Source organism: Sinorhizobium garamanticum, assembly GCF_029892065.1.
GTDB lineage: Bacteria > Pseudomonadota > Alphaproteobacteria > Rhizobiales > Rhizobiaceae > Sinorhizobium > Sinorhizobium garamanticum.
In genome coordinates this window covers 1,639,124-1,682,500 of the sequence record NZ_CP120373.1, presented here as the reverse complement: position 1 = coordinate 1,682,500, position 43,377 = coordinate 1,639,124, and the positions used below count along the sequence as shown (strand labels likewise).

The following is a 43,377-nucleotide window of genomic DNA, read 5'->3' as shown; positions in this document are numbered from 1 at the left end:
AGAGGCCCAATCCCTGTCGCACGGCCTTCAACTGCGTCAGGATGCTCGAGCTCTGGAAATGGGCGCGAAGTCCCGGCTGGACTTCGCCGAGATAGTCGAGCCCCGGCGTGAAGATCATGTCCTCGATATAGCCGACGAAACGGTGGGAGCCGAGATCGTTGCGGCTGCGGATGAGCGGATGCGTGGCGAGATAGCTGCGCGCGCCATAGACATGCAGCGTATAAGGCGTCAGCACCTCCGAATGGTAGGGGCCAGCCTTGGGCGCCGCGAGTGCGACGGCGATATCCGCCTCCTTGCGCGACAGCGACATGATTTGCTGGATCGCCACGAGTTCGAGCGAGATATTCGGATAGCTGTTGGCGAAGGTGCCGAGCCGATCCGACAGAAAGAAATTGCCGAAGCCTTCCAGCGTGGAAAGCCGTACGACACCGCGTTGTGAGGTCATGCCGTCGCTGATGTCGAGCTGGAGCTGCTCTGTCTCCCGCTCGATGCGCTCGGCCGTCTCGACGAAACGTTGCCCTATGGTCGTCAACACGTAACCACGCGGATTGCGCTCGAAGAGCCGGACCTTAAGCGCGAACTCCAACCGATCGATCCTGCGCGACACCGTGGCATGGCTGGTCCTCAGTCGTCGCGCTGCGGTCGACAGTTGTCCGGTTCTAGCGACAGCAAGGAAGAATTGCAGGTCGTCCCAGGTGAAATTCGGATTCACATTCGCCCCCTCTGTTCGAAAATGAACAGACCCTGTTTGCAATTTACGGTTCGGCCCGCTTGCATCCAAGCAAAATTTTCGGGATTGTAATCATTGAGCCGACATCTGAGGAGCATGTCTGGCCAATTTTGAACAGAGACAAGCGGATCGAATTCCCTGCCGATATCGCCGAAAGGCATATCGGAGCCGTCGCGCGTTTTCGCGATGATTCGCCCACCGTATTCTGACAGTCCTGGGAGGAGACATGATGCACAAGAAACTGATCGCCACGCTTGCAATGTTGCTCGCGAGCAGCACTGTGGCACTCGCCGACGCGTCCGACGGTAGGGTCAAGATCGGCATTCTCAACGACCAGTCCGGCGTCTACGCCGATTTCGGCGGCAAGTCCTCTTACGAGGCGGCGCTGATGGCGGTCGAGGATTTCGGCGGCAAGGTGCTGGGCGTGCCGGTCGAGGTGGTCACGGCCGACCATCAGAACAAGCCTGACATCGCGTCCAACATCGCCCGGCAATGGTACGACACCGAGCAGGTCGACAGCATCATGGAATTGACCACGTCGTCAGTGGCGCTCGCGGTTCAGGCGATCTCCAAGGAGAAGAAGAAGATCGACATCGTCACCGGAGCGGCAACGACTGAGCTCACCGGCAAGCAATGCAGCCCCTATGGCTTCCATTGGGCCTATGACACCCACTCGCTTGCGGTCGGAACGGGCGGGGCGCTTGTGAAGCAGGGCGGTGACAGCTGGTTCTTCCTGACGGCCGACTACGCCTTCGGCTATTCGCTCGAAGAAAACACCGCCAACTATGTCAAGGAAAACGGCGGCTCGGTCGTCGGCGCCGTCCGCCATCCGCTGGCAACCACCGATTTCTCCTCCTTCCTGCTGCAGGCGCAGTCCTCCGGCGCCAAGGTGATCGGCCTTGCCAATGCCGGCCTCGACACCTCGAACGCCATCAAGCAGGCCGCCGAGTTCGGCATTGTCCAGGGCGGCCAGCGTCTGGCGGCCCTGCTCTTCACGCTCGCCGAGGTCCACGGCCTCGGGCTCGAAGCCGCGCAGGGGCTGACGCTCACGGAGGGCTTCTACTGGAACCGCAACGAAGAAACAGCGAAATTCGGCAAGCGCTTCATGGAGCGCACCGGCAAGATGCCGAACATGACGCATGCCGGCACCTATTCGGCCGTGCTGCAATATCTGAAGGCTATCGAGAAGGCCGGCAGCGACGACGCCGATGCGGTCGCCAAGGAACTGCATGCCCTACCGGTCAATGACGTTTTCGCTCAAAACGGCACGGTCGCGCCGAACGGACGGATGATCCACGACATGTACCTGCTCGAGGTCAAGAAGCCGGAAGAAAGCAAGGAGCCCTGGGACTATTTCAAGGTTCTCGCGACCATTCCCGGCAAGGATGCCTTCATGGATCCGGCCAAGAGCGGCTGCGAACTCGTGAAGTCCTGATCGGCCGGATCGCAATGACCGTGACCCTGTCTTCGCAGAATGGAGCGCCGCGGGTGGTTTTGTCCGCCCGCGGTCTCCGCCGTGACTTCGGCGGCTTCACCGCCGTCAAGGATGTCGATCTCGACGTCCACCATGCCCGTGTGCATGCGCTGATCGGCCCGAACGGGGCCGGCAAGACCACCGTGTTCAACCTGCTGACCAAGTTCCTGCAGCCGACGCATGGCACGATCACGCTGCTCGGGGAAGACATCACCAACACCGCCCCGGACAAGGTCGCCCGCATGGGCCTCGTCCGCTCGTTCCAGATCTCGGCAGTGTTCCCGCACCTGACAGTGCTAGACAATGTGCGTGTGGCCCTGCAGCGACCGAACAATCTTGCAACACAATTCTGGAAGCCGCTTTCAGCACTCGAGGTCTTGAACGCCAAGGCCGACCAGCTGATCCGCTCCGTCGGTCTCGAAAAGGAGCGCAACGCGACCGCAGCCGATCTTTCCTATGGCCGCAAACGCGTGCTCGAGATCGCGACGACGCTGGCGCTCGATCCGAAGGTGCTCTTGCTGGACGAACCGATGGCCGGCATGGGCCACGAGGACGTCGGCATGGTCGCCGAGATCATCCGCGAGGTGGCGCGCGAACGCGCGGTCCTGATGGTCGAGCACAATCTCTCCGTCGTCGAGACGCTCTGCCACCATGTCACCGTGCTGCAGCGCGGCGAAATTCTCGCGGAGGGCGATTATGCCGCCGTGTCGGAGGATCCGCGCGTGCGCACGGCCTATATGGGCACGGAGGAAGCCTGACATGAAACCTCTCCTCAAGGTCTCGGGCCTCAATGCCTGGTACGGCGAAAGCCATATTCTGCACGGCGTCGACATGACTGTCGGCGAGGGTGAGATGGTCACGCTGGTTGGCCGCAACGGCGTCGGCAAGACAACGACACTGCGTGCCATCATGGGAATCGTGCGCGAACGAAAGGGCGAGATCAGCTTCGCCGGCGAAGACCTGATCCGCGTGCCCCTCCACCGCGTCGCTCATCGCGGCATCGGTTTCATTCCCGAAGAGCGCGGCATCTTTTCTACCCTCTCGGTCTATGAAAACCTGCTGTTGCCACCGGCGGTCGCCAAGGGTGGCATGACCATCGACGAGATTTTCGAGCTTTTCCCGAACCTGCACGAACGTCGCAACAGCCAGGGAACCAAGCTTTCCGGCGGCGAACAGCAGATGCTGGCGATTGCCCGTATCCTTAGAACCGGGGTCCGGATGATGCTGCTCGACGAGCCGACCGAAGGGCTTGCCCCGGTGATCGTCCAGCGGATCGGCGACGTGTTGAAGAAACTGAAAGAGCGCGGCATGACCGTCCTCATCGTCGAGCAGAATTTCCGCTTCGCCAGCAAGGTCGCCGACCGCTTCTATCTCATGGACCATGGCCGCGTGGCCGGCGAGTTCCCGGTTTCGGAACTTTCGCAACGCATGGACATGCTGCATGATGTGCTCGGAGTGTAGGCCATGACCACGATTTTCGGAATTCCGATCCAGGCCTTTCTCGGGCAGCTTCTGATCGGGCTCATCAACGGCTCCTTCTATGCGCTGTTGAGCCTTGGCCTTGCGATCATCTTCGGCCTGCTGCGCGTCATCAACTTTGCCCATGGCGCGCAATACATGCTGGGGGCGTTTACCGCCTGGTTGCTGTTGTCGCATTTCGGCATCGGCTATTGGCCGGCGCTCATCGTCGCGCCCCTTCTCGTCGGCCTTCTCGGCGCCGTCATCGAGCGCACGATGCTGAGGCGCCTTTATTCGCTCGACCCGCTCTACGGTCTGCTCTTTACCTTCGGCCTGGCTTTGACCGTCGAGGGAACCTTTCGCTATCTTTACGGCGCCTCCGGCCAGCCCTATGCGACGCCGGCCCTGCTTGCGGGCGGCACCAATCTCGGCTTCATGTTCCTGCCGATCTATCGCGGCTGGGTCATCGCCTTCTCGCTCGCCGTGTGCCTCGGCACCTGGCTCGTGATCGAGAAGACCAAACTCGGCTCCTATCTGCGCGCGGCAACGGAAAATCCGGTGCTCGTGCAGTCCTTCGGCATCAACGTGCCGTTCCTGCTGACGCTGACCTACGGTCTCGGGGCGGCGCTTGCGGCGCTTGCCGGCGTGCTGGCCGCGCCGATCTACCAGGTCTCGCCGCTGATGGGATCGAACATCATCATCATCGTCTTTGCCGTCGTCGTCGTTGGCGGCATGGGCTCGATCATGGGGGCGATCATCACCGGCTACATGCTGGGTGTGGCCGAGGGACTGACCAAGGTCTTCTATCCGGAGGCCTCCAATATTGTGATCTTCGTGATCATGGCCATTGTTCTCCTGATACGGCCGGCGGGCCTCTTCGGCCGGGATGCTTGATATGACGCTGACACTTGAACTTGAGAAGCAGAAGGAACGTAAGCCGGTCGTCGCGCAGACGATCTTTCTCGGCGCCGGGCTTGCCCTTCTTCTTCTCGCACCTTTGTTCTTCTACCCCGTCTTCCTGATGAAGATTCTGTGCTTCGCGCTCTTTGCCTGCGCGTTCAATCTGTTGCTCGGCTATACGGGGCTGCTCTCCTTCGGCCATGCCGCCTTCTTCGGCGGCGCGGCGTATTTTACGGCGCACGCGGTCAAGGAATGGGGCGTGCCGCCCGAACTTGGCATCCTCGTCGGCGTCGTCGGCGCAGCACTTCTCGGTGCGGTCATCGGCTTCTTCGCCATTCGCCGCCAGGGCATTTATTTCGCGATGATCACGCTGGCGCTGGCGCAGATGTTCTATTTCTTCTGCCTCCAGGCCGAGTTCACGCATGGCGAAGACGGGATCCAGTCGGTACCGCGCGGCCATCTTTTCGGCTTCATCGATCTCTCCCAGTCGACGAACATGTACTACTTCGTGCTTGCGGTATTCGTGATCGGCATCGCCATCATCTGGCGGATCATCAACTCGCCCTTCGGCATGATCCTGAAGTCGATCCGCGAGAACGAGACACGCGCCATCTCGCTCGGCTATTCGGTAAGGAACTACAAGCTCGCCGCCTTCGTCATGTCGGCGGCGCTGACCGGATTGGCCGGCGGCGTGAAGGCGCTGGTCTTCCAGTTCGCGACCTTGACCGACGTTGGCTGGCAGATGTCGGGCGAGGTCATCCTGATGACCCTGCTCGGCGGCATTGGCACGCTGATCGGGCCGCTCTTCGGCGCGGGTCTTGTCGTCACGCTTCAGAACTATCTGGCAACGTCGGAATTCCCGGTCACGATCATCACCGGCCTAGTCTTCATGGCCTGCGTGCTGCTCTTCCGCCGCGGCATAGTCGGAGAGTTCTACAACTCGCGCCTCGGCCGCAAGCTCGGCTTCGAGCATCGCCACAAGCATTGACGCCTATAGCCCGGCGCCGAGTGCGCTGGGCCGCAAAATTAGAGAAAGCTCATGGACACGTTCGACTACATCGTCGTCGGAGCGGGTAGCGCCGGTTGCGTGCTTGCCAACCGTCTCTCGGAAAATCCGGATCGCCGCGTTCTGCTGCTCGAGGCCGGCGGCAACGACAACTATCACTGGATTCATATTCCGGTCGGCTATCTCTACTGCATCAACAATCCCCGCACCGACTGGTGCTTCACGACCGCCGCGGAGGAGGGCCTCAACGGCCGTTCGCTCGGCTACCCACGCGGCAAGGTGCTCGGCGGCTGCTCCTCGATCAACGGCATGATCTACATGCGCGGCCAGGCGCGCGACTACGATCACTGGCGCCAGCTCGGCTGCGCCGGCTGGAGCTGGGAGGACGTGCTGCCGCTCTTCAGGAAATCCGAGGACCATTATCGCGGCGCCGACGACATGCACGGCGCGGGCGGCGAGTGGCGGGTCGAGAAGGCGCGCGTCCGTTGGGCGGTGCTCGACGCCTTTCAGAAGGCCGCGCGCGAAGCGGGCATTCCCGAAACGGAGGATTTCAACCGCGGCAGCAACGAAGGCTCCGGCTATTTCGACGTCAACCAGCGCTCGGGTGTTCGGTGGAACACGGCCAAGGCCTTCCTGAAGCCTGCCCGACATCGGCGCAATCTTGTCATCCTGACAAAGGCGCATGTGAAGACGCTGATCCTCGAGGAAGGCCGCGTTGCCGGCGTCGAGTTCCAGCATGACGGCGTCAGCAAGCGCGCGCGGGCGCGGCGCGAAACCGTGCTTTCGGCCGGCTCGATCGGCTCGCCGCATATCCTCGAACTCTCCGGCATCGGCCGACCCGATGTCTTGCGTCAAAACGGCATCGAGGTACGCCACGAGCTGCCCACCGTCGGAGAGAACCTGCAAGATCACTTGCAACTGCGCCTCGCCTACAAGGTCACCGGCGTTCCGACGCTCAACGAGAAGGCAAGCTCGCTTCTCGGCAAGGCGGCGATCGGCCTCGAATATCTCGTCCGCCGTTCCGGCCCGATGGCGATGGCGCCGAGCCAGCTCGGCATCTTCACCCGGTCCGGCCCGGAAAAGGAAACGCCGGATCTCGAGTATCACGTCCAGCCGGTCACGCTCGAAAAATTCGGCGAACCCGTACACCCCTTCCCCGCGATCACCGCCAGCGTCTGCAATCTGCGGCCCGAAAGCCGCGGCTTGGTGCATTTGAAGGGACCGGACTTTGCGGCCGCACCCGACATTCGCCCGCGCTATCTGACCGCCGAAGCCGATCGCGACGTGGCGGTGAGAGCCATCCGCCTCACCCGCCGTATCGTCTCACAGCCCTCCTTTGCCCGCTTCGATCCGATCGAGTTCAAGCCAGGTCCGGCTTACGAAACGGACGAGGATCTGATGCGCGCTGCCGGCGATATCGGCACGACCATCTTCCACCCGGTCGGCACCTGCCGCATGGGCGCCGATGTGGACAGCGTCGTCGACCCTGAACTGCGCCTGCGCGGGCTCAAGGGATTGCGCATCGCCGATGCCTCGATCATGCCGACGATCACGTCCGGCAACACCAATTCGCCGACGATCATGATCGCGGAAAAGGCGGCGGACATGATTGTCGCGGCCAACCGATGAGCGCCGCAACACCCCTGTGACGCAGACAGCTCCGTCAGGGACATCCGACGCACCTCGTGACCATGCACGCCTACGTCGATGCAAGGGCGGCGCAAAAAAGCGGCTGGCGTGCCGGCTGCAGCGTGAGCCATACTACAGCGCCGTGCGCCTCTTCAGGCGCACAAAGGTCGCTGTAGCACGTTGAATGCTGCATGTTTTCATCCCTTAAATCGGCTCCGATTTAAGGGAACATGCGGTAGCATGCTACGAATGGGGATGGGCATGCAGGATAAGCTTTTCATTGATGGAAAATGGGAAAAGCCCCGCAAGGGCGGCACGATCGATGTCATCAATCCGGCGACGGAAGAGGTGATCTGCAAGGCGGGTGCCGGCACCTCGAACGACGTCGATCACGCCGTCAAGGCGGCTCGCATCGCGTTCGACAGTGGACCCTGGCCGAAGCTGACGGGCGCTGAGCGAGCCCGCTATCTTCGGGCGATCGCCGGAAAGATCGACGAGCGACGCCATGCGCTCGCAAGGCTCGAAGTCACGAACAACGGCAAGCCGCTGCCCGAAGCGGTCTGGGACATCGACGACGCGGCCGGCTGCTTCAATTACTATGCGGGCCTCGCCGAAGAACTCGACAACAATGCCGAGGAACCGATCGCCGTCGCAGACACCCGCTTCTCCTCGAAGGCCGTTCGCGAACCGCTCGGCGTCGTCGGCGCCATCACGCCTTGGAACTATCCGCTGCTGATGGTCGCCTGGAAGGTCGCCCCGGCACTTGCCGCCGGCTGCACCATAGTGCTGAAACCATCCGAACTGACGCCGCTGACGGCGCTCGAGCTCGGCAGGATCGCCGAAGAAATCGACCTGCCGCCCGGAGTCCTCAACATCGTTACCGGCACCGGACCGGATGCCGGCGAGCCGCTGACCGAACATCCGCTTGTCGACAAGCTCGCCTTCACCGGCTCGGTGCCGACCGGCCGCAAGGTCATGATGGCGGGGGCGCAGGACATCAAGAACATCAGCCTCGAACTCGGCGGCAAGTCGCCCTTCGTCGTCTTCGCTGACAGCGATATCGAGAAGGCGGTCGAATGGATCATGTTCGGCATCTTCTGGAACCAGGGACAAGTCTGCTCCGCGACGTCGCGCGTGCTGATAGAAGAGCCGATCTATGACGCTGTTTTGAAAAGGCTGACCGAGGAAGCAGCGAAGATCAAGATCGGCAACGGCCTCGACGAAGGCACGTTGCTCGGCCCGATCGTCTCCAAGGGGCAATATGAAAAGATTCTTGGCGCGATCGAGCGGGCGCGACAGGACGGCGTTACGGTCGCAGCCGGCGGTGGCCGCCCGGCCGGCTTCAATAGCGGCTATTTCATCGAGCCGACGGTGCTAACGGATATGACCACGGACAGTTTCGTCTGGCGGGAGGAAATCTTCGGCCCCGTCGTCTGCGTCAAGCCGTTCAACGACGAAGAGGAGGCGATCAGACTTGCCAATGACAGCCGCTTCGGCCTTGCCGCCGCGGTCATGTCCGAGGACAGGGCGCGCTGCGAACGCGTCGCGCGCGCCCTCCGCGCCGGCATCGTCTGGATCAACTGCTCGCAGCCGACATTCATCGAAGCGCCATGGGGCGGCTACAAGCAGTCCGGCATCGGCCGCGAACTCGGCCGCTGGGGGCTCGCCAACTATCTGGAAGTGAAGCAGATAACCAGCTTCGATGCCGATGAACCCTGGGGTTGGTACATCAAAGGGTGAGCCATCGGATCGTCGCGAACGATCGGTATCACGTGGCTCGGGATCTGCGAATTGCCCAGTGTGGCACCCCCTCTGCCCTGCCGGGCATCTCCCCCACAAGGGGGGAGATCGGCCAGAAGCGCGGCCCTGCCCTTGAAAACACCACCTGTACCGAGATCACGGCATTCGCGAGCCGGTTCGCTGTATCATTGATAGCGCGGGACATCGCCGCTTGCCAATCTCCCCCCTTGTGGGGGAGATGCCCGGCAGGGCAGAGGGGGGTAAACCCCGCTTTCCTGATTTCTCGCCGTGGGATCAGCTTCGCCCCTACTCCGCCGCTTCCGCCTCCGGTATCGGCACATAATTGAGGATCGGCGAGAGCCAGCGCTCGACCTCGCGAACACCCATCGCCTTGCGCTCCGCATAATCCTCGACCTGGTCGCGCTCGATCTTGGCGACACCGAAATAATAGGCGTCCGGATGGCCGATATAGAGACCGGAAACCGACGAGCCCGGCCACATCGCATAGTTCTCCGTCAGCTTGACGCCGATCGACGTCTCGGCATCGAGAAGGCGGAAAAGCGTTTCCTTTTCCGTGTGATCGGGCTGCGCCGGATAGCCGGGCGCAGGGCGGATGCCGGCATAAGGCTCGCCGATCAGGTCCTGCGGCGTGAAGACTTCATCGGCAGCATAGCCCCAGAGCTCCTTGCGCACATATTCGTGCATGCGCTCGGCAAAGGCCTCGGCGAAACGGTCGGCAAGCGCCTTGACCATGATCGAGGAATAGTCGTCATTGGCGCGCTCGAAACGCTCGGCGATCGCCACTTCCTCGATGCCGGCGGTCACCACGAAACCGCCGAGATAGTCCCTTGCGCCGCTGTCGACCGGCGCCACGAAGTCGGCAAGTGCAATATTTGGCCGCCCGTCGCGCTTGGTCAATTGCTGTCGAAGCGTGAAGAAGGTCGCAAGTTCCGCGTCGCGCGTCTCGTCGGTGAACAGGCGGATGTCGTCACCGACCGTGCCGGCCGGCCAGAACCCGACCACGGCCTTCGGCGCGAACCATTTTTCGGCGATGATCTGCCGAAGCATCGCCTGGGCGTCGTCGAAGAGCTGGCGCGCCGCCTGCCCCTGTTTCTCGTCATCGAGGATCTTCGGATAGACGCCCTTCAGTTCCCAAGTCTGGAAGAACGGCGTCCAGTCGATATAGCCCGCAAGCTCAGCGAGATCCCAGTCCTCGAAAACGCGCGCTCCGAGGAAGGAGGGCGCCTTCGGTCTATAGGTTGCCCAATCGAGTTTCTGCGCGTTGGCACGCGCCTGCGACAGCGGCAGGCGTCGTTTCTCCGCCTCGTTGCGCGCGTGCGCATCGGCGACCTTGTGATATTCGGCGCGAACAGTGTCCATGTAACCATTGCGCACGTCCGGAGAGAGCAGGCTGGAAACGACGCCGACCGCGCGGCTGGCGTCGTTGACGTGAACCGTCTGACCCAGGCTGTAGCGCGGATTGATCTTCACGGCGGTGTGCACACGGCTCGTCGTTGCCCCGCCGATCAGGAGCGGGATGTCGAACCCCTCGCGCTCGAGTTCGGAGGCGACGTGGACCATTTCATCGAGCGAAGGCGTAATGAGGCCGGAAAGCCCGATGATGTCGACTTTCTGCTCCTTTGCCACCTCAAGGATTTTGGCGGACGGCACCATGACGCCGAGATCGATGATCTCGTAATTGTTGCAGGCGAGCACAACGCCGACGATGTTCTTGCCGATGTCGTGCACGTCGCCCTTGACGGTCGCCATCAGGATCTTGCCGGCACTTTCGCGCGTGCCGTCACCGCCATTGGCGCGCTTCTCCGCTTCCATGTGCGGCAGCAGCACGGCGACCGCCTGCTTCATCACCCGCGCCGACTTCACCACCTGCGGCAGGAACATCTTGCCCGAGCCGAAGAGATCGCCGACGACGTTCATGCCGGCCATCAGCGGACCCTCGATGACATGCAGCGGCCGCGCGGCGGCAAGCCGCGCCTCGTCGGTGTCGACCTCGATGAATTCGGTGATGCCGTTGACGAGCGCGTGCTCCAGCCGCTTGTCGACCGGCCATTCACGCCAGGAGAGGTCCTTCTCCCTGCCTTGCGCGCCGCCCTGCCCGCGATAACGCTCCGCAATCTCCAGCATGCGCTCGGTCGCATCTGCCCGGCGGTTGAGAACGACATCCTCGCAGGCCTCGCGCAGTTCCGCATCGATCGTGTCATAGACGGCCAGCTGGCCGGCATTGACGATGCCCATGTCCATGCCTGCCTGGATCGCGTGGTAGAGGAACACGGCGTGCATCGCCTCGCGCACCGGCTCGTTGCCGCGGAAGGAGAAGGAAAGGTTCGACACACCGCCCGAGACATGGACATGCGGCAGCGTGGCGATGATCTCGCGCGTCGCCTCGATGAAATCGACACCGTAATTGTTGTGCTCTTCGATGCCCGTCGCGACCGCGAATATGTTGGGGTCGAAGATGATGTCCTCCGGCGGGAAGCCCGCCTTTTCGGTGAGCAGCCGATAGGCCCGCGTGCAGATCTCCACCTTGCGGGTCCTGGTATCGGCCTGACCGCTCTCGTCGAACGCCATCACCACGACCGCCGCGCCATAGGCCCGCACCAGACGCGCGTGATGCAGGAACGCCTCCTCGCCTTCCTTGAGCGAGATCGAGTTCACCAGCGCCTTACCCTGCACGCATTTGAGGCCCGCCTCGATCACCTCCCATTTGGACGAATCGATCATCACCGGAACACGGGCGATATCGGGCTCGGACGCGACGAGGTTCAGGAACTCGACCATTGCCTGGGTAGAATCGATCAGGCCCTCGTCCATGTTGATGTCGATGATCTGGGCGCCGTTCGCGACCTGATCGCGCGCCACGTCGAGCGCCGCCGCGTAGTCACCGGTGGTGATGAGCTTACGGAACTTGGCCGAGCCGGTAACGTTGGTGCGTTCGCCGACATTGACGAAGGCAATGTCCTTGGTAAGCGTGAACGGCTCCAGGCCCGAAAGCCGCATATGCCGTTCGATTTCCGGAATCTGCCGCGGCGGATATTTGGCGACCGCTTCGGCGATCGCGCGGATATGGGCGGGGGTCGAGCCGCAGCAGCCGCCGACGATGTTGACGAGCCCGTCACGGGCGAAGCCCTCGATCTCAGCCGCCATCGCTTCGGGACTTTCGTCATAACGGCCGAATTCATTCGGCAGGCCGGCATTCGGATAGGCACAGACGAGCGTATCGGCAACAGAGGAAAGCTCGTCGATATGGGCGCGCATGGCGCTTGCGCCGAGCGCGCAATTGAGCCCGATGGTGAAGGGTGCGGCGTGCCGCACCGAGTGCCAGAAGGCGGTCGGCGTCTGGCCGGAAAGCGTGCGGCCGGAAAGATCGGTGATCGTGCCGGAGATCATCACCGGAAGCTGAATCCCCTTCTCGGTAAAGACTTCCTGCGTGGCGAAGATCGCCGCCTTGGCGTTCAGCGTGTCGAAGATCGTCTCGATCAGAATGATGTCGGCACCGCCGTCGATCAGACCGCGGACCTGCTCGCCATAGGCAAGCCGCAGATCATCAAAGGTGACGGCACGATAGCCGGGATTGTTGACATCAGGGGAAATCGACGCCGTGCGGTTGGTCGGCCCGAGCGCGCCGGCGACGAAACGCCGCCTGCCATCTTTCGCCTCAGCGCGCTTTGCCGCGCGCCGCGCCAGCCGTGCTCCGTCACGGTTAAGCTCGTAGATCATATCCTCCATGCCGTAGTCGGCCTGGGCGATGCGGGTCGATGAGAAGGTGTTGGTCTCGAGGATGTCGGCTCCCGCGATGGCGTAGCTGTAGTGGATGTCCTCGATCGCCTTCGGTTGCGTCAGCGTCAGGAGGTCGTTGTTGCCCTGCTGATGACAGGAACAGCCGCCGAAGCGCTCGCCGCGGAAATGATCCTCGACGAAGCCGAGCTGCTGGATCTCGGTGCCCATGGCGCCATCCATGATCAGGATGCGTTCGCTGGCCGCTTGCCTGAGCGCCAAAAGGATCTCCGAACCGTCGGGCCTGGGCGAAACATCTCCGAAAAGGGAGTCGATGGCGGGCATGGAAAATCCCCCGTTCTGAAAACGACAATTTCTGATTTACTCACATAAACATATCTTTATGTCAACATACGCACCAATCACAATTTCACCGTCGGCAAATAAAAATGGCCCGCCGCGGTTGCGGCAGGCCCAACGATGATGGTCGAAAACTCTCGCAAGCGTGTGGGCGCGCCCTCATCCGGCCCGCCGGCCACCTTCTCCGCGCAAGCGGGGCGAAAGGGACAAGCGGCCCCGATTCAGTTCCCCCATGCGGTTTCGTGAGGGAGAAGGGGCGAGCGGCGCGCTCTTAAGTCCCTCGCCCCCGCTTGTGGGGCAATCCAAGTCCGCCGCGCTCACATCCGCTTCAGACAATCCTCCAGCTCATAAATCGCGCAGACAATGTGGTAGAAGCTGCTTGCCGGCGCGGGCTCCTCGATGAATGCGCCATCCGCCTGCTGTTTGTCGCGCCAAAGACCGCGGATCGGCGTTTGAAGGAAGCGGTCGAGGGCCGCTGCCGCCCGCGTAGCCGAGGCGAGGTAGCGTTCGCGCTCCCGCCCCTCGGTCAGAGCGGCGAAACGGATCGCCGCCTTCAGCCACTCGGTCTGCGGCCAGAGCCGCGCCACCGGGTCGGCGACCGAAAAATCGTCGAGAAGCGTCATGATCGCAACGTCGCGCTTCGGGCAGATGCCGTGTTTCTCACCGATCTCGAACAGCCGCCGCGCCTTGACGATAGCTTCGGCGTTACCGCGCCGCTCCGCCCAGCGAAGCAGGAGCCACGCCCATTCGAACTGGTGGCCCGGCTCGATGATGCGGCCTTTTTCGCCGGAGAACGGCGTCCAGTCATGGTCGAAGAATTCGCGCAGCGCACCCGTTTCGGCATCGACGAAACGATCCATCGCCAGTTGCGCGATTTCGTCGGCAAGATTGGCCCAAGGGACCCGGTCGAAGCCCTCGACCGTTTCGCTTGCGAGGCACGCCTCGAAGAGATGCATGTGCGGATTGGAACCGAGCGGCAGGCGGGACGGATTGTCCTCCTCGAAGCCAGCGATCGGATGCTTGCAATGGGCCTCGAGCTTTCGCCTGAGATCATTGCTGCGCTCGGCCATCTCGGCGCTCCGCTCATGGAAGACTTGCGCAAGATAGGCGAAGGCGAGCAGTGCGAAGGCCTGGTTGTAGAGATCGAAGGACGGGTCGATCAACTCACCGTCCGCGTCGGCAAGCGCGCCGTAAAAGCCGCTTGGCAGCCGGTAGACACGGTCGAAATAGGCGAGTCCGCCTTCGGCCACCGTGCGCCAATCTCCTGGCCAGCCGCGTCGTCCGGCCTCCGCGAAGCAATAGACCTGCCGCGGCTGCACGCGCGAGCGGCGATTGGCCCGCGTCGGCTCGCCCTCCATGTCGATCGTCTCGACGAAGCCGCCGTCGGCCGCGTCGAAACCCTTTTGCCGCCAGAGCGGCAAGGCGACGTTAGCGAGCCAGCCGGCAAGTTCGCGCGCCTGCGAATGAATATCCATTCCGTATCCGTTCCTGTCAGTCCTCGAGCTTCAGCGCGGCGTGGTCGGACTTGAACAGCTCCGCCAGCGCCTCGACGACGAGATTATGGTCTTCGCGCTGCGGCAATCCCGAAACCGTGACAGCGCCGATGCAGCCCGTACCCTTGACGACGATCGGGAAACTGCCGCCATGCGCGGCGTAATCGGCATCGGGCAGGCCGAGCTTCGCCTGCAGGTTCGTCTGTTGCTTGAGCAGGCTGAGGCCGGTCGCATAGCTGCTCTTGAACAGCCGGAAGACCGTGTTGCGCTTGCGCCGGACCCAGTTCGCATTGTCCGGCGTCGCACCCTCGAGCGCGGCGTAGAAGACCTGCATGGAAAAAAGCGTGATGTCGATGACCACGCCGAGCTTGCGCTCGGCCGCCAGGCGCCGAAGCGTCGAGCCGAGTTTCCAGGCTGTGTCAAGATTGAACTGCTCGAACTGCAATTCCCGCTCCTGCAGCGCGATGCGGCGCAGATCGTTGTCGATGTTCATGGTTTCTCCTCGCTCTCAGGTCAGGGACTCAGCTCTTCCAGAGCCAGGCGGCGCCGCGCACGCCGGAACTGTCGCCGTGGACCGCCTTGCGGATCGGCGTCTCGAAACTGTCGCCGAAGATGTATCTGGTGATCAGTGCGGGCAGTTCGCCGTAGATCTCGTCGACATTGGACATGCCGCCGCCGAGCACGAAGACGTCCGGGTCGACCACATTGGTCAAAAGCGCCAGACTGCGGGCAAGACGATCGACGAAGCGCTCATAAACACCGATCGCCACAGGATCGCCCGCACGTTTCGCCTCGATGATAGCCCTGCCCCGGCGGTCGACGCCGGTCGTCGTGCGATAGTCGAGCTCCAGCCCGGTACCGCAGGCATACATATCGAGACAGCCAAGCTTGCCGCACCAGCACTTGTGGCCGGGATATTCATCTCGCGTCATCCAGGGCAGCGGATAGTGCCCGATCTCGGCGGCAACCCCCTGGTAGCCCGCATGAACCTTCTTCTCGATCGCAAGCCCACCGCCATGTCCTGTGCCGACGATCACGCCGAAGACGACACGGGCATCCTTGCCCGCCCCGTCCACCGCCTCGGAAACGGCAAGGCAATTGGCGTCGTTGGCAAGACGCACCTCGCGGCCGAGGGCGGCTTCGAGATCGCGGCCGAGCGGTTTGCCGTTGATGAGGACGGCATTGGAGTTGCGCACGATGCCGGTGCGCGGATTGGGGCTGCCGGGAATGCCGATGCCGATCGTTCCGCGCGCGCCGGCCGTCTGTTCGGCTGCGGCCACGAGGCCGATCACGGCGCGAATGCAGTCGTCGTAGCCGCTGGTCGGCGTTGCGACTCGGTGCCGGGCGCGCGTTTCGCCATCGCGGTCAAGCGCGATGACTTCCATTTTCGTGCCGCCCCAATCAATTCCGATGAACATGTGTGGATCAGATCTCAGGATGGATGTCGAGGAAAACGGCAGGACGCTCCTCCGGCCGCCGCCGGCCCTTGCTTAGCATTTGCGGCGTCAAAGATGCTAGAGTGGGATGCGGAAAAGTGCGAGGCGGCTAATCGCAAATCGGCAGCACGCCGTGCAAAAACACTTGGCGAAGCAGCCTTGCTTTTGTATGGATCTATACCGAGTGGTCCCGTAGCTCAGCAGGATAGAGCATCAGATTCCTAATCTGGGGGTCGCGCGTTCGAATCGCGCCGGGATCACCAATCTTCTCACTTACTATGGATTTGGTGCTCGTTTTCGTGCGCCATCGATTTACCGGAACTACCAGATTTCCGGACATTTCCCGTCATTCGTCAGTAAACCGGTTTGTCGAAACCAAGCATGCTGCAAGTCCGTAGCTCGTACTCAGTGGTGTAGCTGTAAGGTTCCTGCTCATAGCGGTGAGCGAGGGTCCTGCAGAAGGTGTGCACCTTTTTGCTGTCATTTTGATCAGCTTCCGCGAGCCGATAAAGTTGGCCTATCCGCCTCTCAGCTGCAGTAGACACCTCACCGGGGGCGGCGTCTGGGTTTGCGAATATGGCCAGTATGCAGGTGAAGGCCAGAAGCGCGATCCGGTTATCCCTCATGACTTCTCCTTTAGGCTCATTGAAGCGGATTGGTACCAAACTCGGAGGCCACGCTCCGTACCCTCTGGCGGCTCTTTTTTTGAGGGTGCGGTCACCAAAGGACGCCATAAAGAGTAATAAAAACAATCATTAGAATGCACATGGCCGGGGTTGACCTAATCGCAAAATCGACCGGCCTGAAACGGTATCGAAAACTTCCAACATAAGATTTCATGATTTTTCCCTCCTGCAGGCTGACCCCGCCTGCCCGCCACCTTCAGGAATGCATGGTCCGCATTTTCAGCCGTTCGACGTTTCGCTCGCCGGATTGGAAAATCGATAACAAGCGAGCAGCAAGTGCTTCCGCCTGCTCGCCGCAGTTGGGTAGCTGACGCTCCTCCAGCAACTGCTCGAACACCTGGCCGAGCAGTTCGATCTCGCCAGGGCGCAAGGATTGTGGACGGTGGATACGAGATGCCTGCATAGCGCCACTCCTCAAGTAGGGCGAAAGCGCTATGAACTCCCAGCCATCGGCGCCCGTGTCACGAGCCAATGATGGATGCAGGGTACGCCTATTTTCAGCGAAGGCGAGTCCTTTCCAATTGTGCGGTCTTATTGGCCACCGGCTAGATCCATCCTTGGCAGAGCCGAGGCAAGTGCCTTCGCCCCAATGCTGCCGCGGGCGCGAGAGCCCGGGGGCTATACACAAATTGTCCCTTCGTTGCCCTGCTCCTGTGCGCTACGCCGCTATTTCATCTTCTCGCAGACGACGCCCGGGTCTTCCTCGCCCTTCGTAACGTCGAAGAGCGTCGCCTCTTCGCCTTCGGTCCACCAGACATATCGGCCGCCGGCGTATCTTGCGCCCGATCCGGAGATGACCGCCGAAGCAACGATGTAGGTGCCGCCGAACGAGAACGTCACCAGCGAAACGGGGCCGGCATTGATGTATTCGGCCTCGACCGTCTCGCCGCCGCAATCATAACGGACCTTCTGTCGATCGACCGCACCGGCATCGGGGATACGGAGCGACACTTCGGCGGCACCGACGGCCCCAGCCTTCATTGAGGCTAGCCGCATGACCGGCGTACCGTCCGGCTTCGCCAGTGTGAGCCTTCCGCCGTCGATCCGCCAGGTGAGCCCGTCGCGCAACGTGTCGAAGAACTTCTGTTCCTGATCCATGATCGCGGGTGCACACATCTTGCGCGCTGCGGCGGTGGGACCGAAGGTGATCGTCGTACCAGAGAGGCTGAAGGCACCGGTGAAATTGTTGCAGCCGGCCATGCCGCCATAGATGCCGTCTTCGCGTATCTCGAGCACTGTCTGAAGGTCGTCGAGCACGCCACCGCCGCCGATGTCTTCGGCAAGCCACGAGCCCACCAGTTCTTCCGGCACCTTTTCGGCGGCAACTATCTCAGTGGAGGCAAGCTCAATCAACACGCAGGCGCAGGAAGCCGTAGTCAGAGCCTTGAGCATCTGGAACTCCTCCACAAATCGGCGCGCTTTCGCTGCCTGTACCGATGCTACTGCATGTTTTCTTAAATCCTAGCGGATTTTAGGGATAAAAACATGCGGCAATTCAAGGTCCTACAGCGTCCTTTGTGCGTCTGAGAAGATGCGCGGCGCTGTAGGAAGTCACGACACAGGATGCGAGCGGAAAACGTTTCGCCATGCTCCTTACCCGCTGTCGTCGAGCGGTGCGATGGAGGGAAGGCAAGTCCACCCTTGTTGCCCGCGGCTTTCGGCTGTAGAGCCTAAGGCAAAGCTGACGAACTATAGCGCCGCGCGTCCAATCGGACGCGCAAAGATCGCTGTAGCACTTTGAAGTGCTGCGTGATTTTGTCCTTAAATCGATTCCGATTTGAGGAACCATGCAGTAGAAGAACACGGGATTTGGCAATGGCATCCGGCGACAGCACAAAGCGCCGTCTAACGATATTGGGCTCCACCGGCTCGATTGGCACAAATACGCTCGACGTCATCGACCGGCTGGGCGGACGAGATCGTTTTGAGGTCGTCGCGTTGACCGGAAACGGCAATATCCCGCTTCTTGCCGAACAGGCGCGCCGGCTCGGCGCCGAACTGGCGGTAACCGCAGACGACAATCTTTATCAGGACCTCAAATCGGCGCTTGCCGGCAGCGGGATCGCGGTCGCCGCTGGTCGCAGCGGCCTGACCGAGGCGGCCGAACGCGACGCGGGCTGGGTGATGGCGGCAATCGTCGGCAATGCCGGTCTTGCCCCGACACTTGCCGCGGCCCGGCGCGGCGCCGATATCGCGCTTGCCAACAAGGAGTGTCTCGTCTCGGCCGGCAGCCTCTTCATCGAGGCGGTCAAGAAGGGCGGCGGCCGGCTGCTGCCCGTCGACAGCGAGCATAATGCGATCTTTCAGGTGCTGGAGAACGATCAGCGCCATGCCGTCGAGCGGATCATCCTGACGGCCTCCGGCGGCCCGTTCCGCACCAAATCCCTCGACGAGATGCGCCACGTGACGGCCGAAACGGCGCGCGCCCATCCGAACTGGTCGATGGGGCTGAAGATCTCGATCGACAGCGCCTCGATGTTCAACAAAGCGCTGGAAATGATCGAGGCGCGCCATCTCTTCGGGCTGCGTCCCGAGCAGATCGAGGTCATCGTGCATCCACAGTCGGTCATCCATTCGATGGTCGGCTACAGCGACGGATCGGTGCTGGCGCAGCTCGGCTGCCCCGATATGCGCACCGCCATCGGCTATGCGCTTTCCTATCCGAGCCGGTGCGATCTGCCGGTCGAGCGGCTCGATTTTGCAAAACTCTCGCGGCTCGACTTCGAGGCGCCGGACGAAATCCGCTTTCCGGCGCTGCGCCTGGCGCGACGCGCCATGGAATCAGGTGGCGTCCAGGGCGCCGTGCTGAACGGCGCCAAGGAAACCGCGCTCGAGGCCTTCATAAGAGGGCGGATCGGGTTCCTGGCGATGGCCGACATCGTCGAAAAGGTGATGGACGCGCTTGCGGACCTGCCCGCGGCGGCCACCATGGATGATGTCTTCGCCGCCGACGAAAAAGCCCGGCAGATGGCTGCCGGGCTCATTCGGTAGAATATTGTCAGGCCGCGCTTACGCGACTGCCCTTGCCAGCGCACAGCGCGACCAGAGCGAATGCAGCGCGCTCACCAGGTGGTCGATGTCGGTATCCGAATGCAGCGGCGTCGGCGTGATGCGCAGGCGCTCGGTCTTCTTCGGCACCGTCGGATAGTTGATCGGCTGGACGTAGACGCCGAAATTGTCGAGCAGCAGGTCGGAGATCCACTTGCACTTGGCGGCGTCACCCACCACTACCGGCACGATATGGCTCGGATTGACCATGTGCGGGATGCCGCGTTGGTCGAGCAGCGAACGCAGCCGCCGCACGCGCTCCTGATGCGCGAAGCGTTCGATCTGGCTTTCCTTCAGGTGACGGATGGAGGCGAGCGCACCGGCTGCGAGCGTCGGCGGCAAAGCCGTCGTGAAGATGAAGCCGGAAGCGAACGAGCGGATGAAATCGCAAAGTGCCGCCGAGCCGGTGATGTAGCCGCCCATGACGCCGAAGGCCTTGCCGAGCGTGCCCTCGATCACCGTCAGCCGGTGCATCAGCCCCTCGCGTTCGGCAATGCCGCCGCCGCGCGGGCCGTACATGCCGACCGCGTGCACTTCGTCGAGATAGGTCATCGCGCCATACTTGTCGGCAAGATCGCAGAATTCCTTGATCGGCGCGATGTCGCCATCCATCGAGTAGACGGATTCAAAGGCGATGATTTTAGGCGCACGCGGATCGGCGGCTGCCAGTTTGGCTTCGAGATCGGCCACGGAATTATGCTTGAAGATGACCCGTTCGCATTTCGAATGACGGATCCCCTCGATCATCGAAGCGTGATTCCCGGCGTCCGAAAAGACGATGATGCCGGGAATCTTGGAACAGAGCGTTCCAAGCGCGGCCCAGTTCGACACATAGCCCGAGGTGAACAGGAGGGCGGATTCCTTGCCGTGCAGATCGGCAAGCTCGCGCTCGAGCAGGACGTGGTAGTGGTTGGTGCCGGAAATGTTGCGCGTGCCGCCGGCGCCGGCGCCGCATTCGTCAATGGCGCGCTTCATCGCTTCGGTGACGATCGGAGACTGACCCATGCCGAGATAGTCGTTCGAGCACCATACGGTCACTTCCTGGGTGCCGTCGGCCGTGTGGCGCGTTGCCCGCGGGAAGTCACCCCGATGGCGGGCGAGATCCGCGAAAACCCGATAGCGGCCTTCCTGATGCAGCCCTTCCAGCTCGTTTTTGAAGAAACTTTCGAAATCCATCATCATCTCCAGTGCCCTGACGCCTTTCTTCATTCAAAGCGATCAGGGGTCAACCCCGGAAAGGCCCCCGCTCCTGCGGCAAAAGGCCCCTACTTTTGAACTATTCCAAAACAGCTATAACAACTCAATCCCTTCAACTTTGATCGAAGTCAAGCTTTTGCAAAAAAGGACGGCCAAGGCCGCCCTTTTTCAATACTTAAGTCCCATCAAGCCGCAGCCACGGCGCGCTTGGTCATAACCTTGATAAGGTTGGCGCGATAGGCAGCGCTGGCATGAAGGTCTGTCATCAAATCCGATGCATCCACGGAGACATTGCCGACCGCATGCGGCGACCAGTTGCCGGCAAGCGCCGCCTCCATACCCTGATGGCGGAAGACACCATTCGAACCCGCTCCGGTCACGGCAACGCGCACGTCACCATTGTCGCGGCGCACGACGAAGACGCCAGCCATGGCGTAACGCGAGGCCGGGTTCGGGAACTTCTGGTAAGCCGCCTTCGCCGGCGGATCGAAGGTGATGGCGGTAATAATCTCGCCATCGTCCAACGCCGTTTCGAACAGTCCGGTGAAGAAGTCCGCCGCCGCGACCTGGCGGCTGTTGGTGACGATCGTCGCGTCAAGTGCCAGCATCGCCGCTGGATAGTCGGCTGCCGGATCGTTGTTGGCGATGGAGCCGCCGATTGTGCCCATGTGGCGAACATGAGGGTCGCCGATGTGACTGGCCAGTGCGCAAATCGCCGGACAGACCGCCCCGAGTTCGGCCGACGAAGCGACTTCGTGATGGGTTGTCGCCGCGCCGATCCGCACGGACCGGCCATTGACGGTGATCCCTTTCATTTCGGCGATATGGCGAAGGTCCACGAGATCGCTCGGCGCCGCAAGCCGTTGCTTCATCGTCGCAATGAGCGTCATGCCGCCGGCAAGATATTTGCCTTCCGCGGCCCCGCCGATCAGCTTCACCGCCTCCTGAACCGAGGACGGTCTGTGATAGTTCGTCTGATACATATCTGGTCCTCCGTATCAATTGGCGGCATGGGCAGCTGCCCAGACCTTCTCGGGCGTTGCGGGCATGGTAAGCGCGTTGTTGCCGATCGCATCGGTGATCGCATTGATCAGCGCCGGCGGCGAGCCGATCGCGCCCGCTTCCCCGCAACCCTTGACGCCGAGCGGATTGTTTGGGCAGGGCGTATTCGAGGTTGAGACCTTGAAGGACGGCAGGTCGTCGGCACGCGGCATGGCGTAGTCCTGGTAGCTCGCCGTCAGGAGCTGACCGTTGTCCGGATCGTAATGAACGCCCTCAAGCAGCGCCTGGCCGATACCTTGCGCCAGCCCGCCATGCACCTGACCCTCGACGATCATCGGGTTGATGATGTTGCCGAAATCGTCCGCCGCGACGAACTGGACGATCTCTGTCTGTCCGGTATCCGGATCGACCTCCACCTCGCAGATGTAGCATCCGGCGGGGAAAGTGAAATTCGACGGATCGTAGAAGGCGCCCTCCTTCAGGCCGGGCTCCATTCCGGCCGGCAGATTGTGGGCGGTGTAGGCGGCAAGCGACATCTGGAACCAGGGCACCGACTTGTCGGTACCGGCAACCTTCAGCTCGCCGTTTTCGATGACGATGTCGCTTTCGTCCGCCTCCATCAGGTGGGCGGCGATCTTCTTGGCCTTGGCCTCGACCTTGTCCAGCGCCTTGGCGACCGCCGACATGCCGACCGCGCCCGACCGGGAGCCATAGGTTCCCATGCCCATCTGCACCTTGTCCGTGTCGCCATGGACGATATTGACGCTGTCGATCGGCACACCGAAGCGGTCTGCGACGAGTTGGGCAAAGGTTGTCTCGTGCCCCTGGCCGTGGCTATGCGAGCCGGTCATCACTTCGATCGTGCCGACCGCATTGACCCTGACCTCAGCCGATTCCCAAAGACCAACGCCGGCGCCGAGCGAGCCGACGGCTGACGAGGGCGCAAGCCCGCAGGCCTCGATATAGCAGCTCATGCCGATGCCGCGCTTCATGCCGCGCCGCTCCGCTTCCGCCTTTCGGGCGGCAATTCCGTCCCAGTCGGCCGCAGCCATCGCGGCGCTCAATGACGCTTCGTAGTCGCCGGCATCGTAATTCATGATCACCGGTGTCTGGTGGGGGAAGGAGCGGATGAAGTTGATGCGCCGCAGTTCGGCGGGCGAAAGGCCGAGCTCCCGTGCGGCGGTCTCCATCGTCCGCTCCAGGAGATAGGTGGCCTCCGGCCGCCCCGCGCCGCGATAGGCATCGACCGGAGCGGTGTTGGTATAGACCGTGCGCACATTGGCATGGATCGCCGGGATATCGTATTGCCCGGAAAGCAGCGTCGCATAGAGATAGGTCGGCACGCACGAGGAGAAGAGCGACATATAGGCGCCGAGATTGGCGATGGTGTCGACCTTCAGCGCGGTGATTTTGTTAGCGCTGTCGAACGCCATCTTCACGGTCGACACGTGATCGCGGCCATGGGCGTCGGTCATGAAGGCTTCGGTGCGGTCGCACGTCCACTTCACCGGCACGCCGGTCCGTTTCGAGGCCCAGAGACAGACGATCTCCTCGGGATAAATGTAGATCTTCGAGCCGAAGCCGCCGCCGACGTCAGGCGCAATCACCCGCAACTTGTTCTCCGGCGCGACGTTGTAGAAGGCGCTCATCACCAGCCGCGCCAGATGCGGATTCTGGCTGGTCGTGTAGCAGGTGTAGTGATCGTCGCCCGAGTCATAGATGCCGAGAGCCGCGCGCGGCTCCATCGCATTCGGCGACAGGCGGTTGTTGACGATTTTCACCTCCGTCACATGCGCCGCCGCCGCGATCGCCGCGTCGGTCGCCGTCGCATCGCCCAGCTCCCAGTCGAAGATGAGATTGTTCGGTGCTTCCGGATGAAGCTGCGGCTGGCCGTCGGCCAGCGCCTTGACCGGATCGGTGACGACCGGGAGGGGCTCATAATCGACCAGCACGGCCTCGGCCGCATCGCGCGCTTCGTTCACGCTGTCGGCGACGACGACCGCAACCGCATCCCCGACATAGCGCACCGTTTGGTCGGCCAGCGGCCGCCAGGCGCCCATCTTCATCGGAGAGCCGTCCTTTGAGTGGATCATCCAGCCACAAATCAGGTTCCCGATACCGTCTGCCGTAAGCTGCTTGCCGTCGAGCACGTCGATGACGCCGGGCATCGCTTTCGCCGCCATGGCATCGATGCTCTTGATCTTCGCATGTGCGTGGGGGCTGCGCACGAAGATCGCGTATTTCATGCCCGGCACGCTCATATCGTCCGTGTAGCGACCCTTTCCGGTTAGGAACCGCTTGTCTTCCTTGCGCGCCACCCGCGCGCCAATTCCTTCAATGCCCATTGCCTATCTCCTCCCGAGACATTCAGCGAAAGTGCTGCGATGAAATCCGTCGGGACTTTTCGTCCCTGTGAAAGCGCCTCATTCGGCCGCTTGGCGCACGCCGCCCATCTCGGTCGCGGCGGCGAGGATCGCCTTGACGATGTTGTGGTAGCCGGTGCAGCGACAGATATTGCCTTCGAGCTCGGCGCGCACCGTCGCCTCGTCTAGTTTGCTGCCATGCCGGGCGATCATGTCGACGGCCGTCATCACCATGCCGGGCGTGCAGAAACCACATTGCAGCCCGTGATGCGCCTTGAACGCCGCCTGGACCGGATGAAGTTCGCCGTCCTTGGCCAACCCTTCGATGGTGGTGATCGACGAGCCTGCCGCTTGCACTGCGAGGATGGAACAGCTCTTGACCGACAGTCCGTCCATATGGATGACGCAGGCGCCGCACTGCGACGTCTCGCAGCCGACATGCGTGCCGGTCAGTCCAAGATTTTCGCGGATAAAGTGCACCAACAGTGTCCGGTCATCGCACGTGCCGCTGACCTGGCGGCCGTTGACCGTCATCGTTATTTTCGCCATTTCGCTCCTCCGGGGTCGGTCGTGCCAACTCGAGCGCGGCTTCAATTCGGGGTGACATGCGTCCACGCGACTGAAGTACGCGCTAACTGATATCTATGCCCTGCCCGCGGCCCGCTCCTCCCGGACTGACGCGGCGCTTTGTATCATTTGTCTTTTTTTGGAATGCCGCAACCGTTTCGGCCAAAGCGCGACAAAAAAATTCCGCGGTGGCTGTGACTCCGGGAACAGCGCCTTCATGTTCCGTTCAGGAAACATCGCATTATCTTGCGGCGGGAACATTTCGCCATGCCCCGTGGACTTTCCCGGGCGGCCGTTTATTTTCCCGAATGCAAGTTCAAGTGGCGGAGACGTTCGTCGACCCGCCTTTCAATCCAGGGACGGACGAAGCGACAGGCTGAGATCCGTAGAGATCGGAGAGGACAACATGAAGAAAGCCATCGCATTGGTGCTGGTCGCCTTGTCAGTCGCAAGCTGCACGCAGACGGAAAAGGGCGCCGGCATCGGTGCTGCATCGGGCGCGATCATCGGTGGCGCGATCACTGGTAACGTACGTGGTGCTGCGGTCGGCGCCGCCATTGGCGGTGTATCCGGCGCGTTGATCGGCCATGTCAGCGAACAGCCAGGTCAGTGCTACTACCGCGACCGCTACGGCCGCCGTTACATCGACCGTTGCTAATTGCCGCAGCAATCCGCAAGCAACGGCCCCGGAGCGATCCGGGGCTTTTTCTTGTGTTGTTGGAGCGGGGTGCCGATGCGGGGGTGGCCACCAGCTACGCTACCGCATGTCTCTTTAAATCGGAGCCGATTTAAGGATGAAAACAAGCAGAATTTCAAAGTGCTACAGCGACCTTTGTGCGTCTGAAAAGGCGCACGGCGCTGCAGCGAACGATCCAGGCGCAAGGCTGCCCACTTGAAACCGCTTCCGGCTCCTCCACCTTCTTGGGAATAGTAGCAACCCTACGAACGTGGGAGAGCCAGGAGCAACCCTGCTGGCCACAGATATTCAACAGAGCATATCGCCCTGATGTTCGTCCGCATTGACCGGCAGTCTTGAAGAATCGCGGCCTTCCTCTTCGTTTCACTGAAGGGAGATGGAAATGGCAAAGGTCGTTTGCGTCCTCTATGACGATCCGGTCGACGGTTATCCGACGGCTTACGCGCGGGATGGCCTGCCGAAACTGGAAAATTATCCCGGCGGCCAGACGCTTCCCACCCCGAAGGCCATCGATTTTCAGCCGGGCGTCCTCTTGGGCAGCGTGTCCGGCGAGTTGGGCCTAAGGAAGTTTCTCGAAAACCAGGGGCACAGCCTGGTGGTGACCTCGGACAAGGACGGTCCCGATAGCGTGTTCGAACGGGAACTCGTCGACGCCGAGGTTGTGATCTCACAGCCCTTCTGGCCGGCCTATCTGACTGCGGAACGGTTCGCCAAGGCGGCCAAGCTCAAACTCGCGATCACCGCCGGCATAGGCTCGGACCATGTCGACCTGCAGGCCGCGATGGACCGCGGCGTAACCGTCGCCGAAGTGACCTATTGCAACTCGATCAGCGTATCCGAGCACGTGGTCATGATGATCCTCAGCCTCGCGCGGAACTACATCCCCTCCTACCAGTGGGTTGTGAAGGGCGGCTGGAACATCGCCGATTGCGTCGCACGCTCCTACGATATCGAGGGCATGGAAATCGGCACGGTGGGCGCCGGGCGGATCGGCACCGCGGTGTTGCGCCGGCTGAAGCCATTCGACGTCAGACTACACTACACCGACCGGCACCGGCTGCCGGACGCGGTCGAGAAGGAGCTCGGCGTTACCTTCCACAAGACCGCGGCGGAAATGGTGCCCGTCTGCGATGTCGTGACGATCAACGCGCCGCTCCATCCGGAGACGGAAAACCTCTTCGATGAGGCGATGATCGCCAAGATGAAGCGTGGCGCCTATCTGGTGAACACCGCACGCGGCAAGATCTGCAATCGCGACGCCGTCGCGCGGGCGCTTGAGAGCGGCCAGCTCGCCGGCTATGCCGGCGATGTGTGGTTCCCGCAGCCGGCACCCAAGGACCATCCGTGGCGATCGATGCCCCATCACGGCATGACGCCGCATATTTCGGGCTCGTCGCTGTCCGCCCAGGCGCGCTATGCCGCCGGCACGCGGGAGATCCTGGAATGCTGGTTCGAAGGCAAGCCGATCCGCGAGGAATATCTGATCGTCGCTGGCGGCAAGCTCGCCGGAGCGGGGGCGCACTCCTATAGCGCCGGAGACGCGACGCGCGGGTCCGAGGAGGCAGCACGCTTCAAGACCTGAATGCGGCCGTGCGGGCCGCGGCACGGCCGCAACCTACTGCATGTTTCCTTAAATCCTAGCCGATTTAAGGATAAAAACATGCAGCAATTCAAAATGCTACAGCGTCCTTTGCGCGTCTGATAGGATGCGCGGCGCTGTAGGTGCGGCCGAGGGAGTTTTGACCGCAACGATGAGGAGCCGCCGAACGGAGTATTGTCGGTCCACGGGTAGTTTTGTGCCTGAAGGACAACATAACGAGTCCTTTTTGGCGAAAATCGTCGCCGAATCTCGCCTCCCGGCTGGCATCGATGGGCCGTCATCGTTAACAGATGGAAAACTTTGTTCTGCTATCGTGGCCGATGCCGCATATGCAGGCAGTTTGTTTTGAGTCGCCTGAAACGGGATGCGGGGGATGTCTCCAGCACGATCGAGCATTGCGCACTGGAAGGCAGCGACCGCTCTCGCAGTTGTGGCTTCGGCGCTGCTCGCCCCGTTTTCCATCGACCAGGCCCATGCGTTCAGGCTCTTCGGCATGCGCTTCTTCGAAAGCGACGAGGAAGAAGTCCAGGTCATCAACCCGGTCAACTATGCCCTGACATTCGAGCCCGGGACCGATGACAAGGAGCTACGGGAGGCCATCGAGAACAGTTCGCTGCTCTTCCAGGACAGGGAAAATCCGGTCTCCGGCGATCTCGGCCTCGCGATCAAGGCACGCGACGACAGGGACCGTATTCTCGCGGGCCTTTATGAGAAGGCGCGCTACGGCGGAACCATTACCATTCTGATCAACGGACAGAATATCGACAGCCTGCCGCCCGATCCCACCTTTCCCAAGGGCAAACCTGTGCCGGTTTCGGTCAGCGTCATGCCCGGGCCGGCGTTTACATTGGACTCGATCAGGTTCGGAGGCGATGCCGCCGGGCTCGATCCGGCCGCTTACGATCTGAAGCGCGGCGCCCGCGCCGACTCGACATTGATAATCAAGGCGGGCGAGCAGATCGTCGACGATCTGAAGGAACAGAGCCGACCGCTGGCGAAGCTGACGGAACGCAGCGTCGTCGCCGACCATGCCACATCCACCGTCGACGTGACGATCAGCGCCTCCGGCGGGCCCGTGGCACCGGTTGGACAGCTCACGGTTACCGGCACGAAAACCGTCGATCCGAATTTCGTCAGGGATTATTCCCGCCTCAACAACGGCCGCCCCTATTCGCCGGAAAACATCCGCAAGGCAGCGGAACGCCTGCGTCAATTGAACGTCTTCTCGAGCGTCACGATCAAGGAAGCCGATACGCTAACACCGGACGGCAGGATCCCGATGAACATCGAGGTCTCCGAGGGAAAGCACCGGTATTTCGGTTTCGGCGGGCAGGTCTCGACCACGGACGGCCTCGGCGTGCAGGGTTACTGGGGCCATCGCAATCTGTTCGGCCGCGCGGAGTCCTTGCGAATTGAAGGCGCGGTCAACCGCATCGGCGAGACCACGGATATCGGCGGCCTCGACTATTCCGCCGGTATCCTGTTCGCAAAGCCAGGCGCCTTCGGGCCGGCATCGACCTTCACTGCCAGCCTCCAGGCAAGCCTCGTCGACCCGGACGCCTACCGCGCAAAGATGATTACCGCGGCAGCCGGCGCGACCTTTGAGCTTTCGCCGCAGGATACTTTCTCGGGCGGGGCGGAATTGAGCTGGGCGGACGTCGACGACGCTTTCGGCAAGAACTCGTATCTCACCGCCAGCATCCCGCTCGAATATGTCCGCGACACGCGTGACGACAAGCTGAACGCAACGGAAGGCTATCGGGCACTGATCAACGCCAAACCGAGCTACGAGATCGAAGGACAAACCTTCTTCAGCTCGTTCGAGGCCTCGGCCTCCGGCTACTATGCGCTGGGCGAGGAAAAGCGTTTCGTGCTCGCCGGCAAGCTCGGCGCCGGTGTGCTTGTCGGCGGTGACGAACTCGCCGACATACCGGCGCCTCGGCGCTTCTTCCTCGGCGGGGGCGGGTCGGTACGCGGCTATTCCTTCCAGGAGATCAGCCCGCGCGATGCCGACAATGACGCGACCGGCGGCCGCTCCTATGTCAGCACTTCGCTGGAAGCGCGCATCGCGATTACCGACACGATCGGCATCGTCCCCTTCCTCGACGCCGGTACCGTTTCGGACTCGACGACGCCCGATTTCTCCGACATCCGCGCCGGCGCCGGCATCGGTCTGCGCTATGCTACGTCCTTCGGACCGATCCGGTTGGATTTTGCGGTCCCGCTCAACAAATATCCCGACGGGACCGACTTCGGCATCTACGCCGGCATCGGTCAGTCTTTCTGAATTGCGCCTGATTTTTTTGATAGTTCAGGCAGATATTTTCCGCAGGTGACAAGGTCCCTGCCGATTCCGAAACGGCGTAAGTTGGTCTATGGGTAGGACATGAATCAGGTCATCCGCTTCCTTCGATCCGGGCTGCGCTTTCTTCTTGCCGGCCTCGGCACTCTTGTGGTCCTGCTCCTCCTCATCATCGCCTTTGTCGGCTTCACGACACCCGGCGCGCGGCTCGTCGCCTGGGCAATCGAGAAATATGCGGCAACGCCCGACCAGATCGTCCGGATCTCGGATCCGAGCGCTCTGTTGACCGGTGATTTCAAGGCCGGCTCGGTCACGCTTTTCGACGGACAGGGGATCTATGCGGAAATCCGTGACCTGTCGGTCAACTGGTCGCCGGTCGAGCTCCTGTCCATGCGGTTCGATGCGAGCCAGATTGCGGCGGGTTCGATCCGTGTCGAACGCACGCCCATTCCCTCGACCGAAACGAGGGAGGTGCGGAGGAGTTTCGCACTGCCGGTCGAGGTCAAGATCGACGCCTTCGATCTCAAGGAGATCATGATCGGCAAGGCGATCGCCGGCGAGGACCAGTTCCTGACCGCGCGCGGCAATGCCAACGCCACGAATTCCAGCATCGCTCTTGCCTTCGATGCCGCCGAGCGCGATCGCCCGGAGGCGCACGCCGTCGCGGATATCCTTTTCAATCCGGCCGGCAATCAACTGAAACTGGAAGCGAAGGTCGCCGAACCGAAGGGAGGATTGCTCGCCAAGCTGCTCCGCTTGCCGGGCGAGCCGGCTGTCGACATCACCTTGACCGGTGAAGGGCCGCTTTCCGATTGGGCGGGATCGGGCACTGCCTCGCTCGACGGCAACGAGATCCTCCGGCTCGACGGGCGCCATGTGCAGGCCGCGGACGGTATGCGCCGCTTGACCATCGCCGGCGGTGGCGCCTTGGTGTCACTCGCGCCGGCGGTCTTCAAGCCGCTGTTCGAAGGAACAACGAGCATTGACGTGACGGCCGCCTTCGATGGATCGAGCAAGGTGGAGATCGAGGCCGGCAAGGTTTCCACCGGCGCATTGACACTCAACGCAGCCGGAACGGTCGACAGCAAGGGCGAAAACAACCTTCAGGCAAGCCTTGTGGGCACCAGCGGTCCCATCGACTTCCGCTGGCCGCTGCGAGATGGCGAGTTGCGCGCGCTGATCAACACCGCCAATCTCTCGCTGATCGGCGACGGACATTCGGCTATCCTCGACATCGCCGGCGATCTCCCTTCGATCTCTCTGCCGCAGATGAGCCTTGGCGCCGTTCGGCTTTCGGCGCAAAGCGATGCCTTCAACCTGGAAACACAATCCGGGCCGCTGAAGACGACGGCCGAAGTCGGCGAGAGCCGTTTTGCAAGTGCCGATCTCGACCGGGCGATCAAGGCGCCCGTGAAGGTAGACGGAACGATCGACGTCGGGCCGGAGAGCATTCGCTTCGATCCGCTGACGATCGAAAGCGCGAGCATCGGGGGCAGCGTCTCCGGCAACCTGAACCGTGCCGATACGACCGTCGCGGCAGCCTTCAAGCTCTTCGCGGTGCCCGGCGTGCTGCCGCCCGGCATTGCCGCAAAGTTTGACAGCACGATTGCGGCAACGGGAGGCGTCGCAACCGGTGAGGACGGCAGCGTCCGGTTGAGCAACCTCGAAGTCAAATCCGGAACCCTCGATGCTTCGGGCACCGTGACACTCGCCGACGGCGCATTGACCGCGGATATCGAGGGCAGCCTACCCGATCTCGGCAGGCTTATCGCCGATGCCCGGGGTGCGGCGGCGTTCCGCGCTTCGATCACGGGTCCGCTCAACGAACTCGGCGTGAAGGCGGAGGTGACCTCCAGCGGCGCGACGCTGGCCGGCCGCACGCTGGAAGATCTCAGAATCAACGCCGATGCGACGGCAACACCGAACAACCCTCAAGCCAAACTGACCGCAATTGGAAGCCTCGGCGGCCAGGCGATCAACGCCCGCGCCGACGTCGTCTCCGAGAACGGCCGCACCTCGATCCCAACCCTGGAGGCGACGATCGGCGACAACCGGCTGACCGGCGCGCTCAACCTCACGCCCGACTTCAAACCGGATGGCACGATCGACTTCACCCTGCCCGATCTCGGCCTGTTGGCGGCGATGGCCGGCCAGACCGCGTCCGGCGATCTCGCCGGTTCCGCGACGGTGCGCACCGTCAATGGCGTCACGTCGATTGCGGTCAAGGCAAGCGGCGGCAGCATCAGCCGCGATGCGTTGACGATTGCCAGGCCCACCGCCGATATCAGCATCGCCGATATCGCCAAGCTGGCAATCAGGGGCACCATCGGCGCCGAAAGCCTCGGCCAGGGAGAAAACCGTGTCTCGGGCATCGACCTCGCCTTCGACCAGCAGGGTGACAGAACGGGCTTCTCGATCGACGCTGCCTATGATGGCGCACCGGTCGCAGCCACGGGCGATCTCGTCAGCAGTGCCGGCCGCACGGAAATCCGGCTCGCATCCTTCTCGGCAACGCCGAGGCGGGTGCCGCTGCAGCTTGCCGCACCGACGACCGTCGCCATCGAGAACGGCATCGTCCGCCTCGGCGATCTCTCCATCCTTGCGTCGGACGGCTCGATTGTCGTCGCAGGCACCGCCGGCGAGCAACTCGACATTTCGGCGCAAATCAACGCGCTGCCCGCCACCCTGATCAACACCTTCGCCCCGACGCTCGGCGCCGAGGGCGCGATCGGCGGCACCGTCAATGTCAGCGGGGCGGCAGCCGCACCGGTGGTCGGCTACGAGCTCGTCTGGAACGGCGCATCCATCGCCTCGGTTCGCTCCGTCGGCATCGTCGCGCAGGACGTCACGGCGAAAGGCACGGTCACGGTTGCCGAAGGCGACGTCCGCTTCGATCCGATGACGATCGAAAGCGGCGACTTCCGTGGCAACGTCACCGGCCGCCTGAACCGCGCCAATGCGACCGCCGCTGCCGACTTCAAGCTCTTCGCCGAACCGCATCTGCTGCCCCCCGGCCTCGCCACGAAATTCGACAGGACGATCGCGCTCTCCGGCAAGGTCGAGACCGGCGAAGGCGGCAGCGTCAAGCTGAGCGCGTTGCAACTGGCATCCGGCACCGTCGACGCCACCGGCTCCGCCACGCTCGCCGAAGGCGCTCTGACCGCGGCGATCGAAGGCACCCTGCCCAACCTCGGCAAGCTGCTCGCGGACGCAGAGGGCAAGGCCGCGTTCAGCGCCGACATTTCCGGACCGCTCAACGAACTCGGCGTGAAGGCGGAGATGACCTCCAGCGGCGCAACGCTGGCCGGCCGCACGCTGGAAGATCTCAGAATCAACGCCGATGCGACGGCGACACCGAACAACCCTCGAGCCAAGCTGACCGTAACCGGAAGCCTCGGTGGCCAGGCGATCAACGCCCGGGCCGACGTGGTGTCCGAGAACGGCCGCACCTCGATCCCGACCCTGGAGGCGACGATCGGCGACAACCGGCTGACCGGCGCGCTCAACCTCACCCCCGACTTCAGGCCGGACGGCACGATCGACTTCACCCTGCCCGATCTCGGCCTGTTGGCGGCGATGGCCGGCCAGACCGCGTCCGGCGATCTTGCCGGTTCCGCAACGGTGCGCACCGTCAATGGCGTCACGTCGATTGCGGTCAAGGCAAGCGGCGGCAGCATCAGCCGCGATGCGCTGACGATTGCCAAGCCCACCGCCGATATCAGCATCGCCGATATCGCCAAGCTGGCAATCAGGGGCACCATCGGCGCCGAAAGCCTCGGCCAGGGAGAAAACCGTGTCTCGGGCATCGACCTCGCCTTCGACCAGCAGGGTGACAGGACGGGCTTCTCGATCAACGCTGCCTATGATGGCGCACCGGTCGCGGCGACAGGCGATCTCGTCAGCGATGCCGGCCGCACCGAGGTCCGGCTGGCATCCTTCTCGGCAACGCCGAAGCGGGTGCCGGTGCAGCTTGCCGCACCGACGACCGTCGCCATCGAAAACGGCATCGTTCGCCTCGGCGATCTCACCATCCTTGCGTCCGACGGCTCGATTGTCGTCGCGGGCACCGCCGGCGAGCAACTCGACATTTCGGCGCAAATCAACGCGCTGCCCGCCACCCTGATCAACACCTTCGCCCCGACGCTCGGCGCCGAGGGCGCGATCGGCGGCACCGTCAATGTCAGCGGGGCGGCAGCCGCACCGGTGGTCGGCTACGAGCTCGTCTGGAATGGCGCCTCGATCGCATCGGTTCGCTCCGCCGGCATCGTCGCGCAGGACGTCACGGCGAAAGGCACGGTCACGGTTGCCGAAGGGGAGGTCCGCTTCGATCCGATGACGATCGAAAGCGGCGACTTCCGTGGCAACGTCACCGGCCGCCTGAACCGGGCGAATGCGACCGCTGCTGCCGACTTCAAGCTGTTCGCCGAACCGCATCTGCTGCCCCCCGGCCTCGCGGCAAAATTCGACAGGACGATCGCGCTCTCCGGCAAGGTCGAGACCGGCGAAGGCGGCAGCGTCAAGCTGAGCGCGTTGCAACTGGCATCCGGCACTGTCGACGCCACCGGCTCCGCCACGCTCGCCGAAGGCGCTCTGACCGCGGCGATCGAAGGCACCCTGCCCAACCTCGGCAAGCTGCTCGCGGACGCACAGGGCAAGGCCGCGTTCAGCGCCGACATCTCCGGCCCGCTCAACGAACTCGGCGTGAAGGCGGAGATGACCTCCAGCGGCGCAACGCTGGCCGGCCGCGGGCTGTCCGACCTGGTGATCAATGCCGACGCAACCGCGAAACCCGGTAGCCCGCAGGCGAAGCTGACCGCGACAGGCGCGCTTGGTGGCCAGGCGATCGATGTGCGGGCCGACGTCGTGTCCGAGAACGGCCGCACCGCGATCCCGACTTTGCAGGCAACGATCGGCGACAACCGGCTGACCGGCAGGCTCAACCTGACGCCCGACTTCAAGCCGGACGGCACGATCGACTTCACCCTGCCTGATCTCGGCCTGCTGGCGGCGATGGCCGGCCAGACGGCGTCCGGCGATCTCGCCGGTTCCGCGACAGTCCGCACCGTCGACGGAATCACCTCCGTGTCAGTCAAGGCAAGCGGCAGCGGTATCAAGCGCGATGCCCTGACGATCGCAAAGCCTGTGGCGGACATCAGCATCGCCGATGTCGCCGCGCTCGCCATTAGGGGCAGCGTCAAGGCGGAAAGCATCGCGCAAGGACAAAATCGTCTCTCCGGCCTTAATCTCGCCTTCGAGCAACAGGGCGACAGGACGGGTTTCTCGATCGACGGAAACTATGACGGCGGGCCGCTTGCGGCAAAAGGCGATCTTTTCAGGGGCGGAGGCCGCACCGAAGTCCGTCTTGCTTCCTTCTCTGCGACGCCGAAGCGGATTCCGTTGAAGCTCGCCAAGCCGACCACCGTGGCGATCGAAGATACCATCGTGCGTCTCAAGGACCTCGTCATTCAGGCGTCGAGGGGAACCATCACGGTCACCGGCACGGCGGGGGAAAAGCTCGATATCTCGGCGCGACTAAACGCGATGCCCGCTGCTCTGATCAACAGTTTCGCGCCCACCGTCGGAGCGGAAGGCACTATCGCCGGAACGGTGGACATCGACGGAACTCCGGCCGCGCCGGTGGTCGTATACGATCTCAAATGGAGCGGTGCTTCCGTGGCGCAGGTGCGTTCGGCGGGCGTCGGCGCGGTCGACATTACCGCGAAAGGCAGGCTCGTCGACAATCGCGTCACGCTCGACACGGTATTGTCGGGCGCCTCAGGGCTGTCCATCAGGGGCGGCGGTACCGTCGAGCTTGGCGGCAATATGCCGCTTTCGATGAAATTCTCGGGCAACGTGCCCTTCGCGCTGCTTGCCAACCTCATGGCGGAAAACGGTTTCACGCTCACCGGCTCCGCGACCATCGATCTCTCGCTTTCCGGCTCGGCGAGGGCGCCGCAGATCTCCGGCACGATCAGGACCGCCGGCGGACGGCTGGTCGACGTCCGGCGTAACCTCGCTTTCAACGACCTTACAGCAAATGTCACACTCGACGGCAGGCAGGCGACGATTTCGAGGCTTTCCACCAATCTCGCCACCGGGGGCTCGATCGAGGCGAGCGGGACCGTCGGGATCGCGGCCGGTTCCGGTTTCCCTGCGGATTTGAGGATCCGCCTCAACAACGCGACCTATGTCGACGGCACGCTCTTTACGGCAAACCTTGCCGGCGACCTGACGCTCAGGGGGCCGCTCGTCGCCACGCCGGTGCTCGGCGGCAGGCTGACGATCCGCCGCGCGGCAATCACTATTCCGGAAAAGCTGCCCACCTCTTTATCCGAGATCGACATCACGCATAGGAACGCCCCGGCCAACGTGCAGCAGATGGCAAGGAACCTGCGCAGGGACACCTCCGCAGGAGCCGAGGCCCGCGGCTTGATCGCATTCGATCTCGCCGTCAGTGCCCCGGGACAGTTTTTCGTGCGTGGGCGCGGCATCGATGCGGAGCTTGGCGGCGAGCTGACGATCCGTGGCACTGCCGTGCAGCCGATCGTCTCCGGCGGCTTCGACATGCGGCGCGGGCGGCTCGAAATTCTCGGCAAGCGCCTCACGTTCACCCGAGGGCGGATCGGTTTCGGCGGCGATCTGATTCCGACACTCGACCTCGACGCCACCTCGAGCGCCGGCTCGACGACCATCACCGTCAATGTCTCCGGGCTCGCCAACAATCCGCAGGTGACGTTCTCCTCCTCGCCGGCGCTGCCCCAGGACGAAATCCTGGCGCGCCTCATCTTCAACCGGTCGCTTTCCAACTTGTCGGCCTTCCAGATCGCTCAACTCGCCTCAGCCGTCAGCCAACTCGCCGGCGGCGGCTCGACATCCGTGCTTGACGGTCTGCGCAACAAACTCGGCGTCGACGATCTCGACATAACGACCGACGAGAGCGGCGGCGCGCAGTTGCGGGCCGGCAAATACCTCAACGACCGCACTTACCTCGAATTGCAGCAGGGCTCGGATTCGAGCTCCAGCAAGGCTGTGATCAATTTCGATGTCGGAAGGGGCGTCAAGCTGAAGGGCGAGGCCGCCGGCGACGGCTCGGCTGCCGGCGGCATCTTCTTCGAAAGGGAGTATTAGGCGAAGCAAAGATTGTTTCGGTTTCCCCTCCGCGGCTGTCTCTGCCGTGAGCGGGGACCGGGACTGAGCGGCTGCGGCGGGCCCTTGGCCTCGCTTGTGGCCGCGAGGCTACTGCAGCGCCCACACAATTCACTGCAAAATCAACCTGTCGAGCCGCCCATACAAATGCAAGAGATCGATCTGCCGCCGGCGTTCCGCGACCGGCTTTCGGGCTATACCTCTGAAAAAGACACGCTTGGTCAATCCGCGTCCACGGTGCTCCTGCTCAGGGCCGATGGCCAGCCCCCACTCGTCGTCAAACATGAAAAGTCAGGACCTTTTGCCGAATTGGAAAACGAGGCGGCGCGACTTGAATGGCTCGCAGCACAGGGCCTGCCCTGTCCGCGAGTTCTCGGCCAAGCGCAGCATGCAGGGCAACGCTGGCTGTTGGTGGAAGCAATCGAGGGGATCGATCTTGCCTCCTCTCGCCTGTCGCCGGCCGAACGCATCGTCATTCTTGCCGATGCGCTGCGCAGCCTGCACCGCCTCGACCCGGCCAAATGTCCCTTTGATCACCGGCTAAGGAGCCGCATCGCCGCCGCAGAGGCGCGCATGGACGCCGGCCTTGTCGATGAAAACGATTTCGACGACGAACGGCAGGGAAGGACGGCGCGAGAGCTCTTCGGCGAGCTTCAACTACGAAACCCGAAAGATGAGCAGTTGGTGGTGACACATGGCGATGCCTGCTTGCCCAACATTGTCGCGCAAGGGGGCCGATTCGCCGGCTTCATCGATTGCGGTCGCCTTGGCGTCGCGGATCTTCACCAAGACATCGCTCTGGCCTGTCGAAGCATCAGCTACAATCTGGGAAAAGAATGGGTTCAGCCGTTTCTCGGCCTATACGGCCTGCCAAATCCCGATCCGGAGAAGCTTTCCTTTTACTGCCTTTTGGACGAGTTTTTCTAGAGTGAACGACGAAAGCCGACGGCTTCCGGCTGCTCACCCGGCCCCTCCCCACTCCTGACAAGGGGAAAGGGATTGGGAAGGTGGTGAGCAGTAAACCTCACATCAAGCGGCGTTTCGATCTACCCCGAACGCGTCCAGCACCTCGCTTTCGTCAATGGCGGTGAACAACGCCCAGATGTGTCCGAACGGGTCGATGAAGGCGCCGACCCTATCTCCCGTCGGCAGCGTTTCGGCGGCATTGCGCAGGCTCGCGCCAGAACCGATCGCTCGTCCGAGCACCCGATCCACGTCATCGACATGCAGTTCTAGGATCGCCGCCGTCGTGCCGAGCGCATGTGGCGACCGCGGTCCGCCAAGCCGCGGCTCGGCATCCCGGCGCGGATTGGCGCCGGCAATGCGGAAGACGGAATCGCCGAGGCAAAGGTCGGCGCTCGTTAGGATGCCGCTCCACTCATGGCGCTGCAGGAGCTCGGCGCCGAAGACGTCACTATAGAAGGCGATCGCTCGCTCCTCGTCCCCATGCCTGACGAACAGCTTTATGCAAATCTGCCGTGCCGGGCCGCCATTGTACGTGGCCATGACAACCTCCCTGGATCGCGATGAACGTGATCATTTTCAATGAAATAGAACGGGATGCGGGCGGACGCCACGCACTTTCCTCATGCTTCTCGTTTTGCTGAGGTGGAACATCTTACAAGGGAATTAGAACAAATCAAGAACAAAAATCGCTTGCGGCCGCTAAAGACGGACGGCGCCGACAGCTGCACTAGCGTCAGAACGCACCGCTCATCTTGCTGGTCTTCAGAAGGATATTGGTCTCTGTCACAGTGATTCCATCGATGAGCCGAATACGCCTCAGCGTTTCATCGAAGCTGACGAGGTCGCGATCCTCAAGCTCGGCGATGAAATCCCACCGCCCGTTGGTGCTGTGCAGCGCCCTGACCTGCGGCAAGCCGCGCAACTGATCCGCGACGCGGTCGGCCATCTTGCCGTGAACTTCGATCATGACGACGGCGCGCACACCGGACGTCGGAATTTCCGAGCCGGTCCGGATCGTGAAGGCAGCAATTGTTCCGTTCGCCACCAGCCGATCGATGCGTGCGGCGACAGTCGCGCGCGACACGCCCGTCATTGCCGAAAGCGTCGAGACCGGTATGCGCGCATTCTGTCTGAGCGCGCTGATGAGGGTTTGGTCGAGATCGTCCATGTTCTCAATTTGGCAAATTTGCCTTATCAATATGGCGATGATAGCCTTCCAATCGACAGTTTTCCATCTTTTTGCTGTCACGCCTTTTGACGATAATCCGCGCCATTCTTGCGGGGAATCAGAGGAAGGAAAAGGCGGAAATGAAGACCATCACCTTGATCGGCGCACCCATCGAAGAAGGCTCCGGACGGCGCGGCGCGGCCATGGGCCCGACGGCGCTGAGGATCGCCGGCATCGACACGGTTCTGGCCGAACTCGGCCATACGGTTCACGACGAAGGCGATGTCCGGCCGCTGCCGGCACGCGACCTCGCCAATCATCCGCGCGCCAACAATCTGCAGATGGTCGCAGCCTTTGCCCGGGCGCTGAACGATGCCGTACACGACGTCGCCCGCAAGGGACATTTCCCGATCATCCTCGGTGGCGACCATGCGCTTTCCATGGGCAGCGTCTCCGGCATGGCGCGCCACGCCGATGCGGTCGGCCGGCCGCTTTTCGTCCTCTGGCTCGATGCGCATGCCGACTTCAATTCGCCGGTCACTTCGCCCTCCGGCAACATGCATGGCATGCCCGTTGCCTTCTTCTGCGGCGAGGCGGAATTCGCCCCGATCCTCGCCAGCGATCGGCCGCTGGTCGACCCGACGAGGGTCTATCAGATCGGCATTCGCTCGGTCGATGCGCGCGAGCGCGAGGAGATCGCCGAGCACGGCGTCAATGTCTACGACATGCGCGCCGTCGACGAGATTGGCATGGCCCACATCATGCGTCAGATCCTCGATGAGGTCCGCGCCGCCAACGGCCTCCTGCATGTGAGCCTCGACGTCGATTTCATGGATCCGGAAATTGCACCTGGTGTCGGCACCACGGTGCCGGGCGGTGCGACATTCCGCGAAGCTCATCTGATCATGGAGATGCTCTGCGACAGCGATCTCGTCTCATCGCTCGACGTCGTCGAACTCAACCCCTTCCTCGACGACCGCGGCAAGAGCGCCCGCGTCCTGGTCGAGCTGACGGCAAGTCTCTTCGGCCGCCGCATTCTCGACCGGCCGACCCGCAGCGCCTGAACGTGACTAAGACGTCCCGGCGATCCCGCGCATGCCCACGAGCGCGGCGCCATGACACAACCGGAGGATCATTGATGACAACAACTGAAGCCCTGATCGAAACCGAATACCGGCTGGGCGCCCATAACTACAAGCCACTCGACGTCGTGCTTTCGCGCGGCGAAGGCGTCTATGTCTGGGACGTCGACGGCAATCGCTATCTCGACTGCCTCTCGGCCTATTCCGCCGTCAACCAGGGCCATTGTCATCCGAAGATCTTCAGGGCGATGATCGAACAGGCGCAGAAGCTGACGCTCACCTCGCGCGCCTTCCGCAACGACCAGCTTGCGCATTTCTATGAGGAGATCGCGGCGCTCACCGGTTCGCACAAGGTGCTGCCGATGAACTCCGGCGCCGAAGCGGTCGAGACCGCCATCAAGGCCGTGCGCAAATGGGGATACGAGGTCAAGGGCGTCGCCGACGACAAGGCCGAAATCATCGTCTGCTCCAACAACTTCCACGGCCGTACGATGGGCATCGTCGGCTTTTCGACCGACCCGGACGCCCGCATCGGCTTCGGGCCTTTCGCGCCGGGTTTCAAGATCGTTCCCTTCGGCGACATCGACGCCTTCCGCGAAGCGATCAGCGAAAATACGGTTGCGTTCCTCGTCGAGCCGATCCAGGGCGAAGCTGGCGTGATCGTGCCGCCAGTTGGATATTTTGCCGGGGTTCGTGACCTCTGCACGAAGCATGGCATTACGCTCATTCTCGACGAAATCCAGACCGGTCTCGGCCGCACCGGCAAGCTGCTTGCAGAAGAGCATGAGGGCATCGAGGCGGATGTGACACTGATCGGCAAGGCGTTGTCCGGCGGCTTCTATCCGGTCTCCGCCGTGCTTTCGAATTCGGAGGTGCTCGGCGTTTTGAAACCGGGCCAGCATGGTTCGACTTTCGGCGGCAATCCGCTTGCCTGCGCGATTGCCCGGGCGGCGCTGAAGGCACTCACCGAGGAGGGCATGATCGAAAATTCCGCCCGGATGGGCGAGCGCTTCCAGAACGGCCTGCGGGATGTCCGCTCCAACATCATCAAGGAAGTTCGCGGCCGCGGTCTCATGCTCGCGGTCGAGCTGGTTCCGGAAGCGGGCGGCGCCCGCAAATATTGCGAGGCACTGAAGGCGCGCGGCATTCTCGCCAAGGACACCCATGGCGACACGATCCGCATCGCCCCGCCGCTCGTCATCACAGAGGACCAGGTCGATTGGGCGGTCGAACATTTCGCGGCCGTGCTCGCCTCTGCGTGACACCATCCTTCCGATCCGTCCCGGCATCGGGGCGGCTCGCATCCTTCTCAAAAGCAAGTCTTAACGAATCCCGGCTTAGACTAGCTCCCAAAGCGCAAAGCGGGTTTCTCCGCGCATGATGCAGCTTGCGCCTCGCCGGATGTCCTCGGCGGATCTAACGGCACCTCCTGATTTGCTGGAAGCTGCGCTTGCCCGCAGCATCCGCAGGAGGCGTCGACCGGAAAGCTGGAAGGACCTTCGATGACAGGAACATTGAGAACGGCCGGATTTGACGGCGAGACGCTGGAAATCATAGCGTTCCGTCTTCACGATCAGGAATTCTGCGTCAAAACCACGACGATCCGTGAAATCCGCGGCTGGGCGCCGTCGACACCCATTCCGCACTCACCGCCGGAAGTGATCGGCGTGATGAACCTGCGCGGCACGGTGATCCCGATCATCGATCTTGCCCACAAGCTCGGAATGAAATCGACGGTCGCCAACGAACGCAGCGCGATCGTCGTCGCCGAAGTGCACAACATGGTTATCGGCCTCGTCGTCGATCGCGTCTCCGACATTCTCACCGTTCAGGGCAGCCAGGTTCAGCCGGTGCCGGAGGTGACGGCTTCCTTCGACAAGAGCTTCGCGGAAGGCATCATCGCCAATGAATCGGGCATGATCTGCTTCCTGAATCTTGCCCGCATGTTCAAGGAACGGGACGTGGAAGAACTCGCCGCCTGAGATTTTTGATCATTCTTGGATGCCGGCCGTCTCACCACGGTGAGGCGGCCTCTTTCGTTCGACGACAGGTAAGTTTGGGTTTCACGCGGGGTCCTTAGCGGCCGCTACGCCGCTTCCGGACGGCGAATCTTCGCGGCCGCCTCGAGCACCAGCGGGTTCAGCCCCTCGCCGCCGGCCTCGATGTGCTCGAACAGCTTGCGGCGCATGCGCGGCTCCCAATATTTGTTGATATGGGTCGCAACGCCCTCCGCCGCTTCCGCTGCCGGTTGGCTCTTGAAGAACGTGGCGATCTGGTTGGCCATGTAGATGAGCTTGGCATTGGTATCAGGCGACATCGGCAACAGCTCCGGAATGTATGCGCGCGGCATGGGTGAAGATCTCGAATTCGTCGCCGCGCACGAGCGCGATGAGCGTCATGCCCGCCTCTTCCGCCGTGCGAATGGCAAGCGCCGTCGGCGCCGAAATCGCAATGATCACCGGGCTCCCGATGATCGCAGTCTTCTGAACCATCTCGACCGATACGCGCGAGGTGACGACGACGGCACCCTCACCGCCCTTGAAGCCGGCACGCGCCGCCGCACCGACAAGCTTGTCGAGCGCATTGTGGCGTCCGACATCCTCGCGTACGGCAATCAGGCCCCTTCCCGGCACGTAGAACGCCGCGCCATGTACCGCGCGCGTCTCGACATGCAGAGGTTGCTGGCCGTTGAGAAGTGCTACGGCCTTGACGACGTCGGCCTGCGAAAGCCGGAGCGCCGCTCTCGAGACATCCGGAGTAGGGCGAACAGCCTGCTCGATCGATTCGATGCCGCAAAGACCGCAACCGACCGGACCGGCCATGTGCCGGCGCCGCTGCCGCAGCATGTCGTTCTCTTCGTCCCGAAGCGTGATCTGCAGGTCGATGCCCTTGTCCTCGGCCACGACGTCGACAGCCTCGATCTGGTCCGGTTCGGTGATGATGCCTTCGGTCATGCTGAAGCCGACGGCAAAATCCTCGAAATCGCCGGGCGTCGCCATCATCACCGCGTGGGTGGAGCCGCCATAGGTCAACGCGATCGGCGTCTCCTCCGGCACCACCCGTGACCCGGCGACGAGGGTACCGGCGCGGCGAGCGGATTCGGCCACTTTCACGCTTGTCTTGATACCGCTCATGCGACGTGCTCCCGCACTCCCCTACTCCGCCGCCTCCAGCTTGCCAGCGATCCGCCGCGACTGGCGAGCCTGCTCGTCATAGTCGCGCTGCCAGTCGGAGGGGCCGTTCGAAGGCGAGACTTGCACCGCAGTCACCTTGTATTCCGGGCAGTTGGTTGCCCAGTCGGTGAAGTCGGTGGTGATGACGTTCGCCTGCGTCGTCGGGTGATGGAAGGTCGTATAGACCACGCCCGGTGCGACGCGATCGGTGATCAGCGACCTCAGTGTCGTCTCACCCGAACGGCTGGCCAGCCTGACCCAATCGCCGTCGCGAATGCCGCGCTGCTCGGCATCGTGCGGATGGATCTCCAGCCGGTCTTCGGCGTGCCAGATCACGTTCTCCGTGCGCCGCGTCTGTGCGCCGACATTGTACTGGCTGAGGATGCGGCCGGTGGTGAGCAACAGCGGGAAGCGCGGAC

The 43,377-nt window shown here is 62.6% G+C and carries 33 protein-coding genes and 1 tRNA gene (2 of these 34 only partly in view); 17 read left to right on the top strand and 17 right to left on the bottom strand.

The genetic code is table 11. From position 1 onward, the window contains the following. A protein-coding gene (locus PZN02_RS07790) for a LysR family transcriptional regulator (protein ID WP_280661012.1) crosses the window boundary here: on the bottom strand, window positions 1–712 show its 5' portion. The gene continues 236 nt to the left of window position 1, outside the view; the window shows 712 of its 948 coding nt (coding positions 1–712); its start codon is at window positions 710–712; its stop codon lies off the left edge, out of view. 247 nt (window positions 713–959) lie between these two features. On the opposite strand from PZN02_RS07790, the gene PZN02_RS07785 reads away from it, so the two are divergent. The 7 genes from PZN02_RS07785 to PZN02_RS07755 all read left to right on the top strand — a co-directional run bounded on the left by PZN02_RS07785 (window position 960) and on the right by PZN02_RS07755 (window position 8,937). Then, on the top strand, window positions 960–2,165 hold the full coding sequence (locus PZN02_RS07785; RefSeq protein WP_280661423.1) for a beta-hydroxybutyrate-binding protein: 1,206 nt from the start codon (window positions 960–962) through the stop codon (window positions 2,163–2,165). A gap of 14 nt (window positions 2,166–2,179) precedes the next feature. Next, the gene (locus PZN02_RS07780; protein ID WP_280661011.1) at window positions 2,180–2,962 is read left to right on the top strand and encodes an ABC transporter ATP-binding protein; all 783 of its coding nucleotides are present in this window, start codon (window positions 2,180–2,182) and stop codon (window positions 2,960–2,962) included. A gap of 1 nt (window position 2,963) precedes the next feature. After that, a complete protein-coding gene (locus tag PZN02_RS07775; RefSeq protein ID WP_280661010.1) occupies window positions 2,964–3,665 on the top strand; it encodes an ABC transporter ATP-binding protein in 702 nt (233 codons plus the stop codon). A gap of 3 nt (window positions 3,666–3,668) precedes the next feature. Beyond that, the gene (locus tag PZN02_RS07770; RefSeq protein ID WP_280661009.1) at window positions 3,669–4,556 is read left to right on the top strand and encodes a branched-chain amino acid ABC transporter permease; all 888 of its coding nucleotides are present in this window, start codon (window positions 3,669–3,671) and stop codon (window positions 4,554–4,556) included. Continuing rightward, window positions 4,549–5,550 carry a branched-chain amino acid ABC transporter permease gene (locus PZN02_RS07765; RefSeq protein ID WP_280661008.1) on the top strand — a complete coding sequence of 334 codons (1,002 nt, stop codon included), beginning with the start codon at window positions 4,549–4,551 and terminating at the stop codon, window positions 5,548–5,550. The genes PZN02_RS07770 and PZN02_RS07765 overlap by 8 nt, the downstream gene beginning before the upstream one ends. Window positions 5,551–5,601: 51 nt before the next feature. Beyond that, window positions 5,602–7,197: a GMC family oxidoreductase gene (locus PZN02_RS07760; protein ID WP_280661007.1), complete on the top strand. Its 1,596-nt coding sequence runs from the start codon at window positions 5,602–5,604 to the stop codon at window positions 7,195–7,197. 261 nt (window positions 7,198–7,458) lie between these two features. Beyond that, the gene (locus tag PZN02_RS07755; protein WP_280661006.1) at window positions 7,459–8,937 is read left to right on the top strand and encodes an aldehyde dehydrogenase family protein; all 1,479 of its coding nucleotides are present in this window, start codon (window positions 7,459–7,461) and stop codon (window positions 8,935–8,937) included. Window positions 8,938–9,243: 306 nt separating this feature from the next. On the opposite strand, the gene metH is transcribed toward PZN02_RS07755, so the two are convergent. The 4 genes from metH to PZN02_RS07735 all read right to left on the bottom strand — a co-directional run bounded on the left by metH (window position 9,244) and on the right by PZN02_RS07735 (window position 15,943). Further along, window positions 9,244–13,017 carry a methionine synthase gene (gene metH, locus PZN02_RS07750; protein WP_280661005.1) on the bottom strand — a complete coding sequence of 1,258 codons (3,774 nt, stop codon included), beginning with the start codon at window positions 13,015–13,017 and terminating at the stop codon, window positions 9,244–9,246. 332 nt (window positions 13,018–13,349) lie between these two features. Beyond that, window positions 13,350–14,507, bottom strand: a complete 1,158-nt coding sequence (pmi, locus tag PZN02_RS07745) for a mannose-6-phosphate isomerase Pmi (protein WP_280661004.1) — start codon at window positions 14,505–14,507, stop codon at window positions 13,350–13,352. A 16-nt stretch (window positions 14,508–14,523) separates the two neighbouring features. Next, complete coding sequence (locus PZN02_RS07740) at window positions 14,524–15,018, bottom strand: heme-degrading domain-containing protein (RefSeq protein ID WP_280661003.1); 495 nt, start codon at window positions 15,016–15,018, stop codon at window positions 14,524–14,526. 28 nt (window positions 15,019–15,046) lie between these two features. Then, window positions 15,047–15,943, bottom strand: coding sequence for an ROK family protein (locus tag PZN02_RS07735; RefSeq protein ID WP_280661002.1), 897 nt, complete (start codon window positions 15,941–15,943; stop codon window positions 15,047–15,049). Between the two features lie 204 nt (window positions 15,944–16,147). Here PZN02_RS07735 and PZN02_RS07730 point away from each other — a divergent pair. Beyond that, a tRNA-Arg gene (locus tag PZN02_RS07730) sits at window positions 16,148–16,224 on the top strand. Between the two features lie 90 nt (window positions 16,225–16,314). On the opposite strand, the gene PZN02_RS07725 is transcribed toward PZN02_RS07730, so the two are convergent. The 3 genes from PZN02_RS07725 to PZN02_RS07715 form a co-directional block, all read right to left on the bottom strand. Continuing rightward, window positions 16,315–16,587, bottom strand: coding sequence for a hypothetical protein (locus tag PZN02_RS07725; RefSeq protein WP_280661001.1), 273 nt, complete (start codon window positions 16,585–16,587; stop codon window positions 16,315–16,317). Window positions 16,588–16,843: 256 nt separating this feature from the next. After that, the gene (locus tag PZN02_RS07720; protein WP_280661000.1) at window positions 16,844–17,050 is read right to left on the bottom strand and encodes a hypothetical protein; all 207 of its coding nucleotides are present in this window, start codon (window positions 17,048–17,050) and stop codon (window positions 16,844–16,846) included. Window positions 17,051–17,313: 263 nt separating this feature from the next. Further along, a complete protein-coding gene (locus PZN02_RS07715) occupies window positions 17,314–18,039 on the bottom strand; it encodes an META domain-containing protein (RefSeq protein ID WP_280660999.1) in 726 nt (241 codons plus the stop codon). 423 nt (window positions 18,040–18,462) lie between these two features. On the opposite strand from PZN02_RS07715, the gene dxr reads away from it, so the two are divergent. Beyond that, entirely contained in the window at window positions 18,463–19,638 is a 1,176-nt protein-coding gene (gene dxr, locus PZN02_RS07710; RefSeq protein ID WP_280660998.1) for a 1-deoxy-D-xylulose-5-phosphate reductoisomerase, read from the top strand. Window positions 19,639–19,656: 18 nt separating this feature from the next. Here dxr and hemA read toward each other — a convergent pair whose 3' ends face one another. The 4 genes from hemA to PZN02_RS07690 all read right to left on the bottom strand — a co-directional run bounded on the left by hemA (window position 19,657) and on the right by PZN02_RS07690 (window position 24,806). After that, window positions 19,657–20,871 carry a 5-aminolevulinate synthase gene (hemA, locus tag PZN02_RS07705; protein WP_280661422.1) on the bottom strand — a complete coding sequence of 405 codons (1,215 nt, stop codon included), beginning with the start codon at window positions 20,869–20,871 and terminating at the stop codon, window positions 19,657–19,659. Between the two features lie 206 nt (window positions 20,872–21,077). Continuing rightward, entirely contained in the window at window positions 21,078–21,875 is a 798-nt protein-coding gene (locus tag PZN02_RS07700; protein ID WP_280660997.1) for an FAD binding domain-containing protein, read from the bottom strand. A gap of 15 nt (window positions 21,876–21,890) precedes the next feature. Continuing rightward, window positions 21,891–24,239 carry a xanthine dehydrogenase family protein molybdopterin-binding subunit gene (locus PZN02_RS07695; protein ID WP_280660996.1) on the bottom strand — a complete coding sequence of 783 codons (2,349 nt, stop codon included), beginning with the start codon at window positions 24,237–24,239 and terminating at the stop codon, window positions 21,891–21,893. A gap of 78 nt (window positions 24,240–24,317) precedes the next feature. Further along, window positions 24,318–24,806, bottom strand: coding sequence for a (2Fe-2S)-binding protein (locus tag PZN02_RS07690; protein ID WP_280660995.1), 489 nt, complete (start codon window positions 24,804–24,806; stop codon window positions 24,318–24,320). 424 nt (window positions 24,807–25,230) lie between these two features. Between PZN02_RS07690 and PZN02_RS07685 the strand changes: the two genes are divergently transcribed. The 5 genes from PZN02_RS07685 (at window position 25,231) to PZN02_RS07665 (ending at window position 37,496) form a co-directional block, all read left to right on the top strand. Next, a complete protein-coding gene (locus PZN02_RS07685) occupies window positions 25,231–25,482 on the top strand; it encodes a YMGG-like glycine zipper-containing protein (RefSeq protein ID WP_153440661.1) in 252 nt (83 codons plus the stop codon). Window positions 25,483–25,903: 421 nt separating this feature from the next. Continuing rightward, window positions 25,904–27,103 carry an NAD-dependent formate dehydrogenase gene (locus tag PZN02_RS07680; protein WP_280660994.1) on the top strand — a complete coding sequence of 400 codons (1,200 nt, stop codon included), beginning with the start codon at window positions 25,904–25,906 and terminating at the stop codon, window positions 27,101–27,103. Window positions 27,104–27,494: 391 nt separating this feature from the next. Next, window positions 27,495–29,408: an autotransporter assembly complex protein TamA gene (locus PZN02_RS07675; protein WP_280660993.1), complete on the top strand. Its 1,914-nt coding sequence runs from the start codon at window positions 27,495–27,497 to the stop codon at window positions 29,406–29,408. A gap of 99 nt (window positions 29,409–29,507) precedes the next feature. After that, complete coding sequence (locus PZN02_RS07670; protein ID WP_280660992.1) at window positions 29,508–36,551, top strand: translocation/assembly module TamB domain-containing protein; 7,044 nt, start codon at window positions 29,508–29,510, stop codon at window positions 36,549–36,551. Window positions 36,552–36,716: 165 nt separating this feature from the next. Next, window positions 36,717–37,496 carry an APH(3')-II family aminoglycoside O-phosphotransferase gene (locus PZN02_RS07665; protein WP_280660991.1) on the top strand — a complete coding sequence of 260 codons (780 nt, stop codon included), beginning with the start codon at window positions 36,717–36,719 and terminating at the stop codon, window positions 37,494–37,496. Window positions 37,497–37,598: 102 nt separating this feature from the next. On the opposite strand, the gene PZN02_RS07660 is transcribed toward PZN02_RS07665, so the two are convergent. Together PZN02_RS07660 and PZN02_RS07655 are read right to left on the bottom strand one after the other, a co-directional pair. Further along, window positions 37,599–38,075: a VOC family protein gene (locus tag PZN02_RS07660; RefSeq protein ID WP_280660990.1), complete on the bottom strand. Its 477-nt coding sequence runs from the start codon at window positions 38,073–38,075 to the stop codon at window positions 37,599–37,601. A 193-nt stretch (window positions 38,076–38,268) separates the two neighbouring features. After that, window positions 38,269–38,703: an Lrp/AsnC family transcriptional regulator gene (locus PZN02_RS07655; protein WP_280660989.1), complete on the bottom strand. Its 435-nt coding sequence runs from the start codon at window positions 38,701–38,703 to the stop codon at window positions 38,269–38,271. Between the two features lie 140 nt (window positions 38,704–38,843). On the opposite strand from PZN02_RS07655, the gene rocF reads away from it, so the two are divergent. The 3 genes from rocF to PZN02_RS07640 all read left to right on the top strand — a co-directional run bounded on the left by rocF (window position 38,844) and on the right by PZN02_RS07640 (window position 41,767). Further along, window positions 38,844–39,767: an arginase gene (gene rocF / locus PZN02_RS07650; protein ID WP_280660988.1), complete on the top strand. Its 924-nt coding sequence runs from the start codon at window positions 38,844–38,846 to the stop codon at window positions 39,765–39,767. Window positions 39,768–39,841: 74 nt separating this feature from the next. Then, entirely contained in the window at window positions 39,842–41,047 is a 1,206-nt protein-coding gene (gene rocD, locus PZN02_RS07645; protein ID WP_280660987.1) for an ornithine--oxo-acid transaminase, read from the top strand. A gap of 240 nt (window positions 41,048–41,287) precedes the next feature. Continuing rightward, the gene (locus tag PZN02_RS07640; RefSeq protein WP_153436651.1) at window positions 41,288–41,767 is read left to right on the top strand and encodes a chemotaxis protein CheW; all 480 of its coding nucleotides are present in this window, start codon (window positions 41,288–41,290) and stop codon (window positions 41,765–41,767) included. A gap of 104 nt (window positions 41,768–41,871) precedes the next feature. Here PZN02_RS07640 and PZN02_RS07635 read toward each other — a convergent pair whose 3' ends face one another. The 3 genes in view from PZN02_RS07635 to fdhF are tightly spaced (at most 21 nt apart) and all read right to left on the bottom strand, a layout consistent with a single transcriptional unit that may run on beyond the window. Beyond that, a complete protein-coding gene (locus PZN02_RS07635; RefSeq protein WP_280660986.1) occupies window positions 41,872–42,102 on the bottom strand; it encodes a formate dehydrogenase subunit delta in 231 nt (76 codons plus the stop codon). Beyond that, on the bottom strand, window positions 42,092–42,919 hold the full coding sequence (gene fdhD / locus PZN02_RS07630; RefSeq protein WP_280660985.1) for a formate dehydrogenase accessory sulfurtransferase FdhD: 828 nt from the start codon (window positions 42,917–42,919) through the stop codon (window positions 42,092–42,094). Before fdhD ends, PZN02_RS07635 begins: the two co-directional genes overlap by 11 nt. A 21-nt stretch (window positions 42,920–42,940) precedes the next feature. Continuing rightward, window positions 42,941–43,377 carry the end of a formate dehydrogenase subunit alpha gene (fdhF, locus tag PZN02_RS07625; RefSeq protein ID WP_280660984.1) on the bottom strand. It continues 2,446 nt past the right edge of the window, so 437 of the gene's 2,883 nt are visible here — the last part of the coding sequence; the start codon falls outside the window, past its right edge; its stop codon occupies window positions 42,941–42,943.

Bases quoted from the DNA above. Each gene is read 5' to 3' on its own strand.
- PZN02_RS07740 (WP_280661003.1), bottom strand. From the start codon at position 15,018: ATGAACATCGACAACGATCTGCGCCGCATCGCGCTGCAGGAGCGGGAA.
- metH (WP_280661005.1), bottom strand. From the start codon at position 13,017: ATGCCCGCCATCGACTCCCTTTTCGGAGATGTTTCGCCCAGGCCCGAC.
- PZN02_RS07635 (WP_280660986.1), bottom strand. From the start codon at position 42,102: ATGTCGCCTGATACCAATGCCAAGCTCATCTACATGGCCAACCAGATC.
- PZN02_RS07785 (WP_280661423.1), top strand. From the start codon at position 960: ATGCACAAGAAACTGATCGCCACGCTTGCAATGTTGCTCGCGAGCAGC.
- hemA (WP_280661422.1), bottom strand. From the start codon at position 20,871: ATGGATTTCGAAAGTTTCTTCAAAAACGAGCTGGAAGGGCTGCATCAG.
- PZN02_RS07780 (WP_280661011.1), top strand. From the start codon at position 2,180: ATGACCGTGACCCTGTCTTCGCAGAATGGAGCGCCGCGGGTGGTTTTG.
- PZN02_RS07670 (WP_280660992.1), top strand. From the start codon at position 29,508: ATGAATCAGGTCATCCGCTTCCTTCGATCCGGGCTGCGCTTTCTTCTT.
- rocD (WP_280660987.1), top strand. From the start codon at position 39,842: ATGACAACAACTGAAGCCCTGATCGAAACCGAATACCGGCTGGGCGCC.
- PZN02_RS07775 (WP_280661010.1), top strand. From the start codon at position 2,964: ATGAAACCTCTCCTCAAGGTCTCGGGCCTCAATGCCTGGTACGGCGAA.
- PZN02_RS07665 (WP_280660991.1), top strand. From the start codon at position 36,717: ATGCAAGAGATCGATCTGCCGCCGGCGTTCCGCGACCGGCTTTCGGGC.
- PZN02_RS07655 (WP_280660989.1), bottom strand. From the start codon at position 38,703: ATGGACGATCTCGACCAAACCCTCATCAGCGCGCTCAGACAGAATGCG.
- PZN02_RS07760 (WP_280661007.1), top strand. From the start codon at position 5,602: ATGGACACGTTCGACTACATCGTCGTCGGAGCGGGTAGCGCCGGTTGC.
- rocF (WP_280660988.1), top strand. From the start codon at position 38,844: ATGAAGACCATCACCTTGATCGGCGCACCCATCGAAGAAGGCTCCGGA.
- PZN02_RS07680 (WP_280660994.1), top strand. From the start codon at position 25,904: ATGGCAAAGGTCGTTTGCGTCCTCTATGACGATCCGGTCGACGGTTAT.
- PZN02_RS07685 (WP_153440661.1), top strand. From the start codon at position 25,231: ATGAAGAAAGCCATCGCATTGGTGCTGGTCGCCTTGTCAGTCGCAAGC.
- PZN02_RS07770 (WP_280661009.1), top strand. From the start codon at position 3,669: ATGACCACGATTTTCGGAATTCCGATCCAGGCCTTTCTCGGGCAGCTT.
- PZN02_RS07640 (WP_153436651.1), top strand. From the start codon at position 41,288: ATGACAGGAACATTGAGAACGGCCGGATTTGACGGCGAGACGCTGGAA.
- PZN02_RS07735 (WP_280661002.1), bottom strand. From the start codon at position 15,943: ATGTTCATCGGAATTGATTGGGGCGGCACGAAAATGGAAGTCATCGCG.
- PZN02_RS07765 (WP_280661008.1), top strand. From the start codon at position 4,549: ATGCTTGATATGACGCTGACACTTGAACTTGAGAAGCAGAAGGAACGT.
- PZN02_RS07755 (WP_280661006.1), top strand. From the start codon at position 7,459: ATGCAGGATAAGCTTTTCATTGATGGAAAATGGGAAAAGCCCCGCAAG.
- fdhD (WP_280660985.1), bottom strand. From the start codon at position 42,919: ATGAGCGGTATCAAGACAAGCGTGAAAGTGGCCGAATCCGCTCGCCGC.
- PZN02_RS07660 (WP_280660990.1), bottom strand. From the start codon at position 38,075: ATGGCCACGTACAATGGCGGCCCGGCACGGCAGATTTGCATAAAGCTG.
- PZN02_RS07675 (WP_280660993.1), top strand. From the start codon at position 27,495: ATGTCTCCAGCACGATCGAGCATTGCGCACTGGAAGGCAGCGACCGCT.
- pmi (WP_280661004.1), bottom strand. From the start codon at position 14,507: ATGGATATTCATTCGCAGGCGCGCGAACTTGCCGGCTGGCTCGCTAAC.
- PZN02_RS07725 (WP_280661001.1), bottom strand. From the start codon at position 16,587: ATGAGGGATAACCGGATCGCGCTTCTGGCCTTCACCTGCATACTGGCC.
- PZN02_RS07715 (WP_280660999.1), bottom strand. From the start codon at position 18,039: ATGCTCAAGGCTCTGACTACGGCTTCCTGCGCCTGCGTGTTGATTGAG.
- PZN02_RS07690 (WP_280660995.1), bottom strand. From the start codon at position 24,806: ATGGCGAAAATAACGATGACGGTCAACGGCCGCCAGGTCAGCGGCACG.
- dxr (WP_280660998.1), top strand. From the start codon at position 18,463: ATGGCATCCGGCGACAGCACAAAGCGCCGTCTAACGATATTGGGCTCC.
- PZN02_RS07695 (WP_280660996.1), bottom strand. From the start codon at position 24,239: ATGGGCATTGAAGGAATTGGCGCGCGGGTGGCGCGCAAGGAAGACAAG.
- PZN02_RS07700 (WP_280660997.1), bottom strand. From the start codon at position 21,875: ATGTATCAGACGAACTATCACAGACCGTCCTCGGTTCAGGAGGCGGTG.
- PZN02_RS07720 (WP_280661000.1), bottom strand. From the start codon at position 17,050: ATGCAGGCATCTCGTATCCACCGTCCACAATCCTTGCGCCCTGGCGAG.